Genomic DNA, 57,671 nt, shown 5'->3' with positions numbered 1-57,671 from the left:
GAGACCATCAGCGGGCCGAGGTCCGAGCCACCGACCCCGAGGTTGACCACATCGGTGATCGGCTTGCCGGTGGCGCCACGCCACTGGCCACTGTGGAAGGTATCGACCATCTCGGCCAGGTGCTCGAGGCTCTCGTGGATGGCCGGCACGATATCCTCGCCATCCACCTCGAGGCTGGCGGAGCGCGGCAGACGCAGCGCGGCGTGCAGCGCCGGACGGTCTTCGGAGCGATTGACATGCTCACCGGCCAGCAGGCGCTTGATGCCCTGCTCGACGCCGGTTTCGCGCGCCAGATCCAGCAGCAGCTCCAGGGTCTCGCCCTTGAGGCGCTGCTTGGAGAGATCCAGACGCAGCCCCGCAGCGGAGCGCGTGAAGGTCGCCACTCGGTCACGCCCTTGCGCCGCATCCTCGGCAAACAGGTCCTTCAGATGCACATCGGCCATCTGCTCTTGATGATGGCGCGCGAGAGCCTGCCAAGCCTGGGTATTACGACGCGCAGAACGTGCCGCTGATTGAGTGGACATGGCCACCTCTCTCCTTGAAGTGTAATGACCGGCCCTGCATGGCCCGGCCTGAAATCGATTGATGGAGGCATCACCCGACAGCCGTGACGGGTGCGTCACGGGCGCCGAATGCGTAGAATGGCGGGCCCGACGGGGCACTCTGCCCGGCCGGTCCTCGGCCACAGGCATGTCGCCCTGGCCCACTGCCCGATGAAGCCTTGATCCATGAGTGATGCATCTTACCGTGACGCGATGTTTACGACACCCCTTGACCGTGTCGCCAGCTTCTCCTTCGACGAGCAGGTCGTCAGCTGCTTTCCGGACATGCTGCGCCGCTCGGTGCCGGGTTACGGTCAGATCATCGCCATGCTGGGCCTGATGGCCCGCGCTCACCTGCGCCCCGGCGCGCGGGTCTATGACCTGGGCTGCTCACTGGGTGCTGCCAGCATGGCGCTGGCCCGCGAGATGGCCGCCGAGGATATCGAGATCGAAGCCGTCGATCTGTCCCGACCGATGGTCGAGCGCGCCAGCCGTGAACTCGCCGAGGCCTTCCCCGACCACCGCATCAACGTCACCGAAGCCGACATTCGCACCCTCGACTATCAGCCGGCCGGCATGATCGTGGTCAATCTGACGCTGCAGTTCCTGCCGCCGGAAGACCGCGATGCCGTGATCGACAAGCTGTTCGCGGCGCTGGAACCCGGCGGCGTGTTGATCCTCTCCGAGAAGATCATCAGCGATGATCCGGTCGAGAATGCCTGGCTGATCGAACGGTATCATGACTTCAAGCGCGCCAACGGCTACTCCGATCTGGAAATCTCCCAGAAACGTGAGGCCCTCGAGGACGTGATGAAGCCCGACAGCCTGAACACGCATCACGAGCGCCTGGCGCGCGCCGGCTTCCAGCGCAGCCATACCTGGCTGCAATACCTAAATTTCGCCTCGATGGTCGCCTTCAAAGCCGCCGAATGACCGCTACGCCTGCACGGACTCGACCCAGCGCATGAGCATTTCCCCGTATGACCGCGACCTTTACCGCGCCTTCACCGCGCTTGCCTGTGAGCCAGGCGCCGTCGGCGACGGCTTCGCCCGCTGGCTGGGCGCCCTGCCCGAGCAACTGGCCACTGGCCTGGACCGCAAGCGCCATGCTGATCTGAAGGCCTGGCATGGCGCGCTGGAAAAGCTGCCCGCCCTGCCCGACGCGCGCGATGTACAGCTGGATGCCGATCGGGTCGGTGCACGCTTTCCGACTGGCCTGAGCACCGGCCAGCTGCGCCAGAGCGAAAACCTGTTGCGCGCGATGATGCCGTGGCGCAAGGGCCCCTATCAGCTCGACGAGATCCATATCGACACCGAATGGCGCTCCGACTGGAAGTGGCAGCGTCTCGCGCCGCACCTGTCGGATCTCACCCATCGCCGCGTGCTGGATGTCGGCGGCGGCAATGGCTACCACGGCTGGCGCATGGTCGGTGCAGGCGCGGCCTTCACGCTGGTGATCGACCCTTCGCCGCGCTTCTACTGCCAGTTCCATGCCGTGCGCCACTTCATCGGCGCGGACCACCCCCAGGGCCGCAACCTGCACTTCCTGCCGGTAGGCATCGAGGATGTGCCGACGAAGATGGGCGCCTTCGATACCGTATTCTCGATGGGCGTGCTCTATCACCGCCCCTCGCCGATGGACCACCTCTTCCAGCTGCGCGATACCCTGCGCCCCGGCGGCGAACTGGTGCTGGAAACCCTGGTGGTGGAAGGTGACGTGACAACGGTACTGATGCCCGGCGAGCGCTACGCCGCGATGCCCAATGTCTATTTCCTGCCCTCCTCGCAGGCGCTGGCCCACTGGTGCGAGCGCGCCGGCTTCAAGGACGTGCGCATCGTCGATGAAGCCGTGACCACCCTGGACGAGCAGCGTGCCACCGACTGGATGACCTACCACTCGCTGAGTGACTTCCTCGATCCCGCTGACCCGAGCCTGACCCGCGAAGGCCACCCGGCGCCACGGCGTGCGGTGCTGATCGCCACTCGCGCCTGAACTGGCGCTCGAGACTCGGACTTCTCATCGCCCCAGGGCCGACGGCGGCAGAAATACAAGAACGGCGATGCTCCCAGAGCATCGCCGTTCTTGTATTTCTCATATCAGACACTGCCTCGCGCCTCAGACGATTCCCAGACGCTGCGCCTGCCGGTACAGATTGCCGCGATCGACCTTGAGCCTGCGCGCCGCCTCCGCCCAGTTGCGATCACTCGCCTGCCAGACCCGCGAGATGTGCTCGCGCTGGAACGCTTCGGTGGCATCGCGCAGCCCCAGCGTCTCATCGCCGCCCTGCCAGGCGGCGCGCTGTGCAGAGCTTGCTCCTCCTGTCTGGCTCGCCCCTGCCATCAGAGCCATTGTTTCCACCTGATCCGTCCTCCCCACCTGCGCGTCCTGAATCTCCTGCGCCACACTGGTGGCCCGCCTGAGTGACACCTCAGCGTTGACCTCCAGCCCCAGCAGTTCCGGTGTGATTACCACCAGCTGGCGCCCATCGGCGCGCAGGCGAGTCGGAAGTGCACCATGCGCGAGCCGGGCATGCAGGGCGGCGCGACTCAGGCAGTGCTCCAGCTCACGCACGTTGCCGGGCCAGGGGTAGTCACATAGCAGGCGCTCCGCCGCCGGCGTCAGGCGCAGATTGGCCAGTCCGAGGCGCGTGCGGTTGTGTTCCAGAAAGGTGCCGGCCAACGCCAGCAGGTCCGCACGTCCGCGCTCACGCAGCGGCGGCACCCTGAGCGGATAGACGCTCAGGCGGTGATAGAGGTCTTCACGGAAATGCCCGGCGGCAACCTCCGCCTCGAGATCGCGATTGGTGGCCGCGATGACGCGCACATCGACCTTGACCACGCGATCGCTGCCCAGCGGCTGCAGCTCGCCTTCCTGCAGCACCCGCAGCAGCTTGGGCTGCAGCGTCAGCGGCAGCTCGCCGATCTCATCCAGCAGCAGGGTGCCGCCATCCGCCATCACGAAGTGGCCACGGTGATCATGGGTCGCGCCCGAGAAGGCGCCACGCCGATGACCGAACAGAGCACTTTCGACCAGGTCCGGCGACAAGGCGGCGCAGTTGATGCGCACCAGCGGCCGCGCAGCCCGCCGGGATGCGTCGTGCAGCCGCTGGACCACGCCCTCCTTGCCCACGCCGGTCTCGCCCTGCACCAGCACCGTCATCTCGGTATCGGCGACCGCCTCCAGCTGCGCCTCGAGCCTGGTCATCGCCGGGCCACGCTGCGGGCAGGCCACAGCACTCTGTGACGCCATGTCTGCCTGTGACACGACCATGGAAGCCGAAAGGCCTGACCTGCCGACCGTGGCCCCCGCGGCCCACTCCTGTCGCAGGGACAGCGACAGACAATGTGCGGGGAGTGACAACCAGGCTTGCAACTCCTGAAGCGGAAGTGCCAGGTCGTCCGTGCTCGCAGAGGCGCACAGCGATTCCAGCGGGGCCAGCACCCCCGGCGTCAGCGCGTCGAAAGTCATCACCCCCAGCAGGGTATCGCCCTCACGCAGCGCGATACCGGCACAGTCATGCACCAGCAGATCCGGCCCATGCACGTCCCCCAGCAAACCATCGAAGGGGTCTGGCAAGTCGCTGTCCAGCGCGAAACGATGTACCCCCGTGTGCTCGGCGATCGCCTTGAGCCGCGGGTGCTCCGCCAGCGCGAAGCGTCGCCCGCGCACCTCGGCAGGCAGGCCGTAGGTGGCCAGTGGCAACAGCTCGTCACGCTCGGGCAGGTAGCGCATCAGGGTCGCCGCCTCACCGGGCAGCTGCTGCATGATCGCGGCCAGCAGACGCGTCCATGGCAGCGCTCGCCGCTCGCCGCCCTCTTCTAGGGACAACCAGGCGGCGAGCCAGGCATTCACGGCCGCGACCGGCGTATCGTTCTGGGGCAAGTGGGCATCGGGCATGCGGTCATCCTTGCGGGTGTCGGGAGCGAGAGGGCTGAAGATTGATGTCATCATGACACGATTGATGTCATTGGAACACGTCACATGACCATGTCATTTTGACATCATGGACCCACAGAGTGCATGACGGCTGGTCTCAAGAGTTGGCACGCCCCTTGCCATGGAGAGAGGGACATCAATCAGAGGTATCGTCATGCTGACCAACGCCCAGGAAGACCTGATCGCCGCCACCGCTCCCGTCGTCGCCGAGCATCTCAATGCCATCACGGCGCGCTTCTATCCGCTGATGTTCGAGCGTTATCCCGAGGTGAAGCCGCTGTTCAACCAGACCCACCAGGCCAGCGGCGGCCAGGCCCGTGCACTGGCCGGCGCCGTACTCGCCTATGTCGGCGCGCGCCACTCGCGTAAGGCAGTGGACCGCCTGCTGGCGCCCGTGGTCAGCAAGCATGTCTCGCTCAATATCCTGCCGGAGCACTACCCTATCGTCGGCGAATGCCTGATGGCCGCCATCGGTGAGGTGCTGGGGGACGCCGTCACCCCGGAGATCGCCGATGCCTGGGGCGCCCTCTACGGGGAACTGGCCGCTGTACTGATCGCCGCCGAGCAGGGCCGCTACGACAGCTTCGCCGCCACTCGCGGCGGCTGGCAGGGGCTGCGCCGTTTTCGCATCGTGCGTACACAGGACGAGAGCCGCGAGATTCGCTCGCTGTACCTGGCGCCGGTGGAAGGCCCGATGTTCTCCTTCCTGCCGGGCCAGTACATCGGCATGCGCCTGACGACACCGCAGGGCGTGATCCATCGTCATTACAGCCTGTCCCACGCGCCGGACGAGCGCTTCTGCCGCATCTCGGTCAAGCGCGAGGCCCACGGCCAGTCCAGCCAGTACCTGCATGCGCTGAAGGCAGGTGACGAGATCGAGCTGCTGCCGCCGGCCGGCGAGCTGACCTTCGAACATGCTGCCCCGCAGAGCGCCGATGCCCCGGTGCTGTTGCTGTCGGCCGGTGTCGGCCAGACGCCGATGCTGCCGCTGCTGACGGCGGCGCTGGCGGCGGGCCGCCAGGTGATCTACCTGCATGCGGCACGCAATCCCGAGGTGCATGCCTTCGATGCCACCCTCAAGGCACTGGTCGCGCAGTATCCAAGGCAGCTGCATTATCAGGTCTGCTACGAACAGGCCGAGACGCTGCCGCCCCATGCGCAGCTAGGCATCATCGAGCGCGACTGGCTGGCGCAGCAGATCGCCGCGACCGGTGCCAGCGCCGAGTCGCTGCAGGCCTTCGTGATCGGCCCGCATGGCTTCATGCAGAACATGATCCAGCACCTCAGCCGTATCGGCGTACCGCTCAGCCAGTGTCACCACGAGCACTTCGGTCCCTCCGCCCCGCTCGCCATCGACACGGCTGTCGCCTGATGCGCCAGGTGTGAGCCGCACCATGCAAAAAGCCCCCATCGCCTTACGGCCATGGGGGCTTTTGCGTTCTCCGGCTTCATTCCAGCAGGCCGTGTTGTTATTGCGTGTCCAGCGTTGTTGTTGGTATCTCGCTGACTTCCATTCTGCTGTCGCTACAGGATGGAATCAGTTGGTGCGACCAAGCAGCTCGCGCACATCTCGCGCTTCCCAGTGCGGGAAGTGCTTGCGCACTAGCGCGTTGAGGTCGGCTTCAAACGCGGCCCAGTCGGTCTGCTGGGTAGTGGCCTGGGTGCCTGAGCGGCCCACGCCGCGAATCATGCCCGCGCCGACGGTCACGTTGCTCAGACGATCGATCACGATGAAGCTGCCGGTGCCCGGGCTTGAACGGTAGTCATCCACCGGCACCGCCTGGGTCAGCTCGAGCTGGACGCGACCGATGGCGTTCAGCGCCAGGCTGTCGCCCTCGTGATGCTCCAGCGTGTTGACGTCGTAGAGGTAGTCGATGGCACTGACCTGACCGGTCAGATCACGGGTCGCCAGCTTGATATCGTACTGACGGCCCGGCTGCAGCGGCTTCTCGTGCATCCAGACGACATCCGCTTCCAGTGCATTGGAGAGCGGCAGTTCGGCATCCGCCGCCACCAGCCAGTCGCCACGCGAGATATCGATCTCATCATCAAGCGTCAGGGTGATGGCCTGACCCGGGTAGGCGATCTCGAGATCACCATCGAAGGTGACGATACGCTCGATGGTCGAGGTCTTGCCGGACGGCAGCACCTTGACGCTGTCACCCGGGCGCACGACACCGGCCGCCAGGGTGCCGCAGTAACCGCGGAAATCGAGGTTGGGACGATTGACGTACTGCACCGGGAAGCGAAGATCGCTGAGATTCTGGTCGTGGGTCAGTTCGACGGTTTCCAGCACCTCAAGCAGTGACGGACCCGCTTCGCCATCCACGGTGTACCAGCCCAGTGCTGGACTGCGGTTGACGACGTTGTCGCCCTTGAGGGCGGACATCGGCACGAAACGGATGTCCGGCGCGTTCAGCTTGTTGGCGAATTCCTGATACTCGGCGACGATCTCATTGAAGCGCGTCTCGGAATAATCGACCAGATCCATCTTGTTGACCGCGATCACCAGGTGCTGGATGCCCAGCAGGTCGGCGATGAAGCTGTGACGACGGGTCTGGGTCTGCACGCCGTAGCGCGCGTCGATCAGGATGATAGCCAGGCTCGCGGACGAGGCGCCGGTGGCCATGTTGCGGGTGTACTGCTCGTGCCCCGGCGTGTCGGCGATGATGAACTTGCGCTTGTCGGTCGAGAAGAAGCGATAGGCGACATCGATGGTGATGCCCTGCTCACGCTCGGACTGCAGGCCATCGACCAACAGGGCCAGATCGACCTCGTCACCGGTGGTGCCGCTGGTCTTGGAGGCCTGGGTGATGGAGGCCAGCTGATCTTCATAGATCAGCTTGGAATCGAACAGCAGACGACCGATCAGGGTCGACTTGCCGTCATCAACGCTACCGCAGGTGATGAAGCGCAACAGGTCCTTGCGCTCGTGTTCTTGCAGGTAGGCTTCGATATCCGCGGAAATCTTGTCTGACGCGTGGGACACACTCTTCTCCTTGCCGCTGTCATGAGCCTGATGAGTGGCGAGCCAGTATCGCGAACCAATGTCTCGTGAGGCTGCGAGCCGACTCATCAGGCGAATTGTTCGTTCGGGTCATCAAGCACCATGTGACGGCGCTTGCAGGCAAAATGCTGGGGCGACCTTAGAAATACCCTTCGCGCTTCTTCTTCTCCATGGAGCCTGCCTGGTCGTGATCGATGGCACGCCCGGAGCGCTCACTGGTACGCGTCAGCAGCATTTCCTGGATGATTTCCGGCAGGGTCGCGGCGGTGGATTCCACGGCGCCGGTCAGCGGGTAGCAGCCCAGGGTACGGAAACGCACGGACTTCATTTCCGGCACTTCGCCTTCCTTGAGCGGCAGACGGTCGTCGTCGACCATGATGTCGAGGCCATCACGCTTCACTACCGGACGCACGGCGGAGTAGTACAGCGGCACGATCTTGATGGATTCGAGATAGATGTACTGCCAGATGTCCAGCTCGGTCCAGTTGGAGAGCGGGAAGACGCGGATGGACTCGCCCTTGTTGATCTTCGAGTTGTAGATGTTCCACAGCTCCGGACGCTGATTCTTGGGGTCCCAGCGGTGGTACTGATCACGGAAGGAGTAGACACGCTCCTTGGCCCGCGAGGCTTCCTCGTCACGACGTGCACCACCGAAGGCAGCATCGAAGCCGTGCTTGTCGAGTGCCTGCTTGAGACCGGCGGTCTTCATGATGTCGGTGTACTTGGCGCTACCGTGATCGAACGGGTTGATGCCCGCCTCGACGCCTTCCTGGTTGATGTGCTCGATCAACTCCATGCCGACTTCCGCGGCCATCTCGTCGCGGAACTTGATCATTTCCTGGAATTTCCAGGTGGTGTTGACGTGCATCAGCGGGAACGGCGGGACGCCCGGCGCGAAAGCCTTGCGCGCCAGGTGCAGCATGACGGCGGAATCCTTGCCGATGGAATACAGCATGACCGGATTGGCAAATTCCGCTGCCACTTCACGGATGATGTGGATGGATTCGGCCTCAAGCTGCTTGAGGTGGGTCTGACGTTCGGGGGTAAGCATCGCGTGCGGCAACCTCATGAGCGCTGGGAGTCGCCCCGAAAGGCGGCCCGTGACAGACAGGGCATGCCCGAAGGTCATGACGAGCCAGGAGAGCCTCACTCTCTCGTCCCACGGAGCATGCTGGATACCATTACGGTACCCGCGCCGCCTTGATAACGTCAAAGAATCAGAAACTATCTTTTAAGACCAAAAAGGCATACCTGATACCCATGGGCCTTGCACCAGACTCATCAACGCCGAGGGCATTCACGCTGACGTCCAGAACATTCATGCTGATGCTGTGGCAGCACCAGCGCCTGGGGCAAGCTTGCCCGCCCCTTCTTGCGAGCCTGGCTAGAGCGTGACCCGCTCCACCCAGGTCTCGAGATGCTCGCCATCGAGATCCACCACGCGCAAACCGGGACGCGCCGCCTCATCCACGGCGAAATCATGGCTCAGCGGAGCGAACTGATCGGAGGTGGAGGGAACGCCATAGACGGCCACACTTCCCTGCCCACACGTCTTGAGTTGCGTGAAGGCCTGATGGATATGCCCACACAGCACGGCCCGCACCTGCGGGTATGGGCGCAACGTTTCCCACAGTGCATCGCGGTCGGCAAGACCCAGCACATCCATCCAGTCCGAGCCGATCGGCAGTGGATGATGATGCATGGCCAGCAGGATCGGGCGCGGGTCCAGCTCGACGGAAAGCGCCAGTGACTGCGCAAGCTCGCTCAACTGCTCCTCGCCAAGCTCACCCCCGGCCTGCCCGGTGACGCGCGAATCCAGACACAGCAGTCGCCAGTCGCCCAGATCCAGCTCGTGATGGAAGGGACGCAGCTCCTGCATGAATTCAGGGTGATCGTGGTTGCCCGCGAACCAGAACCAGGGACAGCCCAGGCCATCGAACAGCTCTGCCGCCATGCGATAGGAGGCAGGGCTCTCGTCCTGGCTGACATCACCGGTCACCAGCAGGATATCGGGCCGCAGGCGCGAGGCATGCGCCATCACCGCCTCCAGCTGACGCCAGGGGAAGCCCAGCCGTGAACGCGCGTCAGGGTCGGCGCGCAGATGGCAATCACTTATCTGAATCAGTCGCATCGGTCTCTCGAGCAGCAGGGAAATGAACAGAACCGCGACGGCCGGGCCATCGCGGTTCTGTCAATCAAGACGGTTAATCCATCGGGTGTCAGCGCCTGTGCGCCATGCCAGCGTTGAGCGTCACGGCAATTCCGGCACGTCCGCCTGCCCGAAGGCGCGGGCATGGGTCAGCCATTCGCCGAGAAAGCGATTGAGCTGCAGCTTTTCGTCCGGCTGGTGCATGCGCGGATTCGGGTAACGATTGCGCCCTGAGAAGTGACGCTGGCGCTGAAAGTCGGTGACCTCCGCCATGCGCACGTCGTGGTAAAGGTGCACGCTCATGCGCGGCGAATCGATGATGTGGTCCAGCACGCCGGTCTGGGCGACCGTGACCATGGTGGTATAGGGCGCGCATTCGACCACCTCGAGCAGCAGCGTGCCGAAGTGGCCCTGGTTGCCCGCCAGCGGGAAGGCGAAGCTGTCACCGGCCTCGGCCTTGCCGAGGATGCGCGTGAGGCGCAGATAATTGGACCCGCACTCGGCATGGAGTGCTTTTAGGTCAGCCACATAGGCTTTCTTGACCTGCATGGGCGATCTCCTTGCGAATCTCAGAACATTGGCATGTTGTCTGTCAAAGCACGCCCGCCATCGTGCGTGGCAAGATGCGGGCACCGCGCGATAAATCAAGCGCTGCGCCAGCGCTCAGGCTGTCGACGTTCAGCCATCAGCTCTCGGCTATCGACTCCAGTTCTCGGGACTGAAGCTGAGACGAAAACCGAGACTGATACGGACACTGACGCAGACAGTGATCTGTTGCTGGCTGCCGGTTTTCAGCAAGCCTCTAGAATAGCAGCTCTGACGCACAGGTTGAGGAAGCCTGCGTGAGACACGAGGGATTGCCAAGCTTCGCCTTCACTGCCTCAGGCATGCATGACGCGCAACGAAGCACGTTCACGCAGCAGCCATTGCATGGCCATGATGGCCATCGCATTGCCCAACCGCCCTTGTTCCAGCAGCGTGAGGGCCGCCTGGAAATCGAGCACATGCACGCGGATGTCTTCATTCTCCTCGGCCAGACCATGCACGCCGCCCAGCCCACTGCTGTCACACAGACCGATGAACAGCGTGACCTCCTCGGTGCAGGCGCCGGGGCTCGGGTAGTAGCGGTACAGTTCGATCAGGTCCGTCAGCTCACATCCGGCCTCCTCGATCGCCTCGCGCCGCGCGACCTCATGGGCCTGTTCGTCCTTGTCCACCAGCCCTGCGATCGGCTCCAGACTCCAGGGCGTGCGTGCGTCTTCCAGCATGCCGGCACGAATCTGCTCGACGAAGACCACGCGGTCGTTGACCGGGTCGTAGGGCAATACGCCTACTGCATCGTGACGGACATGCACCTCGCGATGGATCACATCGCTCCAGCCACCGTTGAAACGCTGGTGGCGGAATTCGCGCTGCTCGAGGCGGAAGAAGCCGTCCTGCAACACCCTGGCCTCGACCAGTTCGACATCATCATGTGCGAAGGCCTGTTGCCCTGCGACGTGCTCTTGTTGCTCGCTCATGCATCCTCCTTGGCTGAGCAGGCATTATCCTGTCCTGCCGCGAGACTGGCCAGCCCGTCACCTGCAGACTTGCTTGGCGCGTCGTACTGAGTCAGTCATCAGCGCCATTTGAAGGCATCTGGGCGACTTCTCATCCACAGAGCGGTAAACGACACGGCCCGAGCGGGATCTCCGCTCGGACCGTGGGGCTCAAGGACTCAGTAATTCAGGGAATCGGGAATTCCTTCGAGGCTGTCAGAACAGCGCCTGACACCAGCGCTGCCGTTCACTGGCAGGGCTCACTGATGTCTCTCCAGACAGTCTCCACTTCCAACAGCCATGCAAGCGATACGGATGCCAGAGGCTCACTGCAGGCGCTTGATCAGCGCGGCGATCTCTTTCTGCAATTCCTGATCGGCCAGCTCACGATTGGGTCGTGGCGGCCCGTCCTGAGCGAGACGCGCATGCTTGAGCGCTTCCTCATCACGGCCTTCGGAAGCCAGATAATCGGCGTAATAATAATTGGTATCCATGCCTGTCGGGTTGACCTCAAGGCCCTTGCGCAGCACTTCTCCCGCCTTCTCATCATCCCCGAAGCCCACCGGCCAGCCGGGCGCCTTGTCATAGAGTGCGCCAAGCGTCACATAGGCTGAGGCATTGTCGCCCTCGGGGTCGAGCGTGATCGCCTTCTCGAGCGCGGCCTTGGCTTCCTTGGCCAGATCCAGTGCTCCCAGGCCACCGCGCGCCTTGGCCCATGAGGCCAGGATGATGCCTTCCCAGGTCAGTACATGGGCGTTGTCTGGATATTGATCCGCCAGCGCGCGCACCTCCTTGCCCAGGGCTTCCATGCCCTTTTCCTGAGCATCACCGGAGACCTGATAGTTGATCTGCGCCCAGCGCTTGGAGAGCGGGAAGACGTCATCATCGCCCGGGGCAGCATGGACTCCGGTCATGCCGGCCAGCGTGATGCCCAGCGCCATGCCCCCGGAGAGCAGTACGCGACAGCAACGGGACATGACACGGCAAGACGGGTGTGAAGATGGCAGCATGGGCATGGACAGCTCCCTGATTTTCGTTATTGTTGGCAGATTCAGCATGGGTGACGCGCAAGTGCTCCGGCGAGCACACATTGACTGTAACGAACGTTTGAATCGGCCGCCAATCACCCTTGGTCGCAGGTCTCAACGCTAGCGAACATCGCACACGACGCCTTGAGCCTTACCCACAGAACCAGCGGAGCAGACCATGCAAGGTCGTAACATGACACGCTGGCGCGACCCCAAGACGGACCCGCGCCAGGAAAAGAAGAGCAACGTGATTACCCCGCAGGGCCACGCGAAGATGAAGGGGCTGGCGGACCACTTGAGGCGCGTGAGGCGCCCTGAGCTTTCACGCAAGACGGGCGAGGCCGCCGCCATGGGGGATCGCAGCGAGAATGCGGATTACACCTACAACAAGAAGGCGCTCAATCAGACCATCGCCAGGATCGCCTATCTGGAGAAACGCCTGGATGAACTGACGGTCGTCGATCGCCTGCCCGCGGATCTGGAGCGCGTCTATTTCGCGGCCTTCGTGACGCTGGAGGACGAGCAGGGAGAGGAGATGGAGATCCGCATCGTCGGCCCTGACGAGACCGACAATCCGCGCCGCTGGATCAGCGTCGATGCGCCCCTCGCTCAGGCATTGCTGGGCAAGGGGCTGGATGACGAGGTGAGCGTGGCCGCACCGGGGGGCGAGACGACCTACATCATCACGGCCATCCGCTATCAGTCGCCGGAGGCGTAAGCGGCGAGCTGGGTATCAGTCCTCAGGGAATCAGTCCTCAGGGAATCAGGCCGCAGAGGCTCAGGTCGCAGGGAATCAGCGCGCCTTGCGCGCACGATAGACCTTGAACTGGCGCGTTTCCGCGAGCACTTCAAACTCGCCGAAGGCCGCCTGCAGCAGATCGGGATACGGCAGGAAGGCGTTGGCGACCAGCGTCAGGGTGCCGCCGGGCATCAGATGATCCGGTGCCTGACTGATCAGGCGCGCCGCCGGTCCGTAATCGATATCGCGCTCATGATGGAACGGCGGATTGGCCACGATGGTCTCGAACCGCTCCCCCTCGAACGCCGCGAAGACATCGCTGAGGCGTACGTCCGCCTCAAGCCCGTTGAGCGCCAGGCTGCGACGGGTCGCCTCCACCGCGAAGGCACTGACGTCGCCTGCCATCACGCGCGCACCGTGACGCGCCAGCCAGCAGCTGATGATGCCATCTCCCGCCCCGATATCCAGCGCACGCTTGTAGCCACGGGTCGGCAGGTTCTCCAGCAGCAGTGCGGTCCCCGGGTCCAGCTTGGCATTGCCATAGAGTCCCGGATGACTGGTCAGTCGCATCTCCAGCGCCTCGAATTCGCCCCAGCCTTCTGTCCATTGTCCAGCCACTGCCAGTGGCGATCCACTGCTGGCGGCCTGTTCGGCCGTCAACTCACGCGTAGCGGATGACCACAGCTGGCAACGGCGCGCGGTATCCTCCTTGCGCGCCGTCATTCCCAGCGCCTTGAGGATGCGCTCAGCGCGCTTGATGCCACCGTTGACCTCGCCCACCACCTTGATCGGCGTGCCAGCCGGCAACACATGACACAGCGCCACCAGCCACCACTCGCCCAGCGCGTGCGCCTTGGGCCAGAACATGATGGCGCCCGCAGCTTGCGCGATGGTGTCGTCAGCTCGCGCATCAGCGAAGGACACCGCATGGCTGACCCGGTGCCCTGCTTCCCGCGCGGCATTCACGATGCCGGTATCATGCCCCCAGACACGCCGCTGACGATCCGATGACAGCCACCAGTCATCACGCGGCGCAGCGACCCACAGCCAATCACGGAAATCACTGTCCTGACGCTCGAGCAGCTGACAGGCGGGGGTTTGAGCAGACATGAAGACTCCAACAGGGTAAGAAGATACGGACAACGGCGAGAGCGCCGGATATCGAAACAATACGGTTGTGCAGGCGCCGCCTCAGGCTGGACGCACCAGCTCATAGTGCAGATAGCGGCCCAGATAGACGAAAGGTGGCGTGCGCCAATGCTGGCATTCGAGCGCCAGCAATTTCTGCATGTCAGCCTCGCTCAGCGGGTCGCGTGAACGCAGATAGTCGTGGAAGACGCGCAGCCCGGTCAGCTCGCGCACCTCAAGCCCCGCCTCTGCGGCCCACTGACGTATCTCGCCATCGCGAAGCGGTGAGATGGGTGTCAAGCGCTTGCCGGTACCCCAGCCCGCCAGGCGCCCTTCCAGCACCTTGTCGAAATTGCCCTTGCTGACATTGGAAAACGCCAGCGCATCGCGATTGAAGACACTCAGTGACATGACACCGCCGGGCGCCAGCAACTCCGCGAGCAATGCAAACCCTTCTCGCGGATCGACCAGCCACTCCAGCACGGCGTGGCACACTACCACCGGCCACTGCTGGTCAGTCACGGCGGCGAAGCCCTGCAGATCACATCCCTCCCAGACCAATCGCCCAGCGAACGGCTCATCACTCGACAGCGCGTCGGCTTGACCTGGCATTTGCGGATCTGACATTGCCTGAGCCGCCCGGGAGGGATCAGCCGTCGAACCAGCGGACAGCCCCTGGCCTTGCGGCGCGGCAGTGCTCAGGAAGCGTTTCGCGCGCTCACGCATCTCGCCTGAGGGTTCGATCAACGTGAGATGGTGCCCACGCGTGAGCCACCAGTGGGCTGTCTGCCCGAGCCCCGCACCGATTTCCAATACCGGGGAAGGCGGCAGGTGCGAGAAACGCTCATCCATCAGGCGCTGGGTCAGCGCAAGACGAACACGGCCGCGCTCCGTGGTGTAGAAACCACGTTCGAACTTGTCGGCCAGACCGTCGAAATGACGATCAGCGGTGGCACGGCGAACGCGGGAAGCGCCAGCGCGGGACGAGGTTTTCGGCTCAGGCATGAAGAATATCTTGGCGAAGGAGAAAGAACTGACGTTGCGATGGTGCAGATAATGCCTCACTCACTCGCCAAAGGCACTTCTCGGCGCGGATGAACCGCGATGTGATGCCGCTGATGGCCTGCTGCCACGCATTTCCTCCGCCAAAGGGATCGGCGTAGAATGGCGCCTGCATCGAGGGGCCAAGGAACGGCACATGGCGAGGAAAGCGGTCATGGGGCAGAGAAAGACCGACACTTGATCGACTTGAGCAGCTAAGGCTTCAACGTGACTGACTTGTGCACATCGACTCCACTTCCGACATAGACCTCAGCCATGAAACAACGCGTTCTGCTAATCGTCCGCAAGCTCAACATCGGCGGCATCCAACGCAATACCGTCAATCTCGCCAATGTCTTGCACCGCGAAGGCCATGAGGTTCATGTACTGGTACTGAAGGGTGAACTGGAGCTCGTCCCGGATGCCGGCGTGCATCTTCATCAGGTCGACTTTGACAAGGCATTTCGCAAGACGGGCATCGGCCTGTTCTACGACCTGTTCACCCGCCTGCTGCTGACCCCCTGGATCAAGGGCTCAGGCTACGTCTGGCGAGGCTATTATGGCGGTCACTATCTGCGCCGTTTCGTCGCGCGTCTGGAGAAGGAGCACGGGCCGATCGACCGGGTCATCACGCGCGGCCAGGGCGCCTTCGAGACCTTCTGGTCGTGGCGGGACCCTCGCCTGTGGCAGGTGGCGGTGTCATGGCCCGGCGACCTGAAAGAGGGCTGGCGACAACGCTTCCTGCTGAGCCGCCTGTATAGCGGTAAACAGGTCGTGTGCAATACCGACAATGTGCGTCAGCAACTGGAAAACCTGCTGGACCATCACGGGATCAAGGCGGCGAGACTCGCGACCATCGGCAATGTCTGTGATCTGGATGCCATCGCCGCCATGGCAGAGGAAGAGGTGGAGCTCCCCCCCCGTCCCTACGTGGTGCAGGTGTGTCGCCTCTCGGATGTCAAGCGCCAGGATGTGCTGATCAAGGCATACCTCGCGTCAGGTATCGAGGAAGACCTCGTCATCGTGGGTGATGGCCCCAAGCGGGAAGCCACCGAAGCACTGATCCGCGAGCTGGGTGTCGGCGACAGGGTCCACCTGATCGGTAGCCGCCTGAACCCCTACCCATGGATGAAGCACGCCCGCCTGTTCGTGCTCAGTTCACGCAGTGAGGCCTTCGGCATCGTGCTGGTGGAGAGCATGTGCTGTGGCACGCCATGCGTGGCACCGGATGTCCCCGGCGGCATTCGCAATGTCTTGATCCATGATCAGGCGCGTCTGATCTCCGAAGACTCCATCGAGGCGCTGGCAGCCAAGATTCGTGAAGGTCTCGCCAACCCGCCGGCACTCGACTCGGATCCGGAGCTGATCGAACGCTTCCGCGATACCCGCATCATGCAGGAGTTTCTGTCCCTGCCCACTGATGCCTTGACATCAGACTCCCGCTGACACCAACGCCCTGCATTTATCGAGAGACTTTTCTGCAGGGCTTGTTCTTGCGCCTTCCCGCGACGATTGAGTGACAAGTCGAATCGGTTGAGTGACAAAGCGATCGACAGACACGACGGTACGAGGTCCAGACCGAGAACCAGGACATTGTGAATCGGGTAATCGGACAGGAAGACCAAGTGCGGCAGCTCTTGAGGCGAGCCTGAAGCCGGGCCGGATGCTGCTCACGGCAAGGGCCGAGCACGCAACGCACGGTACAGAGAAGACGATGAGGCGATGACGCAGAAGGCAGGACAGACGACGTCGTCCAGAAGGTGGGGATGCTGGCGCCCCCTGCAGGAGTCGAACCTGCGACCTGCCCCTTAGGAGGGGGCCGCTCTATCCAGCTGAGCTAAGGAGGCGTAGCGAGCGGAAGTATAAGCCATTGAAGTGGCGAGATAAACCCGACAATTGCTGCGACGCCTGCATCACGCCCCCTGTCATCAGCTACATGATTGAGGCGCAGGATCGATAACCTGAGTGCATACTCCACGTCTGATTTCGGTGCCATGCCCCCTGACAGGCTGAGACAACCTCATGAACCTGCCTCCCCTATCCTTCCGACAGCCGGGCCTCCGCGTCGCCAATCATCTCTGCCATCGGGCGCGGGCGCCCCAGCAGGTAGCCCTGAACTCGCGAGCAACCCATGCGCCGCAAGACTTCGAGTTGCTCCACCTCTTCCACGCCTTCCGCCACGACATCGAGTGACAGGGCGCGCGCCATCATCAGCATGGCACGCACGATCTCGTTGCCCGTGGCATGCGTGTCTGGCGATTCCTCTAGACACAGGTCATTGATGAAGCTGCGATCTATCTTCAGCTCCTTGAGTGGCATACGACGCAAACGCGACAGATTCGAGTAGCCAATGCCGAAATCATCAATCGAGAAGCTCAGACCCAAGGCTGCCAGCTGGTCAATCTTCTCGAGCATTGCCGCTTCATCATCCGTCGCCAGGCTCTCGGTGATTTCCATACGCAAGAGCTCAGGCGCGAAGTCATGTTGCGCCAGCAGCCTGGTGACCTGCGGCACGAACTCGCTGCTACGGAACTGTACCTGACTGACGTTGACCGCCATCGGTAGTGAATGCCCTCGGGCGGTCATGGCGGCAAGCTCGCGACAGACCTGCTCCAGCACCCAATGCCCCAGCTCGAGAATCAGCCCGGACTCCTCCGCGATGGGGATGAAGGTCGCTGGCGAGACCATCCCCAGCTGCGGATCATGCCAACGCAGCAATGCCTCGGCGCCACACAATTGCGGCTCACCACTTTCGGGCAGGGAAAATTGCGGCTGGAGGTGGACGCTCAGCCGCTGGCAAGACACGGCTTCACGCAGCGCGTGCTCCATCTGGGCGGCATCGATGATGCGCTGGCGCATCTCTGGTGCGAAGAAACACAGCCGTGCACGCCCGGCCCCCTTGCTTTCATAGAGCGCGATATCCGCTTGATGCAGGAGGTGGCTCCAGGCATCGCCCTCTTCTCTGTCGATCTCGTCGTGCTCCGCCTTGCCGGCCGGCAGCACTTGCTGAGAGCAGGCGCCATAGCCTTCCTCGTGACGCGGATAGAGCGTGATGCCCAACGAGCCGGTCAACTGATGCGTTCGTCCTTCAAGCTCCAGCGGTCCCTGCAGTCGCTCCAGCATCTGCTCCGCCACCTGGCGCGCTCGGCTAGCCGCTTCGCGCGGCCCACCGGCTCTCGGTGCCAGCAGCACGATGAACTCGTCTCCCCCGTGGCGCGCGAGGAAGTCCTGCGGGCCCAGCATCTCAGCCAGACGCGAGGCGACCTGCTTGAGCGCCAGGTCACCGGCATCGTGTCCGAGGATATCGTTGAGACGCTTGAAGTGATCGAGATCCAGGAACATCAGCGCGCCCATCTCGCCGGGTTGGGCCTGCTCCGCCAGCTCACAGAGATGACGACGCACGAGACGCCGGTTGGGCAAACCGGTCAACGAGTCGTGCATGGCCTGATGCGTCAGTTGCTGGTCACGTCGATAGCGTTCGATCGCCAGTCTGGCCACCTTGACCGCGACTTCGAGCAAGCCATGGTGAGTCGCATCGAAGACCTCGCCTGTCTCGGCATAGAAGGCAAAGCTGCCCAGGGGGTTATCGTCGCCATCGAGAATCGGCATCGACAGGCAGGCATCCAACCCCAATGCATGCGGATGCTCACGGAAGCCCTCCCAGGCAGGTTCCTGCGCGATGGAAGGCGTCATGACCGGCTTGCGCCGCCACATCGCCGTCCCACAGGTGCCCACGCCTTCCCCGATCATCAAGCCACAAGTGAACAGCATGAAGCTTGCGGGCAGACTGGGCCCCTGCCCTGCCACGATGGTGAGGCCCACATCATCCAGCAGCAGCAACGAGGAGCGCACCTGAACCGCGGCACCTTCGATGGTCAGGCACAGGTCTCGCAATGTCTTGTCCAGAGACTGGCCTGCCGCCACAGCTTCCAGCAGCTCAAGCTGGGAGTGACTCAACATCAAGGCTCGGTGCATCTGGGTAATGTCCGTCTGCAACCCCAGATACCCATCCACCCGCCCCCCGGAATCCTTGAGCGGAATGCAGCGCAGCCGCAATCGCAGTGGTTGGCCATTGCTGTCGTAATGCACCAGCTCCTCATCGCTGGGTTCGCCGCGGCGGCGCTGTTCACGCAATCGGGTGATGACCAGCAGATCGGATGCCGGCCCCATCAGGAATTCACTGGGCACCTTGCCGACCACCTGCTGCTCTCGATAGCCGAGAAGCTGCTCAAAGGCGGGATTGACCCAGCGAATGCGCCCTTCGAGGTCGTAGCAACAGACGCCGTTGCTGGTGTGATCCAGCAGCTGGTTCAGCAAGCCTTCGGCTTCCTGGCCATTGGCGGGCCGTGAAGTGCTCGGCATGGTGCCAAACGATGTGGTGTCACTCACTGGCGTATCCTCAGCAGACTCCTCTGCGATCCTGGCTGGATGACATGCCGAGCCTTGGGACTCGGCGAATTACCAGCACCAGCGTGCCTGATCCTCGGCACCAGTATGCGGCCTATGTAGCAGTGATAGTAACCCACTGCGATGCGTTGAATATGAGTCCAGCGTCATTCAATCGGCACTGGCGTTGACCATCATCCGGCTCTCGAGCGCCACACAGGCCTTTGAATCGAGCGCGATCACTCCCACAACTCTGACAGCTCAGACTTCAGATGCCTGACAGCATGATCCACACGGAAGCCTCGGGCGTAGTACACACATCACGCCATTCGCCATGGAGAGCCACTCCTTGAACGCTCTGCTGCCCTTTGTGTCAGTCGCACTCTGCATACTGTTATCGGGATGCGGCCCGCGCTACCTTGCGGCCAATGACATCCACCAGGCCCCTTACCTTGATGGATCCTCCCCCTCATCCCATCTCGTGACCCGCGACGCCACATCGCTGGCATGGGAGTCCTGGCAACCTGCGCAGGCAACCCCTCAACGCGCCATGCTGCTTGGCCTGCACAGCTACGGCGACTTCCGCCTGGCATTTTCCGATCTGGGTCCGTGGTTGGCCGGACAAGGCATCGTGACCTACGCCTATGATCAACGCGGTTTCGGGGAGTCCGGCCAGCAAGGGCGATGGCCGGAGTCCCCGTTGCTGGTCGAGGACCTGGTGGACGCCATCACGGTACTGCGCCAGCGCCACCCGAACCTCCCCTTGATCGTGGCGGGCGAAAGCATGGGCGGCTCGGTGATACTCAATGCCCTCGCCCGCCACCCGGAGCTGTCGATCGATGGCAGCCTGCTCGCTGCCCCGGGCGTCCGCGGTGGCATCCGCTGGCGCTATCTGTACAACGCAGGGCTCTGGACAGCGGCGCACCTGATCCCCGCAACCAGCGTGGAGGTACCCCGCAGGTACCCCGAAGGAGAACTTCAGCCCGTGGCCGCCAGGCGGTTGGCCGAGGATTCCCGCGTCGTGCATTCCGTGCGCCTTGATGCCTATTACGGTCTGATCCGCTTCACGGATCACGCCAGCGATGACATCGCGGCGCTTTCTGCAGACACACGGCTGCCGCACACCTTGCTGCTCCACGGTGATCGCGATGACACCGTGCCCCGTGTGGCCATCGAGCGGCTGGTCAATGACTGGCCGAGCGCCTCACGCGATACGCTCGAGATACATTACCTGCCCGAGGCACCCCACCTGCTGCTGCAATGGCACGACAGTGAGCAGGTACGTGGGCGGATAGCACACTGGTTGGCCGAGTTCCTGCCGGCGCACGCTTCACAAGAATGAAAGCAAGAGCGAGAGCGAGAACGAGGCGATGGCCGTGACACGCCGACTCATGCCGATAGCGCGTGCCCTACAAACAGCAACGCCCCGAACAGAGTTCGAGGCGTTGCTGTCTATCTATCTAATTATCGCCCCTGTGAGGAGCATGCTGACCGCTAACCAGCGATCACTGACGCGCGGTCTTCAGGGCATCAGCCAGTTCACGGGTCAGGGCGTGTACGGCCTGAGTGCCCTGCTCCGGTGTCTCGGCATTGGCCTGCAGATCGATCAAGGCAGAGCCGACCACCACGCCGTCGGAGAAACGCCCGATCCGTGCCGCCTGTTCAGCGGTACGGATACCGAAGCCGACCGCGACCGGAATATCGGTATGTTCACGAATGCGACCGACCTCGGCCTCGACCTTCTCGGCAGTCGGTGCCGCGCCGCCGGTCACGCCATTGCTGGAGACGTAGTAGAGGAAGCCCGAGGTGTTGGCCAGCACACCCGGCAGGCGCTCACTGTCAGTGGTAGGCGTAGCGAGGCGAATGAAGCTGATGCCCGCTTCGTTGGCCGGGACGCACAGCTCGTCATCGTGCTCCGGCGGCAGATCGACGACGATCAGGCCGTCGACACCGGCCTCGCTCGCCTGCTCGAGAAAACGGCTCACGCCACGACGATAGATCGGGTTGTAGTAGCCCATCAGCACGATGGGGGTGTCCTGATCGCGCTTGCGGAACTCGCTGACCATCGCCAGGGTGTGGTCCATGGTCTGGCCGGCCTTCAGGGCACGCTGGGTGGCATGCTGGATCGCCAGACCATCGGCCATCGGGTCCGTGAACGGCATGCCCAGCTCGATGACATCGGCGCCGGCGTCCGCCATGCCGAGGAAGGTCGCGAGGCTGGCATCGTAGCCGGGGTCGCCCGCAGTGATGTAGGTCACCAGCGCAGCACGATTCTCGGCGCGCACGGCAGCGAAACGACGGTCAAGACGGCGGCTGGCAGTAGTGTCGATAGCGGAAGTGCTCATCAATAGACTCCGAATTTGCTGGCCTGCAGGCATCGATGACACCTGCAGGCGAAGAAGGCATGGGGCGCTCAGACTCGATCAGCGACTGACGACTCTGACGCCGGGCAACACGTGACAGACCCGGGCTTACTCGCCGTCAGGGTTCAGGCCCAGTTCGTCGGCCAGGTGATGAGTCACGGTGGCCATGTCCTTGTCACCACGGCCGCTGAGGTTGACCACCATCAGATGGTCCTTCGGCAGGCCCGGTGCACGCTTGATGACTTCCGCCAGCGCGTGAGAGGACTCCAGCGCCGGAATGATGCCTTCCAGACGGCACAGCATCTTGAAGGCGTCCAGCGCTTCCTGGTCGGTCGCGGCGACATATTCGGCACGCTTGATGTCATGCAACCATGCGTGTTCCGGACCGATCCCCGGATAGTCGAGCCCGGCGGAGATGGAGTGCGCATCGCCGATCTGACCTTCTTCATCCTGCAGCAGGAAGGTGCGGTTGCCATGCAGTACGCCCGGCAGGCCGCCCTTGAGGCTGGCGGCATGACGCGGAGTTTCCAGGCCTTCGCCAGCGGCTTCGACACCGATGATCTCGACGCTCTCGTCATCGAGGAACGGGTGGAACAGGCCCATGGCGTTGGAGCCGCCGCCGATGCAGGCGACCAGCGAATCCGGCAGGCGCCCTTCCTTCTGCTGCAGCTGCACGCGGGTTTCCTGACCGATGATGGACTGGAAGTCCCGCACCAGCTGGGGATACGGGTGCGGGCCGGCCACGGTACCGATGATGTAGAAGGTGTCATCGACGTTGGTGACCCAGTCACGCAGCGCCTCGTTCATGGCGTCCTTCAGCGTGCCATCACCGGCGGTGACAGGCACGACCTTGGCGCCCAGCAGCTGCATGCGCTGCACGTTGGGCTGCTGACGATGGATATCGGTGGAGCCCATGTAGATCACGCAGTCCAGCCCGAAACGCGCCGCCACGGTGGCAGTCGCCACACCGTGCATGCCGGCGCCGGTCTCGGCGATGATTCGCTTCTTGCCCATGCGGCGAGCAAGCAATACCTGGCCCAGCGCATTGTTGATCTTGTGAGCCCCGGTATGCATCAGGTCTTCACGCTTGAGATAGATCTTGGCGCCGCCCAGCTGCTCGGTCAGACGCTCGGCGAAATACAGCGGGCTCTGGCGGCCGACATAGTCCGCGGACAGACCAGCCAGCTCCTCGGCGAATGCCGGATCCTGCTTGGCGGCTTCATACTCGCGCTGAAGGTGCAGGATCAACGGCATCAGCGTCTCGGCAACGAAGCGGCCGCCGAAATCACCGAAGAAACCCTTGGCATCAGGCCCTTGGCGCAGGCTGGGGGTAGCAGTCGTCTGGCTCATGCTGAACTCCTCGAAATCGTGTCAGTGGCTGGTCGCACAGAATGCGCAAGGCAATTGCGGGGCCAGCGATATGGTGATCATCCTAGCGCTGCAGGCACTGGAAGAAAAACGATAAATTCGCCAAGATGTGTGAGAAAATCTCACAGATGGTCGAGACGGTCATTGCCGCGCAGTGAACCTTTCCGTACCAATGACACGTCCAGCATTCGCCCAGCACTTGCTCAGGAGACACACCATGGAGCGCACCGAGCTACTGCCGCCCCTCAATGCCCTGCGCACCTTCGATGTGGCGGCTCGCCATGAGAGCGCCTCGCGCGCCGCAGAGGAGCTGCATGTGACCCACGGGGCCGTCAGCCGTCAGATTCGCCAGCTGGAAGACGCACTCGGCACACGCCTGTTCGATCGCGCCGGACGTGGCCTGACACTGACACAGGCCGGCCGTGAGCTGGCGACTGCGACCCGTCATCACCTTGGCGGTCTGGCACGCATGTGCGGAGCACTGGCACGCAGTGATGCGCGGGCGCCCTTCGTGCTGAGCTGCCCGGGGTCATTTCTGGCACGCTGGTTCATTCCGCGGCTGGGGGCACTCAAGGACGCCCTGCCGGAACTCGAGCTGCACCTGACCGCCAGTGAGGACAACGAAGGGCTGCGCAATGGCGTGGACGGTGTCCTGCGCTTTCAGACGCCGCCCTTTGACGACGCCGAGCATCAGGAGACGCGCGTGCTGGGCACCGAGCGCATCGGCCCTGTCCTGCGGCCCGACAGCGAGTGGCTGGGCAAGGCCTCCACCGCCCCTTCCCCCGAGGTACTGCTGGGCCTGCCCCTGTTGCATACCCGATCACGCCCGCAAGCCTGGCCGGATTGGTGCTCACGCCAGGGGCTATCCAGTGAGGGGCTTGATTACGCGCAAGGGTTCGAACACCTCAACTACCTGCTCGAGGCGACACTGGTCGGGCTGGGCGTCGGCATCGCACCGGACTATCTGGTGGAGGAAGACCTGCGCAGCAAGCGCCTCGTGGCCCCCTGGGGCTTCGTCGAGACCGAGGCATGCCTGACACTGACATTGCCGCAGGTCGGCCGCGCTCGTGCTCGCCATCCGCATGCCGAAGCGCTGGGCGAATGGCTCGCCCGGGAACTGGCGACGGCTCCGCCCCACTAGCCGCCACACTTTGTGACAGGCATAAAAAAAGCCAGTCACAAGGACTGGCTTGCCCGGCCATGTATCCAGAGGATAACGCCGGAAAGATCGTGAATCCGCTCAAGGAACCATCGCAACCTGCAACGCAGGCTGGAAGCGAGGATGGGCGAACAACCCTGCGCATTGAACGACGCAGCCATCCTCGGCAGAAATGATCGAGGAGCCATGGCAGGCTCAACTCGAAGACTTCACGTCAGGTGGCCAGTCCTTATCCGAGATGGAGGACTCGAGATGAAGAGTGACGGCCTGACGCGCTTCAACTGTCAGCATCATATCTTTTAGTCCGCGAACAAAAAAGAGCCCAAACAGCAACAGACCTTTGCTGGAGAAGCACCATCAATCGCTCGCATGACGACCGGTATCAGTGACAGCCAGGGGCTGCAGCGCCCTTGTCCGAGGCGAGCCCCCCCGAGGCGCGATTCGGCGGATTGTTGCCGCCGAGTAACAGACGCTGAATATCCGTGGCCGCCATCGGCTTGTAGAAGTAATAGCCCTGGATCAAGTCACAACGCATCTCGCGCAACAACTCCAGCTGCTGTTCGTTCTCGACCCCTTCCGCGACCACCTCCAGCCCGAGGCGATGACCGAGGAAGACCGTGGCCTCCATGATGGCGCGGTCCTTGGGCTCCTGGGCGCACTCGATCACGAAGGAGCGATCTATCTTGAGCGCCGTCACGGGCAACAACTTGAGATAGCTCATCGAGGAATAGCCGGTGCCGAAGTCATCGATGGCGATCTTGTAGCCACGGTCGTAGAGCGCCCGTAGGCTGTCGCGCACCTTGATATCGGCATCGATCAACACGTTCTCGGTCAGCTCGATACCGATGTCCCGCGGTGTCAGCCCGTATTCCTCGACATAGGCCTCAAGGCGGGTGAAGACATCTGAACTGATGGCCTGGCGTCCGGAGATGTTGATGTCGATCCGGTAGCCCTTCAGCCCCATGGCGCGCCATTCGGCCTGCTGACGACACGCCTGGCGGATGACCCAGTCTCCAAGACGCTCGATCAGATTGGTACGCTCGGCGACCTTAACGAAATCTGAGGGCGGAATATAGCCCTCGGGAGAATGCCAACGCAGCAGCGCCTCGAAGGATTCGATGCGCTCACTGCGCGCCGCCACCTGCGGCTGATAATGCAGCGACAATTCCCCACCGCCATCCTGATTCAACAGCGCCTGCAGACGTCCGGCCAGATGGTGCTGATGCAGCATCTCGTTGCGGACTTCCTGATTGAAGAACTGATAGCCATCGCGCCCGGCCAGCTTGGCACGATGCTTGGCGACATCGGCATTGCGCACCAGCTCGGCCGCCTCGCTCCCATTCTCGGGATACAGGCTGATGCCGATACTCAGACGCAGCAGCAACTGGCGCCCTTCGATCTCGAAGGGTCGCTGGAAGTCCTGGCGAATGCGCTCGACCACCGACAGTGCATCACTCTCGTAGTCCAGACGTGGCATCGCCAGCACGAATTCATCGCCACCAAAGCGCGAGAGCAGATCCTGGCTGCGCTGGAAGCCCTGCAGGCGCTTGGCCACGCTGCGGATGACACGGTCCCCCATCTCGTAACCAAGGGTGTCATTGATCTCGGTGAAATGATCGATATCGAGAAACAGCACCATCAGGGTGTCGTCATGACGCTGACATTCACTGAGCGCCTCACCGAGTTCGCTCTCGAAAGTCTGGCGATTGGGCAGCTCCGTCAGGGGGTCGAAACGCGTCATGTAATCCAGATCACGCTGGACCTTGCGCTCACCCGCCAGATCGATATCGATACAGAACATCAGCGGGTTGTCAGTGCGCTCCCCCAACATCACATGGTGGGAAAAGACAGGCACGGGGGCACCCGACTTGTGCTTGAGCTCAAGTTCACTGGAGGGAATCTCGATACCCTGAGAGACCCAGGCATGGTGTGCGTCCACCACGACATCTGCCATCGTCTCCGGGATCACCAGAGTTTCCAGGCATCGTCCACGAGCTTCCTGCTCGCTATAGCCGTATAGCCGCTCGCTGGCCTCGTTCCAGTAGATGACGCGGCGCTGGCTGTCATAGCCCTGAACGGCGACGCGCGGCAGACTTTCCAACAGCTCTCGAAAGCGCTGATCACTGACGGGAAGTCCCTTGCTGGTCGAGAGGCCAACCATACTCGTCTGCATGACCGCCTCCTGCGTATGCTGATGATGTGACACCTGACGCTTGCGAGATAGCATGATGCCCGCAGTTGCGCCAAGAATCACCATCAGTAACGCGGTTGGCCATCGACCCAGCATGCTCTGGCTCCACACCACCACCGCCATCAACGTCAGTACCACGGCAATGATGACGGGACGAGAGCACAATATTCCGGCGACCCTGCTGGCCTGGCGGAACCCTTTAGCCATGTTGAAGGATACCTCCGCTGCCGTCCTTCGCCTGTTCGCCGGACTTCGGCGGAGCAGATCAACTCGTGACGGGATGTCACTTCGAACGAGTTCTCTCACACACAGAACGAGCTCTTGTCGTCATGAGAAAAGTCTAAGGGTCTGCTGCGCGTAAACCCAGCGTCTTGCAGCGCCTCTCGATGACTATCCTCAACGCTTCATGCAGTGCCAGACGGCCTGAACATGCGTTGCGCTGCTCGTCTGCAAAGGGCGAAGAATAGCGCCAATGACTTACATAATACCAGTCGATTAGATTACTCATACCTCGATACTGGCCATGTACCCATATTGATGATACTTGCGCGAGATTAGCGTGTTACCGCCATGGTACGGGTTTGACTATCTCGTGCGCACCTTCCCATTCTCCTCGACGTTGCCAACGCAACACCTTCCATCTGCGCCCAAGCGCACAAAACGTCGAGGAATTTCATATGAACATCGCAAATCGTGGCGTACGTCAACTGGCCGACTCTTCCCGCAAGATCACCCTGGAACAGGGCGGCCTGGTGGAGCACTACCCGGCCCCCAAGACGGACACCGCCCCCTTGCGCCTACCGCTTGCCTCGCAGTACTGGCCGGAGGCAGTCCACGAGGAGCTGGCACGCCAGCATTGGAGCAAGGCTTCCATCACCTCCCAGATCGATCTCGAGGCCTGGCAGGGCTTCTTGAAGGATCTGCCGCGCGACCCCTACGTCAACACCCGCTGGAAGCGCATGTCCTGGCTGCACCTGAACGACCAGCATGAGGTCGAGACGCTGGGCGAATGTCCGATGGCACAGGGCGGCAAGTTCAATGACGCCGCCAGCATGGCTGACCGTCTGCGCTATTACGCACCGCTGGAAGAGAGCTTCACCGAGCGCGAGGATGTGCGCGCCTTCGTGAAGGCATGGGCCGACATGTGGGGTATCGGCCCGCGTGAACCGATCCTGATGCAGATCACCGGCGTGCGCGGTGATGGCACCATCGACCCTCTCCAGGGTCAGGGCATCCACGCCGATGGCTGCAAGTACCTGAGCATCTTGGTGCTCAACCGCGAGAATGTCAGCGGCGCCATCAACACCCTCTATCAGGACAAGGCGGGCAAAGAGCTGCTGACCACCACGGAGCTGGCACCGGGCGAGGTCCTGCATATCCACGATGACCAGCTGTTTCACAGTGTCAGCTCCATCACCCAGGAGAACGCCGGCGAGCACTTCGAACGCTTCATCATTATCATCAACTGCTCGTTCATCGACGAGTTCCAGAACCGCATGCTGCGTCGTCATTTCCCGGACGCCGTCCTCAACGACTGCGAGTGAGCAACGGACTGCTCGCGAGCCATCGCAGCGAGACGCATCGCAACTTGCGGCGTCGTCTCATCTGAAGCCCCGCCGCGCAGAAGCTACGATGCCGATGCCCCCCGATACGTGAAACCCTGTTCTGAGCGCCTGAGCGCCTGAGCGCCCAAGTGCCTGAGCGCCTGAGCCTCTTGGCGACAGATGCAGGAATGAAGAAGGAGAGCCACCATCAGGTGACGCACTGTCACAAGGTGCGCGCCGACGAAAACGTGCATATGCAGCACCAAGCGTCAGCCGGGCGACCGGCTGGCGCTTTTATATGCCACAGAACGCCTGCTTCGCGCTTGCCTTGGATCATGCCGCTGCCCTGTTACACGATTCTTCCTTTTTCTCTCTCTTCTCTCTACTCTCTCTACTCTCTCTACTCTCTCTACTCTCTCTTCTCTCCTTTCTTTCCTCTTCCTTCAGCACTCCCCCGCCGCCGCACTTTGCATTACTCTGGTGGCTTGCGTTTGGCGCTATCGCAGTCGTCGCGACGCGCTTGATTGCATCGTCGCTTTGGAGGCGCTGTCCTCCCCTCTATGCATCAGGAATCTCTCATGACCTTTGAAAGCGGGCTGACCTTCTTCGTTGCCATCTTCCTGTTTGGCATCACCCCCGGGCCTGGCATCCTGGCGCTGCTGGCACGCGGCATGAGTCAGGGGGGCAACGCCTGCGTGCCGATGGCCGTGGGCATGAGTCTCAGTGATGTCTGCTACATGCTGGCGGCGGTGTTCGGCCTGTCGGCGCTGGCCACGCATTGGGGCGAGGTCTTCGTGGTCATCCGTATCCTGGGCGCCGCCTACCTGCTCTATCTCGGCTACCAGTTATGGACGAGCTCACCGACGCTGGAGGAAGCTGAGATTCCCAAACTACGCGGCAACTGGTGGAAAGGCTTTCTGCAGGGCTTTCTCATCTCGGCGTCCAACCCCAAGGTCATCCTGTTCTATATCGCCTTCCTGCCCACCTTCATGGATATCACCCGGCTGTCCGGCAGCGATATCGTGATCGCCGCCGGACTCAACCTGAGCGCCTTGCTGCTGGGCGTGGTGCCGGTGGGCTATCTCGCGGGCCGTGTCCGCCGCTATCTACGCTCGGCGAAGGCGGTCAAACGCCTCAATCGCGGCGCCGGCGGTCTGATGATCGGGGCGGGTGGCTATCTGGCATTGCGCGGCTGACGCCTGAACGACGCTCCCCGTGACACGAGCACCTTGCACAAACACGAACGCCCCTGCCGATTGGCAGGGGCGTTCGTGTCGAGAGGCATGTGATTGGGTAGCAAAGCGCTGGTGCTCAGTCCACGGCGTCAGTGCACGCTGTCGGCGCTGAAGTCAGTACCAGTACCCTGCGCTTGCCGTCTTTACTGGCGGATGCCTTCGATGACCAGATACAGATCGACGGTAGCCGCATTCGGGCCGAGCTTGGACGTGTCGATGCCGTAGTCGGCGAGCTTCAGCGTGGTGGTACCTTCAAAGCCCTGACGATAGCCGCCCCACGGGTCTTCACCACCGCCGATATGATCCACGTCCAAAGTCACGGGCTGTGTCTGGCCGTGCAGCGTCAGTTCACCCTTCAGCTTGCCGGAACCATCGCCGGTGGACTCGAAACCGGTCGAGGTGAAGGTCGCCGTCGGATATTGGGAGACATCCAGGAAGTCGGCCGACTTGATATGCTTGTCGCGTTCGGCGTGGGCGCTGTCCAGGCTATCGACATCGACTTCCACCGACACCTTTGCGTCTTCCGGCTTGCCCTGATCATAGGAGAAATCACCACTGAACTCCTTGAACTGCCCCAGCACGTAGGAATAGCCCAGATGGCTGATCTTGAACTGGATGAAGGCGTGCTGGCCATCAGTATCGATCGTGTAATCGGAGGCCTGTGCCTGACCCGCCATCAGTGGCAACGACGCCGCCATGAGGCCCGCCACCAGTGACTTGCCGAGGAAGGATGTCTTGTTCATGTTGATGCTCCTTGAGAGGTTTCGTCACATCTGGCGTTCGAGCCGTACCCAACGCCTTCCTTTTCGTCAGCGCAGCGGCCGAATCATGCGCCGCAACGTGTCCTGCCCATCCAGCAGGTGATGCTTGAATGCTGCCGCCGCATGCCCCAGCGACAGGATGATCAGCGCACAGGCAGCATACCAATGCACTTCACCTGCCAGCGATGCCTGATCCTTCAGCCCCGAGATCACCGCCGGCACCTCGAAGAGATCGAATACCTTGATACCACGCCCGTCAGCGGTGGAAATGAGGTAGCCCGAGATCATCACCACCAGCATCAGCACGTAGAGCAGCACATGTCCGATCAGGGCCGCGCGCTGCTCATTGCGCGTACCATGAGCCTGCGGGGTCGTCTGGCTCCAGCGCCAGGCAAGCCGCACCAGCGTCAGTACCAGCAATATCACCCCGACCGAGCGATGCCACCACGGGCCGAGCTGATACCAGGCATCGTAATAGCCAAGCGACGTCATCCACCAGCCCAGCGCGAAGAGTCCGACGATGGCCAGCGCCGACAGCCAATGCATCACGATGACAGGCCAGCCCCAGCCCCGTCGAGAATTACGCCACATGAGGTGCTCCTGATGACAGTCTCCACCTGATCATCGATCTGACAGGTTCTTTGAGCAAGAGCTTAACCAGTGCCCGAACGGACGCCAACCCTCGCGGGCAACACCAGCGACATTTGTCCAGAGACACCCACGCCCGGCAGAACCGGGCGTGGGTGCGCAAAGGCAGACGTCAAGGGACTCAGCTCGCGAGCCGATCAAGCCCGCGCGCAAGATCACGCTTGATATCATCAAGATCTTCCAGGCCAACGGCAACACGCAGCAGGCCCTCTTCGATGCCGGCGGCCGCTTTCTGGTCATCGCTGAGGCGACCGTGCGTCGTGGTGGCCGGGTGCGTGATGGTGGTCTTCACATCGCCCAGGTTGCCGGTGATCGACAGGATGCGCGTCGCATCGACCACCGACCAGGCCGCCTCGCGGCCGCCCTTGACCACCACACCCAGCACCGCACCGAAGGCCTTCTGCTGGGCCTTGGCCAGCTCATGCTGCGGATGGCTCTCAAGCCCGGAATAATGCACCCGCTCGATGGCCGGATGTGCCTCCAGCCACTGTGCCAGCATCAGCGCGCGTGCACAGTGGGCTTCCATGCGAATGTTCAGCGTCTCCAGGCCCTTGAGGAAGACCCAGGCGTTGAAAGGACTCAGGCACGGTCCGCAGGTACGCACCACGCCATAGACCTCCTCCATCAGCGCAGAGCTTCCGACCACGGCGCCACCCAGCGTCCGGCCCTGACCATCGAGATACTTGGTGGCGGAGTGGGTGACGATATCGGCGCCCAGCGTCAGCGGGCGCTGCAGAGCCGGCGTACAGAAGCAGTTGTCGATGGCGAGCCAGGCGTCGTTCTCATGGGCCAGCGCAGCCAAAGCCTTGATATCGCCAAGCTCGGACAGCGGGTTGGATGGCGTCTCGGCGAACAGCAGCTTGGTGGCCGGCGTGATCGCCTCGCGCCAGGCGTCCAGATCCTTCAGTTCGACGAAGCGCGTGGTGATGCCCAGCTTGCCGAAGTACTTGGTGAACAGGCTGACACTCGAACCGAAGATGGAACGCGACGCGACGATTTCATCACCGGATTCCAGCAACGCCAGCACGGTGGACATGATCGCGGCCATGCCGGAACTGGTCGCCACGCAACGCTCACCGCCTTCCATCGCCGCCAGGCGCTCCTCGAAGAAGCGCACCGTCGGATTGGTGAAGCGCGAGTAGATGTTGCCGGCTTCATCACCGCCGAACTTGGCTGCGGCCTCAGCGGCGCTGCCGTAGACGAAGCTTGAGGTGGTGTAGATGGGCTCGCCGTGTTCCTGCTCGGCACCGCGCAGGTGACCGGCACGGATGGCAAGCGTCTCGAGGCCCAGCTCATCGCGGGAAAGATCGGCGCGGGAAAGATTGTCGTCGTGCATGGTGTCCAGTACCTCTACTGATGGAATCTACTGCCCTGTGAATCACGATTCAGCGCCACGCGCCGCTGTGACATGGCGCGTCTTCAGCATTTCGGGTCGCGTCGACAGCAAGAAGAAGGAAAAGCGATGCGCCAATGTTACCGGTTTTGAACGCGCAACGGGCCCCGGATTTCTCCGGAGCCCGTTGCGGTTCGCTCATCGCGTGATTGCCAGCCAAGGATGACAGGCAGCCGGATCAGTCGATATCTTCGGAATCGTTGTGCAGATCCACTACCGCGTGGGTCTCGCCAGCGCTCTTGGCGCCATCATTGCGCGAGGCACGCAGGTCGTTCAGATAGGCTTCATCGATATCGCCGGTCACGTAGACGCCGTCGAACACGGAGCAATCGAACTCATCCAGCGCCGGGTTGACTTCACGACAGGCGTCCTTCAGGTCATCGAGGTCCTGATAGAACAGACGGTCAGCGCCGATCAGGTCCGCGATCTCCTTCTCGGTACGGTCATGGGCGATCAGCTCTTCCGCCGCCGGCATGTCGATGCCGTAGACGTTGGGGTAGCGAACCGCCGGTGCTGCCGAGGCGAAGTAGACGTTCTTGGCGCCCGCTTCGCGCGCCATCTGGATGATCTCGTTGCAGGTGGTACCGCGCACGATGGAATCGTCCACCAGCAGCACGTTCTTGCCGGCAAACTCGATATCGATGGCATTGAGCTTCTGACGCACCGACTTCTTGCGCAGTGTCTGCCCCGGCATGATGAAGGTACGGCCGATATAGCGGTTCTTCATGAAGCCTTCGCGGTAAGTCACTCCCAGATGCTGGGCCAGCTCGAGGGCGGAGGTGCGCGAGGTATCGGGGATTGGAATCACGACATCGATGTCCTGCTCCGGCCATTCACGCACGATCTTGTCGGCCAGCTTCTCGCCCATGCGCATGCGGGTGCCGTAGACGTAGGCGCCATCGAGCAGGGAATCCGGACGCGCCAGGTAGACGTGTTCGAAGATGCACGGCTTGAGAACCGGATCATCCGCGCACTGCAGGGTGTGCAGCTCACGCTCCATATCGATGAATACCGCTTCGCCCGGGGCCAGGTCACGGATCAGCTCGAAGCCGGCGACGTCGAGCGCCACGGATTCGGAGGCGATCATGTATTCGACGCCCTCGGCGGAGTCACGCTTGCCGAAACACGCCGGACGGATACCGTGCGGGTCGCGGAAAGCGACCAGGCCAGTGCCGTTGATGATCGAGACCGCCGCGTAGCCGCCCTTGCAGCGACGATGCACACGACGTACGGCATCAAACACATCACCGGCACCCAGACGCATGCCCTGCTTGCCCAGCTCGTGAGCGAAGACGTTGAGCAGCACCTCGGAATCGGAGCTGGTGTTGATGTGACGCAGATCAGAGGAGAACAACTCCTGCTTGAGCTGCTCGGAGTTGGTCAGGTTGCCGTTGTGCGCCAGCGTGATGCCGTAAGGCGAGTTGACATAGAACGGCTGTGATTCCGCCTCGCTGGAGGAGCCGGCGGTCGGGTAGCGAACATGGCCGATCCCCATGTTGCCCTTGAGACGCTGCATGTGACGAGTGCGGAAGACATCACGCACCAGACCATTGCTCTTGCGCAGCAGGAAACGACCTTCGTGCCAGGTCATCATGCCCGCGGCATCCTGCCCGCGGTGCTGCAATACGGTCAGCGCGTCATACAGCGCCTGGTTGACCGAGGCGTTGGCCATCAAACCTACAATCCCGCACATCCCGTCATTACCTCACTAATACACACTTGGATAGGGAAGCGCACGCTGGCGGCTGCCGGCGCCCGTCCATATGGCAATATGAGTGCTCACACGGCGCAATTGTCAGGCCTGCCCCCCATGCAGGCAACACCTGACCGATGGGTCAACCCCTTCGACTGCCGGCATGAGGCTTCAGCAACACGTGCCGAATGCTGAAAACGACAACGCCGGGCCACGATGCCCGGCGCTGAAAAACCTGCCTGTCACTGCTCACCGCCCACATTGCGGCTTTCGGCCTCGCCAGCGGTACTGCCTCTGAGCAACGCCTCCAGCGAGGGCTGCTCCTGCGCGGAATCCTGGCGCGTGAACGACTGCAGCGCCTGCTGGCTGAGTCTGTCGCTCAACTCACGCCCTTCTCGCTGGGCGCTGTCGATCAGGCCGCTGGCCTGTTGCTTGAGCCGGGTGCCACTGGCGGAATCCGGCAGCGACACGCTCTGGCCCCAGTCACCGCTCGTATCCCACTCACGATAGCGAGCCAACGACCAGTCGCGCAGCTGCTCAAGCGTCGGCCGCAGCTGCGCGGCCTGCCAGTCGGCGCTGTCACGCAGGGGCGTCAGCCCTACCACGGCGGTGATCAATACCAGTATGACCGCCGCGCGCAATGCGCCGAACACGCCACCGAGCAGACGATTGAAACCGCCCATGCCGACCGCATGAATCAAGCGTTCCAGCAGGCGCAGCATCAGCCCCCAGATCAGCACACTCGCGATCACCACCAGCACGAACCCTACCGCGGTGCGAATGCCAGGCGAGACGATCACCTCATCGAGCAGGCCACCCACCTCGGCGCCGAACTGGCGTGCCGCTACCAGAGCCACCAGCCAGCCCGCCAGGCCCAGGGCCTCGCTGAGCAGGCCCCGCATCAGCCCCAGCAGTACCGAGATCCCGATCAAGCCCAGACATAGCCAATCGATCCAGACCAGCTCGTTCACTCACCCTCCTTGCGCCGTACCAGCAGGCCCTTGATATTGACCTGCTGCTGCAGGCGCGAGCGTGCGGACTCACCGATCTCGGAGGACTTGTACGGACCGACGAAGACAACGGTCAACTTGCTGCCACGCGGAATCCGGTATGCCGCGAAGCCCTTGCCCTGCAGCTCCTTCTGGAGACGCTCGGCGTTGGCCGGGTCACCGAAGCTGCCGACCTGCACGGCCCAGCCACCGGCGGAAGACGAAGGCGCATTCGAGGCCACCGCAGGCTTTGGCTCAGAACTGGGCGCGGGCTTGGGTTCAGCCTTGGGAGTGGGCTTGGGCTCCGGCTTGGCAGCGGGTTCCGGCTTCGGCTTTGACTGCGGCTCGCTGCTGGCCACAGAGCGGGTCGGCGACAACTGCTCGGCCTCGGCGACACGGCTTGGGGACTCGGAACCGCTGCCACTGCCAGCACCCGGGTCACTGTCACGCACCTTGCCGTTGCTATCGACGAAGGTAATCGGCACATCCGTGCCGATCTTCAGCTCACTGGGCGGCTGCGGCTCATCGACGTTGGAGCGATCGATATCCACCGGCTTGCCAAGCGTCATCACCGGACTCGGGCGCTCATCACGGGCCGGCGGCTCATCGAAGAGCATCGGGATGAAGATCACCCCCAACGCCAGCAGGATGACCGCACCGCTGATTCGCTCGCGTTTGCCATATTTCATTGTGACATCTCCCTTGCACCCGAAATCCCGGACCCGCCGCCGGCCTGCATCAGGCCTGGGCGTCGAGCCACATCAATGCTTCACCGACCGTGAAGAAGGAACCACAGACCAATACTTCTCCAGCGCTCGTCTCGCGCGCCAGCCATTCGGCTGCAGCGGTGACCGTCTCGCACTCCGCCAGCACCTCACCACCACAGTGGCGGACCACGGCGGCAAGCTCACTGGCCTGGCGACTACGCTCGCCATCCAGGGTGGCGACGACGAAGCCGTCCACCACCGGCGCCAGCGCCTGAATCACGCCAGCGGCATCCTTGTCGCCCAGCATGGCGAGCAACGCCCGCCGCGGCTGGCTGGCAGAATCCCGCGCGCAACGCAGGTCATGAGCGGCAAGACGACTGGCCAGATAACTCGCGGCATGCGGGTTATGACCGACATCCAGACACCAGTCACGCCCGTGGCGGGTCAGCCACTGCATGCGCCCCTTGAGCTTGACGCTCGCCATGGCCTGCCGCACGCATTCGGCGTTGAGCTCGATACCGGCCTCGACCAGAGCATTCAGCGCACTGGCCGCATTGTCCCGCGGCAAGCCCGGGTCTGGCAGTGAATCGAATGTCAGCGCCGGCGCCGACAGACGCTGCCATTGCCATCGCGAGGTAGCCGAATTGCTCGTACTGCCATCCAGGCTGCTGTTTGAACTGCTACCCACAAGGTCAGCCGCGGCCTGCCAGCGAAAGTCCTGCCACAGCACCTGCGGCGTGACGCCCAGTGAGCGTGCGTGCGCCGCGCAACTGGACGGCAGCACATCCGAGCCGAACACGGCCGGCTTGCCGGCGCGCAGAATACCGGCCTTCTCGAAGCCGATGTTCTCGAGATCGGTGCCAAGAAACGCGGCATGGTCCTGCGCGACCGTGATGATCATCGCGACATCACAATCGATGATGTTGACGGCGTCCAGACGCCCGCCCAGGCCGACTTCCAGAATCGCGAGCTGCGGCTGCTGCTGAGCGATCAACCACAGCCCGGCCAGTGTACAGGCCTCGAAGTAGGTCAGGCTGATCACGCCCTCGTCATCCACCGGCTCACCACTGGCTGACAGCCCGGAGTGGCGCGCGGAATCGACCTGCTCGAAGGCCGTGACCAATGCGGCATCACCGACGTCGTGGCCATTGAAGCTCAGACGCTCGTTGTAATGCAGCAGGTGCGGAGAGGTATAGGTGGCGGTGCTCAGCCCATGGGCACGCCCCAGCGCCTCGAGCATGGCAACCGTCGATCCCTTGCCGTTGGTGCCCGCCACGGTAATGATGCGGCCACCGAGTCGACGCGCGCCCGCCCCGACCAGACCGAGACGCCTGGCCACGCACAGCACTCGGGCAAGGCCCATATCGATACTGACGGGGTGCTGATGCTCGAGGCGCGTCAGCCACTCATCCAGCGAGAGGCCGCGCGGCACAGCATCATGCAGAGGAGAAAGCTGCCACGAAGCGGCATCCAGCGGAGGGAGTGAGGAAGACTGCAGCACCTCGTCGGTGCTGCAGCTTGCCGGGGCGGAGCCCTGCTCAGCCATCGCGACGTTCGCCTTGCGGCTTCTCGCTGGTAAAGGTCTCGTCGAGCACGCTGTCTACGGCGGAGCGCGGCTCGGCCGGTGCTTCGACAGGCGCATCCGCCTCGGCGGATTCTTCTTCGACGACCGCATCCGCGACCGGCAGGTTGGCGGCGTTGACCGGCATGCCCTGCAGCTTGAGCAGGATGCTGGACAAACGCTCACGCATCTCGCGGCGGTGGATGATCATGTCGACGGCGCCATGTTCGAGCAGGAACTCGGAGCGCTGGAAGCCTTCCGGCAGCTTCTCGCGCACGGTCTGCTCGATGACACGCGGACCAGCAAAGCCGATCAGAGCATTCGGCTCGGCGACATTCAGGTCACCCAGCATCGCCAGCGACGCGGAGACGCCACCGAAGACCGGGTCAGTCAGCACACTGATGTACGGCACGCCAGCCTGCTTGAGTTTTTCGAGCGCCGCGGAGGTCTTGGCCATCTGCATCAGGGAGAACAAGGCTTCCTGCATGCGAGCACCACCGGAGGCGGCGAAGCAGACCAGCGGGATGTTCTCGGCCAGCGCAAGTTCTGCTGCACGCACGAACTTCTCACCGACGATGGCGCCCATGGAGCCGCCCATGAAGCTGAACTCGAAGGCCACGGCCACGACCGGCTGACCGGAGAGAGCACCGCGCATGGCGACCAGCGCATCCTTCTCTGAGGTCTGCTTCTGGGCAGCGCTCAGGCGATCCTTGTACTTCTTGGAGTCGCGGAACTTGAGGCGATCGACCGGCTCGAGATCCGCCGCGATTTCCTCGCGGCCTTCACTGTCGAGGAACCAGGACAGACGTGCACGCGCAGTGAGACGCAGGTGATGGTCACACTTCGGGCAGACGTTGTCGTGCTTGGTCAGCTCCGGAAGGTACAGGACTGCTTCGCACTTGGGGCATTTACGCCACAGGCCGTCAGGAATGGAGGTACGCCGATCCTTGCGTTGGATACGGCTCATTGACGGCACAATCTTGTCAAGCCAGCTCATGGTGGGGAGGCTTCCGTTTTGCTGCTGTTCTGGGCACCGCTCGACGACTGTCGGCGGCCATGCGAGTTGGCACATATTCCAGAGCGTTCACGCCCCGGCAATATGGCAGGCAGCTACCATCACAGGGCAGTGCCAATGGAAAAGACCGTGCAACCCATTGGTCGTACGGCCACTTTTCCGAATTCTGGGGGTCATTGTAGCGGCTTCGCCCCCCTTGCGGGTAGTGCGAGATGCCAATTGAGCGTTGCGGCCCTCGCCGCCCGGGACGAAAGCAATGCAAGGGTCGCAACGCTTGCCGGCAAATCAGCACTGATGGCGGACTGCCTGACAGAATGCCTGCATGAGCTCGGCACTCTTCTCGCCGGGCGCGGCTTCCACACCGCCGGAGACATCGACCGCGTAAGGGGCGACCTGCGCCACCGCTGCGGCGACATTGCCTGACTCGAGACCACCGGCCAGGATGACCGGCAGCGGCAGATCGGCCGGGATGCGCGACCAGTCAAAGGTCTCGCCGGTGCCACCGGGCACGCCGGGACGATAGGCATCCAGCAGCAAGCCACGCGCGTCATGGTAGCGCGCCGCCTCCGCGGCGAGATCGAGCCCGTCACGCATGCGCAACGCCTTGATATAGGGCCGCCCTGCCGCTCGGCACTGCTCCGGCGTCTCATTGCCATGCAACTGGAGCAGATCGAGATGTGGCGCCGCTGCGGCAATCTCTTCGGCGTTGGCATCCACGAACAGGCCGACCCGCGTCACGAAGGCCGGCACGCACGCGGCAAGCTCGGCCAACCGCACCACATCAACCGCACGCTTGCTGCCCGGCCACAGTACGAAGCCCAGCGCATCGGCACCTGCCGCCACGGCGTCATGGATATCCTGCTCACGCGTCAAGCCACAGATCTTGATCCGGGTACGCTGGCTCTCTCGAGCGCTCATCTCGGTCATGGGATCGCTCCGTTCAACGTGAGGATTCATTCTGGGGGTCAGTAGTCAGCGTGTCATTCTCGGCACCTGCCGCAGGGCCGCCTGCCGCAGGAATCGCTTGCTCATGCTCGCGGCTGAGGCGCTCGGCTTCACGGGCCACGTTGCCCAGCCGGATGGCCTCCTGCTCACTGAGCTTGCCTGCCGCGCGCGCCTCTTCGGCCCCCTCGGCCTCGGCACGCGCCATGCGTGAGCGCACCATCGGGCAGTCCGGCAACGGGCGCTCGCCCGTCCACTCGCCAAGATGTGCGACCAGACCAGGCCCCAGGGGTTCCTTGGGCAGCGCATAGCGCGGCGGATAGATGACATCGACGAAGTGAAGCCCTGTCGCTGCTGCCGTCGCGCTCGAACGCGTGCGATCTCCCCCACGCATCAGCTCGACGATCCACTCGACAGGCTTCTCGCCACGCCCGATGGCCATCAAGGTGCCCGCGATATTGCGCACCATGTGATGCAGGAAGGCATTGGCCTGGATATCGATCATGACGATATGGCCATGACGACTGACTTCAATGAAGTGCACGTGGCGGCGCGGCGAACGCGACTGACAGCCTGCGGCGCGGAACGCCGAGAAATCCAGCTCGCCCACCAGATGCGCCGCCGCGGCCTGCATGTCGGCGACATTGAGCGGCTCGCGACACCAGGTGACATTGTTGCGCTCCATCACCGGCCGAAACGGCTGATTGATGATCATGTAGCGATAGCGACGGGCGATGGCGCTGAAACGCGCATGGAAATCATCGGGCACCGGCACGGCCCAATGAATCCCGATATCGGGGGGAAGGTTGACGTTACCGCCCATGCGCCAGGCCTTGCGGCTGCGACCCACGGGAGTATCGAAATGCACGACCTGACGCACGGCATGCACACCGGAATCGGTGCGGCCACTGCAATGCACGGTAATCGGCGTGGAGGCGACCTTGGACAAGGCCTTCTCGAGCGCTTCCTGCACGGAAGGGGCGTGGCTCAGACGCTGCCAGCCACAATAGCGGGTGCCATCATATTCAACGCCCAGAGCAATGCGCCCCGGGCGTTTCTCGTTATCATCCAACGGTGTAAAAAAGGGCATCAGGTCAGACCAAAGCGCTCCATCAACGCCAGCGCCTCTTCACGGACCATGTCATCACTGGCGGTAGCGAGCGGCTCAAGCAGCGCAGCCGCCTGATCATCATCGCCATCCACCAACAACTGACGGGCTTCCTCGAGCTGTTGGAATGCCTTGGTATCCTGGGCGCCAGCCCCAAACCCTGCCGACTCGACAGAGGGATAGGCATTATCCTGATCCCCAGACACGAACGCCACTTCCTCGACCTCGAATTCCGAGATATCACGCCGCGGCACCTCCACCTCTTCCAGCGTCATGCTATCCAGTGACGGCAACTCATCCATGCCATCAACTGCAGCTGACGACTTGCTGGACGCCCCATGCGGCTTCTGGCTTGCTGCATTGCTCTCGATCGCAGCGTTGTCATCCAGCTCTTCACGCAGTGAGGTGAACTCGACGGACTCGCCCTTGAGCGCACTGTCCGCCGCCTTGGATGCCGCGGTATCAGTGCCCTTCTCGCCATCAGCCTGACCTGCATCCCCCAGCGTCAATTCCGGCGCCTGGTAATCGATCACGTTGTCGCTGTTGAAGTGACTCTCACGCACGGGCGCCTTCTCGAGGTCCTCGCCCTTGAGGCCCGGCTCGAAGGCGACGCCCTGGTCGGGAGCACGCTCGTCCAGTGGTTCGCTCACGCCGTCACCGGCATGCTGTTCGCTGTCAGACAGCCCCACGGAATCTTCCGGGTCGTCAAGGGAGGCGTCAGAGCCCGTGGCGGATACATCTGCCATGCCGTGAGCCGCATCATCGGTCTTGTCGCGACTTTCAAGCGGCGTGCGAGGTGCCGCCGCCTGCTGGCTTGCCACTCCTGACAGATAGGAGACCTTGCGCCCCACCTGACTCGCGCCGCCGCCTGCGACAGCACGCAGCGCACTGCTTGAGACACTGTAGCGATCCAGCAGCGCCTGGGCCTCGAAGCGTTCTTCCTCATTACCGGCCGCCAGCACCTGCTCCCCTTCATGATGCAGGGCCTCGGCATTGCCAAGCTCGCCATGGACTCCCATCAGCTTGAGGCGCAGGTCCTGGCGTGCGGGATCCTCCACCAGACCGGCTTCCAGCAGGGCTTGTGCCTGATCGAAGCGGCCGTAGGCGATGAAGATGTCCGCCTCGCTGATCGCAGCCGCTTCCGGCTGGGAGAGCGGCTCGAGGCTACCGGAACCCCGGCGCACCGCCACATTGGCATCTTCAGACGCGGATGACTTGTGACCCGCGGCAGCAGCGGCAGTCGAGGCCGCAAAGGTATCCGAAAAGACGCGTGGCTTGTCCTGGTCGGGCTCTTCATTGCCGCGGACCGCATCGGCAAAGCTCATGTTCTCGTCGCCCCCGGAACCGGAGCGGCGGCGCAGCAACAACAGCAACAGCAGCAGCAATGCCCCTGCCGCCCCGCCGACGATGGCCAGGTTATCCTGCACCCACTGCCAGGTCGCCTGAGGCCACGGCTGCTTGGGCAACACCAGATTGCCCTCGCCGTCGCGTGGCTGACCGAGGTCCACCCCGGCGGCGATCAGGCTTTCCGGCAAGGCCAACGGCGAGATACCGCTGTTGACGAGCAGACGATTCTGTTTGGCGAGCAGCACCTTGGCCGTCTCGAGCTGCTCGGTACGTTCTGCCAGCGACGCTCGCAGCTCGCCGACTTCGTTGCGCAGCGAGGCCACTTCGCTGCGCAGATCATCACGCTCCTGCTCCAGCTGATCGAGGCGCTGCTGATTGGTCAGCAGCTGATCTTCCAGCGACTCGAGGCGATCGGACAGTTCATCGATCGCCTGTTGGCTACCCGCTGAGATCTGACCACTGGCTGCTGCCGCCTTGGGCTTGCTGCCGTCTTCATCCAGCAGCGTCAGACGCGGCTTGCCATCGGCACCCGCGCTGGCAGGCCCGCTCGGTGCAGCCGTGGCCGCAGGTGCAGCACTGGCGGAGGGTTCGTTCGATGTGCTGGCCGCAGCAGTTTTCTTGCTGGCCGGAGCCGGTACGGTCTTGCCCTGCGCGCCCGCGACCCACTGCTGATACTGCTGACGCACTTCCCTGTCGGCCTCGGTACGCGAGCGCCCCAACATGGTGCTTCGATCAGGCACCTGAAGGACGACACCCGCGCGCAGCTTGTTGATGTTGCCGCCCGGGAAGGCCGCGGGATTGGCTTCCTGGATCGCCAGCATGGCCTGACGGATGCTGACACTGGCATCCGGACGCACGCGACGCGCGATCGTCCACAGCGAGTCACCGTTGCGCACCTTGATGCTGGACGGCGGTGTGCTGGATGACGCACTGCGCGAGGAGGCCTGGCTGGGCTGGGCATTGTCGCGGAACACCACGGAACGTGTCGGCGAGGAATCATCGGTGGCCAGCGGGCGAGAACGCGCGCCGGCAGGTGTCACCAATGACGGCTGACTCGAATAGCCCGCCGGATCGAACAAAAGAGTCACCTGACGCTGAAGCTTGCCATTGGGCCATTCGACATCCAGCAGCAGGTCCACATAGGGTTCACGTACCGCGCCATTGGTAGACAGCTGAAGGTAGTAGCGCCCGCCCTGCTGCTTGACGGCAACCTTGATGTCATCACTGACATAGCTGCGATCGACGCCCGCTCGCGTAAAGGCGGCAGAATCGGCAACGCCGGCCTTGATGAGGCTGGCATCGAGGCCCGAGGTATCCGTGAGGCCGATGCGCGCGTCCAGTGGCTGATTCAGATTCGAGCGCAACCGCGGCGATTCCATGCCGACTGCCAAGGCCTGAGCACTGTAGACGGCGAACGACACCGCCAGTGCGAGAGGAAGCTTGCGTCCCATTGAGTGTCCCTTCGTATGCGGCCGAATCATCGCCCGGCCTGCGCATTATGTTACGTATACTTACACAAGATACCAGAGAGTCCGTCCCAAGAGTGCGGGAAGCCATTGGCAAAGTGGAAAAAGTTTCAACGATAGAGTGTCGGCCCACGATCGATAAAGGCCGCAGAGGCGTCATATCGCGAGTGACCAGCTCGACGATATTCCCCATTACGATACCCGTAAAAAACACCTCCCTGCCATCATGCATCAAAAGCGCCAGCCAAAATCGCAAAAAATGCGCAGCAAGGACTGAGATATCTGGTACTCGCCGTGACATCAGTGACCTATCTCTCACCTGAAATCACCGACCATCCACGACGCGACGTGCAAAAGCGAAACGCCCTCGACTCCAGAGAGCCGAGGGCGTTTTCAGTTCAGGCTCACAATGAACCCGACGACATGCCGCTACGCAGTGCGATCAGGCCGCGCGATGTTCACGCAGGATAGTCAGCATGCGCTTGAGCGGCTCTGCGGCCCCCCACAACAGCTGGTCACCGACACTGAAGGCGGACAGGTATTCGCCACCCATCGCCAGCTTGCGCAGACGGCCGACCGGCACGGTCAGGGTGCCGGTGGCAGCGGCCGGTGTCAGGTGCTTGAGGCTGTCTTCCTTGGTGTTGGCGACGACCTTGACCCAGTCGTTGTGCTTGGCCAGGCGGTCTTCGATCTCGTCCAGCGGTACGTCCTGCTTGAGCTTGACGGTGAAGGCCTGAGAGTGGGAACGCATCGCACCGATACGCACGCACAGACCATCGATCATGATCGGGTTGCCCTGGCTGTCGAGAATCTTGTTGGCCTCGACACCGGCCTTCCACTCCTCGCGGGTCTGACCGGATTCCATCGCGGAATCGATCCACGGCAGCAGCGAGCCGGCCAGCGGCGCACCGAACTGCTGGGTCGCGAAGTCATCGCCGCGCATGGTGGCGGTCACCTTGCGGTCGATATCGAGGATGGCGCTGGCCGGGTCCGCAAGCTCGGAGGCCACACTGCCATTGAGCTGGCCCATCTGGGTCAGCAGTTCACGCATGTGGCGCGCACCGCTGCCGGACGCCGCCTGGTAGCTCATGGAAGTCATCCACTCGACCATGCCAGCCTCGAACAGGCCGCCCAGACCCATCAGCATCAGGCTGACAGTGCAGTTGCCGCCGACAAAGGTGTTGGCACCGGCGCCGATCTTCTCATCGATCACGTGACGGTTGACCGGGTCCAGCACCAGCACGGCGTCCTTGTCCATGCGCAGGGTGGAGGCTGCATCGATCCAGTCGCCCTTCCAGCCGGCTTCGCGCAACGGGCCGAACACCTGCTTGGTGTAGTCGCCGCCCTGACAGGTGACGATGACATCCAGTGACTTCAGCTCATTGATGTCATTGGCATCCTTGAGCGCCGGCACCGGCGTGCCCACATCAGGACCGGCCTGACCGACCTGGGAGGTGGAGAAGAATACCGGCTCGATACCGGCGAAATCGTTGTCATCACGCATGCGCTGCATCAGCACGGAACCGACCATGCCACGCCAACCGACAAATCCGACTTTCAACATGCTTGTTCTCCTTGTTCATGCACGGCCGGAAGCAGGGAAGACACCACCGCTCCCGACACAGGAATGACCCGCAGCGAGCACAGGCAACTCACACGAGGCGAGCCTTGCCCAACGCTCCAGCCGCAGGTCCTGACATGAGAACCCGGCGACGCACGCCGAGCTCCCCCATGATCATCGCGCGAACGCCGCTGGCTTGCGGCGTTCGCGCGGGTATTGCCTCACGCCTGGGCCTTGAAGGCAGCCAGCACGGCATCGCCCATCACGGAGGTGGAGACCTTGCGGGTCCCGGCGTAGGCGATATCGGCAGTGCGCAGCCCTTCATCCAGCACCACGCCGACCGCCTTCTCGATGCGCTCGGCCCAGGCGGATTCATTGAGCGAGTAGCGCAGCATCATGGCCACCGACAGGATGGTCGCCAGCGGGTTGGCGATGCCCTGGCCCGCAATGTCCGGCGCGCTGCCGTGGCATGGTTCGTACATGCCCTGACCACCCGCATTCAGCGAGGCGGACGGCAGCATGCCGATGGAGCCGGTCAACATCGCGGCTTCATCCGACAGGATATCGCCGAACATGTTGCCGGTGACCACCACGTCGAACTGCTTGGGGGCACGCACCAGCTGCATGGCGGCGTTGTCGACGTACATGTGCGACAGCTCGACATCCGGGTAGTCGGCGGAGATGCGCTCCATCACGTCACGCCACAGCATGGTGACTTCCAACACGTTGGCCTTGTCGACGCTGCACAGCTTCTTGTTGCGCTTCTGCGCCATCTCGAAGGCAGTGCGACCGATGCGCTCGATCTCGGACTCGGAGTAGACGTAGGTGTTGTAGCCGACCTGCTGGCCATCACGCGTCTCGATGCCACGCGGCTGACCGAAGTAGATGCCGCCGGTCAGTTCACGCACGATCATGATGTCCAGCCCGGACACCACTTCCGGCTTGAGGCTGGAGGCCTCGGCCAGCTGCGGGTAGAGAATCGCCGGACGCAGATTGGCGAACAGCTCGAGCTCCTTGCGCAGCCCCAGCAGGCCGCGTTCCGGACGCAGCGAGATGTCCTCGAGCTTGTCCCACTGCGGGCCGCCGACTGCACCGAGCAGGATGGCGTCCGCTGCCTTGGCCGCCTCCAGCGTTTCCGCCGGCAGCGGGTGACCGGCCGCGTCATACCCTGCACCACCGACCTTGCCTTCGCTCAGCGTGATGTCCAGACCTTCGCTGCGGGCGGCTTCAAGGATCTTCACGGCTTCAGCAGTGATTTCCGGGCCAATGCCATCACCGGGCAGAATCAGGATATTGCGGCTCATCTGGAACTCTCCTTGGGCCGGAAGTCTTCCGGCGAGACCGACGGTTCACCGTCGGTGCTGAGACTGGGCTCGCCGCCATTCTGGACGGCGAGCCATGACGAATATGTTGCGATTTCAGGCGCTGATTGGCGCGCGGCTGGCCAGATCAGGCCGTCTTGCCATCGCGGAACAGCCACGGGCGCTCGGTGCGGTGGCACTTCTCGAAGCTGTCGATGGCGTCTTGGTCCTTGAGGGTCAGACCGATATCGTCCAGGCCTTCCATCAGGCAATGCTTGCGGAAGCTGTCGACCTCGAAGGGAATCGACTCACCGGACGGCGTGATGACCGCCTGCGCCTCGAGGTCGATATCCAGACGATACCCTTCCAACGCCTCGGCTTCCTTGAACAGACGGTCCACCGTGTCCTCGTCGAGGGTGATCAACAACAGACCGTTCTTGAACGAGTTGTTGTAGAAGATATCGGCGAAGCTCGGCGCGATGACGACGCGGAAGCCGAAGTCGGTCAGTGCCCAAGGCGCGTGTTCACGCGAGGAGCCGCAACCGAAGTTGCGACGCGCCAGCAATACGCTGGCACCCGCGTAACGCGGCTGGTTGAGCACGAAGTCCGGGTTCAGCGGACGCTTGCTGATGTCCTGACCGATATAGCCCTCATCGAGATAGCGCAGCTCATCGAAGAGGTTCGGCCCGAAGCCGGTACGCTTGATTGACTTCAGAAACTGCTTCGGGATGATCAGATCAGTATCGACGTTGGCGCGATCAAGCGGTGCCACGAGGCCCTGCTGGCGAATGAACTTTTCCATGTCGGGCCTCCTCAGGCGACTTGAGTGTTGTTGGTAGGGATGGGGGCAAAGTCACGAACATCAACGAAGTGACCCGCAATCGCGGCAGCGGCGGCCATGGCCGGGCTGACGAGGTGCGTACGCCCACCGAAGCCCTGACGGCCTTCGAAGTTGCGGTTGGAGGTGGACGCGCAATGCTCGCCACTGCCCAGCTTGTCGGCGTTCATCGCCAGACACATGGAGCAGCCCGGCTCGCGCCATTCAAAGCCCGCGGCGAGGAAGATCTCGTGCAGTCCTTCGGCTTCCGCCTGCGCCTTCACCAGGCCAGAGCCCGGCACGACCATCGCCTGCTTGAGGCTCTTGGCGACCGTGCGGCCTTCGGCCACGCGCGCCGCTTCACGCAAGTCCTCGATGCGTGAGTTGGTGCAGGAACCGATGAACACGCGGTCCAGCTTGATATCGGTTATCTTCTGCTGAGCGCTGAGGCCCATGTACTCGAGCGCACGCGTGATGCCACGCGCTTCGGTGTCATCGCTGGCGGCAGCCGGGTCCGGCACTACGCCATTGACGCTGGTGACCTGCTCCGGGCTGGTGCCCCAGGTGACCTGCGGCGCGATGTCCTCGGCCTTGAGCACCACGACCTTGTCGAATTCGGCGTCCGCATCGGAGACCAGATTGCGCCAGTCGGCGACGGCCGCTTCCCACTGCTGGGCGTTCGGCGCATAGGGACGATCGCGCAGGTAATCGATGGTGATGTCATCGACACCGACCAGACCGACCCGCGCACCGGCTTCGATGGCCATGTTGCAGATGGTCATGCGGCCTTCCATGGAGATGTCCTGGATGGCAGAGCCGCCGAATTCGATGGCGTAGCCGGTACCGCCGGCGGTGCCGATCTCGCCGATGATGGCGAGCACGACATCCTTGGCGGTGACGCCAGTGCCGAGACGCCCATCGACGCGCACCAGCATGTTCTTCATCTTGCGCTGGATCAGGCACTGGGTGGCGAGCACGTGCTCGACCTCGGAGGTGCCGATCCCGTGAGCCAATGCCGCGAAGGCACCGTGGGTCGCGGTGTGGGAATCGCCACATACCACGGTCATGCCCGGCAGGGTCGCGCCCTGCTCCGGCCCGACCACATGCACGATGCCCTGGCGCGCATCATTGATGGTGAACTGCTCGATGTTGAAGCTGTTGCAGTTGTCGTCGAGGGTCTGCACCTGAATGCGTGAAGTCTCGTCCTCGATGCCCGAGATACCGGCAGCACGCTCCTTGAGAGACGTCGGCACGTTATGATCCGGCGTTGCCAGGTTGGCATCCAGACGCCACGGCTTGCGGCCGGCCAGACGCAGCCCTTCGAATGCCTGCGGCGACGTGACTTCGTGCAGCAGGTGACGGTCGATGTAGATGAGTGCAGTACCGTCTTCGCGTTGCTTGACCAGGTGCTGATCCCACAACTTGTCATAAAGGGTCTGGCTAGCCATGTCGTGTCTCCTCGTGGCGCCTTACGGTAAGAGCGCGCTTGCTGCCTCGGGGCTCGTAACGGCCCCTTGATGAGGGTGTGTCGTCCAGTGTTGATGGCGGGGCGGTCGTGCGAGCCCGTGGATAGTGACCACTTGCTTGCAGGCTCCAGCATCGCCGCCGCGTCCTGTGCCATCAAGAGTACTCGGCGACCATGAATAAAAGCAATTCATGTTTTTCATGCTTTGGATTCCCAAAAGGAATAACATTACTCATCAGGTCTTGATCAGGAATTCATCCGCCTGGGACGGCATAGACCGCCCCGCTTGATGCGCCTCTGAATGCCTCTCTGAACGCCGTCATCACAGGATAGCTGGCCCACATGGACACACCCTCTCTGCAGGCCTTCGTCGCCGTCGCCGAAACCACCTCCTTCTCGCTGGCCGCCGAGCAGTTGCACCTCACCCAGCCGGCCGTTTCCAAGCGCATTGCCCAGCTGGAGCAACTGCATGGCGCACGGCTGTTCGATCGCATCGGACGGCGTGTCTCGCTGACGGAGGCCGGCAATATCCTGCTGCCCCGCGCCCGCGCCATCCTGGTGATGCACGATGACACCCGGCGTGCGCTGCGCAATCTGTCCGGCGAGGTAAAAGGCAGCCTGACGATGGCGACCAGCCACCATGTGGGCCTGCACCGGCTGCCGCCACTGCTCAAGGCCTTCACCATGGCCCACCCCGAGGTGCGCATGGACATGCGGTTTCTGGATTCGGAACAGGCCTATCAGGGCGTACTGGATGGGGAGCTGGAACTGGCCGTCGTCACCCTGGCACCGCATCGCGACCCCAATCTGACGGTGGTGCCGGTGTGGCTGGATGAAATGCGCTTCGTGTGCGGACGGGACCACCCGCTGGCCGGCCATAAAGCGTTGCCGCTGGCCGCCCTATCACAGCACGACGCCGTGCTGCCGGGCCACCTGACCTTCACGCGCGGCATCGTCATCGACACCTTCGCGCGTGACGGCCTCTCGGTGGAAGTCTCGATGTCCACCAACTACCTCGAAACCCTCAAGATGATGGTCGCCATCGGCCTGGGCTGGAGCGTACTGCCAGAAAGCATGATCGATGACGAGATCGAGATCCTGCCCATCGACCACCGCCCCATCGAACGCCAGCTCGGCTACCTCTATCACAACAACCGCACACTCTCGAACGCCGCCAGCGCGATGATCGAACTGCTGGAAGGCGCAAGGGACGCGGCATCGAGAAGCCTCTAGCGCGCTCGAAAGCCCCGCCTGGAAATACCGCCAGAACGCACAACGCCAGCCCCGGAGGGCTGGCGTTGTGCGTTCTGACTTACCGCTTGTGGCGCCGCGGATCAACTCTTGTCGCTATCCTTGGCTTTGCCTGACGAACCCTCCGTCTTGCTGGCCGCAGGCTTCGCATCGTCCTTCTTCGCCTCTTCCGCTGCCTGGGCGGCGGCGGCCTTGCTGGCATTGGAGGGACGGCCACGGCGCGGCTTGGGCGCTTGGCTGCTGGTAACACTCTTGGCATCTGCGCCCGTGCTGCCAGTGTCACTCTTGGCGGTAGACCCAGCAGTCTTGGCAGTGCTTCCAGTGCCCGTGCGACCTGTCGAACTGGAGGCTGGCTTGCTGGCCGCAGTGCTCTTGCTGGTGCCAGTCGTCTTGCTCGCAGTGCTCTTGCGCGTCGTCGCTGGCTTCGTGGCGCTGGAGCCGGAGGCCGCGGAAGAAGTGCTGCTGTTCGAGGTGCCGGATTCAGGCGGCTTGCTGTCAGAGGCTGACGTGCTCGCCGTCGTCTTGCTTGCAGTCGTCTTGGCCGCCGTTGACTTGGTGGCTGTGGTCGTCTTGTTGGCAGCCGTCTTGCGCGGCGTGGAAGTCTTTCTGGCCGTGTTGGTCCTGGTCGCTGAGCTACCGGCGCTGCTGGCAGCCGTGCTCTTGGCAGCAGTGCTCCTGGAGGCTGTGCCTTTGGGAGCAGCGCGCTTGCTTGCCGGTGCTGCTGAGTCAGTGGACGCTGATGCGGCCTTGGAAGCGACAGGCTTGGCGGTAGACGACTTGGCAGCAGAGGCACTGCTGGCATCATTGGCGGCCTTGCCGGTGACGGCTTCAGTCATCGCGGTCATGGCTTCTTCCAGCGGCAGCGTCACCTGCTTGAGCGCTTCATTCACGCTCTTCTCGACCGTCTGCTGGACATCACGCACGGCCTTGAGCTGCGCATCCGCCACGCTGGTGATCTCTTCCGGCACGCTCTGCCCCAGCACTTCGGGAATGGTCTGGCGCGCATAACGCCCCGGCGCCGCTTCGATCACGTCGAGCTTGCCCTCACCCGGCGTGCGTGCAGCGACTTCCGGTTCCGGCTCCACGAAGCCATTGCCGGTCATCCACGCCTGCCAGTCATTCCACCAGGAGCCTTCGTGCAGCTCGGTACCTGCGAGCCACTCATCCGGTGTTGCCGGCAGGCTGTCATTGGTGGCGTAGCCGTACTTGTTCTTGTGCGGCGGATTGACGATGCCCGCGATATGACCGGAGCCACCGAGCACGAAGCGCTTGATGGAGGCCTTGGGCAGCTGGGTGCCGTTGTAAGTGGTCTGCCACTTGGCGATGTGGTCTTCGCGCGCGGAGACCCAGTAACTCGGTGTCTCGATCTGCGAGAGATCGATCGGCACGCCGTCCAGCTCGATGCCGCCGGGCTGTACCAGGCGGTTTTCCAGATACATGTGACGCAGATACCAGGCATGGGTCCCGGCCGGCAGGTTGGTGCCGTCGGTGTTCCAGTACAGCAGGTCGAACGCGGTCGGCGCCTCGCCCTTGAGATAGTTGGAGACGTAGAACGACCAGAACAGGTCATTCTCGCGCAGCAGATTGAAGGAGAACGCCATCACGCGGCCATCCAGGTAGCCGTCCTGCGCCATCTGCTTCTCGAGCCCCTGCAGCACCGGCTCGTTGAGGAAGACACCGATCTCACCGGGATCGGAGAAGTCCTGCAACGTCGCCATGTAGCTGACCGAGCGCACACGGTCGGACTGCTTCTCGGCCGCCAGATAGGCCATGGTGCTGGCCGTCAGCGTGCCGCCGATGCAGTAGGACAGGATGTTGACCTGCTTCTCGCCGGTAGCCTGCTCGATGGCATCCATCGCGGCCAGCGGCCCCATCTGCATGTAATCGGCCCAGGTGAGATCACTCTGCTCGGGCCCCGGGTTGCGCCAGGAGATCAGGAACACGGTGTGGCCCTGCTCCACCAGCCAGCGCATCATCGAATTGTCCTGACGCAGATCGAGAATGTAGTACTTGTTGATCCACGGCGGCACGACCAGCAACGGCGTGCTGAAGGCCTTCTCGGTGGCCGGACGATACTGGATCAGCTGGATCAGCTCGTTCTCGAAGACCACGTCACCCGGCGTGACAGCGATGTTATCGCCGAGACGGAAGGCTTCGGTGTCGGTCATCGCGACATTGATGCCTTCGGCGGAATTGGCCAGGTCATCACGCAGTCGCTTCAGACCGTCGAGCAGGTTCTGTCCGCCGGTCTCGCGGGTCACGCGCTGCACTTCCGGGTTGGTGGACGCGAAGTTGGAGGGCGAGAAGGCGCTGACGTACTGGCGCGCGTAGAACTCGAGATTGCGCTTCTGGCTCTCCGGCAGGCCTTGAATGCCGGCCAGCATGTCGTCCACGGCGCGCGAGAACAGCAGGTATTGCTGCACGAGGAAGTGGTAATAGGGCTCGCTCTGCCAGGCCTCATCGCGGAAGCGGCGATCAGAGCGCGCAGGCGTGATCACCGGCTCGACGCTCTCGCCATTCAGCTCGCGCAACGTGCTCTGCAACAGGGCCATCTGGTCCTGGAAGAGGCGCGTCTGGGTCGACATCAACAGCTGCGGGTCGCGTGCCAGGGCCTCGGCCCCTGCCTGGAAGCATCGACCCATCTCGTCATAGATGGTGGAAGCGGCAGCGCTGGGCCATAGGCGCTCCAGCATGTCACTCATCAAGGCTTGATACTGGGCACTGGCCTGCTGCATCACGCTGGCCCACTCCGTGCCTTCAGCACCGTCGGGGAACAGATTGGCAAAGGCCTGAGAGAATGTCTGCGAGAACGCCTGCTGCTGGGCTGAGTCCATATCGCCCTTCCTCCTTGTCATTGACCATCACGTCATTGGCTATCGAAGCTTGGCTGCCGAACGTCGTCGGCGGCACGATTTCATCGAATCGAATCCTTCCTGACCACTGAGCAGTGCCATGCCATCCCTCGTGGGACGGGCGCCTTCACTGGCGACGGACACTGCTTTCCAGACTGTTTTGAAGACCGTTTCACGGCAGTTTTCAAGCCCGCTCACGGCTGTATTCAAGCTCGCTCACGGCTGTTTTCAGTTCCGTTCATGACTGATTTCAGGGCGCTGCAGGTGAGCATGCCAAGGCAAGCGCAGTGTGCTGTCAGCGGTAATGCCCTGTCAGCTACGATGGCCTGCCACCTGCAGGTCTGCTTTCCATCGGATTCGCGCGCGGCAAATACGAGAGCAAAACAGACTGTGCGCCAGCGTACTCATCTCCAGCATGCGCCTTCCAGCACGGCAGGGGCAATGCCTGAAAACGGCAAAAAAAAGGCTGGCGCAAGCGCCAGCCTTTTCGAGGTATACCTTAGCTCTTGGCGCGGCTTGTCGCGGTAGCCGGCTTGTTGCTGGCAGAGGAGGATGCCTTGTCCTCTGCTGCTGAAGCGGCTTTCTCTGTGGCAGCGGACGCCTTGTCGGTGGCTTCCTTGCCAGCGTCAGAGTAGGCCTGTTCGAGCTGGGCGCGCATTTCGTTGCCCATCTCGGCCAGCTTCAGGGAATCATCCATCATCTGCTGAGACAGCTCGGTCGCTACTTCCAGCTGGCGGTTGCTGAACTCGCTGAACTCTTCCATACCCTTGATTTCAGTGGCAGCACGCGCACGCTCGAGACCAGTCTCGGTATAGCGCTTGGCAGCGTCCATCTGATAATCGGCAATCTTGCCCATATGGTCGAGCATCAGAGTGTTGAGCTTGCGCATCGGCTGGTAGAAGCTGCGGGCTTGCTCGGCAAAGGCGTTGAACATCTGATCCTGCTGCATGACGGTTCCTCCCATGGATTCCGTACCGGGACAGCGCGCAGAAGTCTCTGCGCCACCTGTGGAGCACAGCGATATGCTGCACTGCACAAAGCCTAGTCTGCTCCTCAGGTGGTTGCAATCCCATGACAGAAAACTGTCAAACGACATTCTCTGTCATGAGATTGGCCGTGCTTGACCCACTCCCCTGTCAGCCAAGCGCGTTCTTCGCGCCTGCCAGTCGTCAACTGCGCTTGGCGCGTGAGCGCGCACTGGCCGGTTTCGCATCCTCCGCCCGGTTGGCGCTCTGCTCTGCCTTCTGATCCGCGCCGTGATCACTACTGCGCCCTGAACTCCTGCGCGCGGCAGACTCCGTCTTGTCAGACTCCTTGCCTTCCGCACCTCCCTGACCGAACTGCTGCAGGGTATCCAGCATCATCTTCTGATACTGATTGAAGGCGGCCATGCCCTGGGCCATGCTCTCGCCCATGTCGCCGGACATGCCGCCCGCTGCGCCCTGTCCGGCATTGCCAGCGCCAGACGCGCCACCCATCATCCCCTCGGCCATGCCCGGCGGCATGAACTTGGCAAACGGCGTGCCCGCGCCCGGCGCCGTCAGCGGCTTGAGCAGACTCATGGGGTCATAGCCTTCAACACCCGCCTCCATCTGGCGACGAAAGCGCTCCATCAATTCCTGTTGGAAGGCTTCCACGTCCGGCAGGCCCATCGCCTGGCGAAATTCCTGCGGCGTGAGGTCGAATTCGACATTGATCTTCATGGCAGATTCCTTGTGTTGTCTGCCCGCACACGGCGTGGTGCGCGAGTCTGCTGGCATGCATGCCATTCGAGTCTAGCAGCGAGAATGACACGGGGCAGCCCGCTACTTACGCCTTTTCTTATTTACTTTGTGCAAGCCAGCCCACAACGCAAGACGCCCCAGCCACGAAGGATGCTGGGCATCACTCCACGGCTGGGGCGTGTCTTTTTACAAATTCAGCGGCTTGGCAGCGTCAAAAGTTCAGCCGCGCCGCATGCGGCTTACACCTCGCGCAGCACCGGCGTATCGACCTTGACGTCAGCGTTCTGACCACGATGGCGCAGCAGGTGATCCATCAGCGTCAGAGCGACCATCGCCTCGGCGATCGGTGTGGCACGAATGCCGACACACGGATCATGACGGCCGGTGGTGATCACCTCGACCGCCTCGCCGTTGACGTCGATGCTGCGGCCCGGCAGCCGCAGGCTGGAGGTCGGCTTGAGTGCGATGCTGGCACGAATGGTCTGGCCGCTGGTGATGCCGCCCAGAATGCCGCCGGCATGATTGGAGAGGAAGCCTTCCGGCGTCATCTCGTCACGGTGCTCGGTGCCCTTCTGGCTGACCACGGCAAAACCGTCACCGATCTCGACGCCCTTGACGGCATTGATGCTCATCAGGCCATGCGCGAGTTCGGCATCGATGCGATCGAAGATCGGCTCGCCCAGGCCGACCGGCACGCCAGTCGCCTCGACGGTGACCTTGGCGCCCACGGAATCGCCTTCCTTGCGCAGGGCATCCATGTACTGCTCCAGCTCCTCGAGGCGTTCGGCATCGCCACAGAAGAACGGGTTGGTGTCGACCAGCGACCAGTCCTTGACCTCAAGCTCGATGGGGCCGAGCTGGGACAGGTAGCCACGCACCTGCACGCCCAGGCCCGCCAGATACTTCTTGGCGATGGCCCCGGCGGCGACGCGCATCGCGGTCTCGCGGGCCGAACTGCGGCCGCCGCCACGGTAGTCACGCTCACCATACTTGTGGTGGTAGGTGTAGTCGGCGTGAGCCGGGCGGAACTGGTCCTTGATCTTGCCGTAGTCCTTGGAACGCTGATCGGTGTTCTCGATCATCAGACCGATGGCCGTGCCGGTGGTGCGGCCCTCGAACACGCCCGAAAGAATGCGCACCTGGTCCGGCTCGCGACGCTGGGTAGTGTGGCGCGAAGTGCCGGGACGGCGGCGGTCCAGATCGATCTGCAGATCCGCTTCGCTGATCTCGATACCCGGCGGGCAACCATCGATGATGGCGCCCAGTGCCGGGCCATGGCTTTCGCCGAAGGTGGTGACGGTGAACAGCTTGCCGAAGGTATTTCCGGACATTCAGGGGGTCCTCAGGCGATGCCGCCGGTCATGGCCGACGGCGTTCTGATAATAGTTGTCGTAAGCGTTGCAGAGCCTGGCGGCCTGCGCCCGTGCTTCTGTCGAATCTTGCCAGCTCAGGCGAATCCCGCCGTAACAGGCGCCCGCCAGCTCAAGCGAATTCAGGCGCGCAGACTTCCAGCGTCTGGGCATCGATGGCGAAGACGCCATTGCCGCCGCGCTCGAACTCCAGCCACATGAAAGGCACTTCCGGGAAGGCTTCCATCAGGTGACGCTCGGAGTTGCCGACCTCGACGATCAAGACGCCGTCGTCGGTCAGGTAGTCACGCGCCTCGCGCAGGATACGGCGCACGATATCCAGGCCATCATCCCCGGCGCCCAGCGCCAGCGCCGGCTCATGGCCGAATTCCTGCGGCATGTTGGAAAGATCGAAGGTATCCACGTAGGGCGGATTGGAGACGATGAGGTCATAGCGCTTGCCCGCCACGCCCGCGAACAGGTCCGACTGCACGGCGATGACACGCCCTGCCACGTCGTGGCGTTCGATGTTGCGTCGCGCGACTTCCAGCGCATCGCTGCTGATATCGACCAGGTCGACCTCGGCGGTCGGCATCACCAGCGCGGTGGCGATACCGATGCAGCCGGAACCGGTGCACATGTCCAGCACGCGGGTCGGCGGCAGTTCCGGGAACCAGGCCGAGAAGCCGCTCTCGATCAGCTCGGCGATTGGCGAGCGCGGAATCAGCACGCGCTCATCGACATCGAAAGGCACGCCGGTGAAGAAGGCTTCGCCCAGCAGATACGGCAGCGGCTTGCGAGTGGTGATGCGCTCACGCACCAATGCCACGATGCGCGCACGCTCCATGGTCAGAAGGCGCGCGTCGATCACGGCGGGGTCCGTGTCCCACGGCAGATGCAGCGCACCCAGCACCAGCGCCACCGCTTCGTCCCAGGCAGAGTCAGTGCCATGGGCGAAGTGCAGGCGATGCGCGTGGAACTCGCTGGTCGCCCAGCGGATCAGGTCGCGCAGGGTCACCAGCTCCTCGACGAGACGGGAGTCCGGCTCACTGAGGCTGGAAGGATGGCGCAGGTCGGACGCGGAAGATGTGGACACGATGATTCCTGTAAGCGGACAGATGGACAACGAGCGCCACCAGTCGTGAGGAAGCGGGGCGTCTCGCGCAGGCATTGTAGCGTTCACGAGGCGTGGCGGCGACCCTTGGCATGCCTTGCTGGTGTGCCTGTCGCTTTTGTCTTCGCAAGCGACAACCGTTTGTCTTCGACAGTGACAATCGCGTGTCTTCGACAGCGACAACAGCCGCGCTATACTGCGCGACTTGCCATTTTATTGCCCGCGGAGCCCGGCCATGCCACCCAACCACGACGACAGCTCGGATACCGGCGACGACTTCAACGCCTTCCGTGCCGCCCTCAAGCAGGCCGGCGTACGCAAGATCACCACCAACCGCGCCGATCCCGGTCGCAAGCCCGTCGACAAGGAAGAGCAGGCGCGTCTGGCGGCGCGCCGCGCGGCCGCCAGTGAAGCCTCGACCGACTCGCTCGGCACGCCATCGCGCACCACCGATGGCCAGGTCGAGCCGGTCACGCCCAGCCAGCTGCTCGACTTCGCGGTGCCCGATCTCCCCTACCGCCAGCGTCAGCGTCTCAAGCGCGGCGAGATCGCCTGGGAAGCGGGTCTCGACCTGCACGGCTATACGCTGGAGCAGGCTCGCATCGAGCTTGAGTCCTTCATCGACGATGCCATTGCCCGTCGCTCACGCTGCGTGCTGGTGGTGCATGGCAAGGCATGGACCGGCATGGCCGATCACCCCATCATCAAGAGCCACGTCAATGCCTGGCTGCGCCAATGGCCTGACGTGCTGGCCTTCACCTCGTCACTGGAGCTGGATGGCGGCAGCGGCGCAGTCTATGTCCTGCTGCGCAGCAAGGGCCGTGACCCGCTGCTCGACTGAGCGAATCCCGCGCTCGCCACACCGCCGAGAACTTGATGATCAGAGCACCTGACAATAGCCGAGCACTTGAATAGTGAGCATCTGAATAGCCGAGTACTTGAATAACGGAGTGCTTGAATAGCCGAGCACTTGAGCAGCAGAGGCAGGGCTCATGCCGAGCCTGCCGCCATAACGACAAGGGAACACCCTGATGACACCCAACGCTGAACAGCCAACTCGCCTCTCTTCACGCCGCGCTCTTTCCGCTGTCATTCTCGGCGGCGCGACCGCCGCCGGTCTGTCACTGGCCTTCGCCATGCCGGCCGCCGCCAGCGATGCACTGTCCGACAGTACGCTTTCGCGCGTGCAACAAGACCAGGTGCTGAAAGTCTGCACCACCGGTGACTACGCGCCCTTCAGCCACCGTGAAGA

General features: G+C 62.9%; 45 protein-coding genes, 1 tRNA gene and 1 pseudogene (2 of these 47 cut by a window edge). 12 read left to right on the top strand and 35 right to left on the bottom strand.

From position 1 onward, the window contains the following. Window positions 1-524: the 5' end (the start) of a glucose-6-phosphate isomerase gene (gene pgi / locus QQF40_RS01995; RefSeq protein WP_285460227.1), read on the bottom strand. It extends 1,180 nt beyond the left edge of the window; only the first 524 of its 1,704 coding nucleotides appear in the window; its start codon is at window positions 522-524; the stop codon falls past the left edge of the window. A 204-nt stretch (window positions 525-728) separates the two neighbouring features. Here pgi and cmoA point away from each other — a divergent pair, with 204 nt between their 5' ends. Together cmoA and cmoB are read left to right on the top strand one after the other, a co-directional pair. Further along, entirely contained in the window at window positions 729-1,475 is a 747-nt protein-coding gene (gene cmoA, locus QQF40_RS01990; protein ID WP_285460226.1) for a carboxy-S-adenosyl-L-methionine synthase CmoA, read from the top strand. Between the two features lie 31 nt (window positions 1,476-1,506). Continuing rightward, window positions 1,507-2,535 carry a tRNA 5-methoxyuridine(34)/uridine 5-oxyacetic acid(34) synthase CmoB gene (gene cmoB, locus QQF40_RS01985; protein WP_285460225.1) on the top strand — a complete coding sequence of 343 codons (1,029 nt, stop codon included), beginning with the start codon at window positions 1,507-1,509 and terminating at the stop codon, window positions 2,533-2,535. Between the two features lie 123 nt (window positions 2,536-2,658). On the opposite strand, the gene norR is transcribed toward cmoB, so the two are convergent. After that, on the bottom strand, window positions 2,659-4,440 hold the full coding sequence (gene norR / locus QQF40_RS01980) for a nitric oxide reductase transcriptional regulator NorR (RefSeq protein WP_285460224.1): 1,782 nt from the start codon (window positions 4,438-4,440) through the stop codon (window positions 2,659-2,661). 193 nt (window positions 4,441-4,633) lie between these two features. On the opposite strand from norR, the gene QQF40_RS01975 reads away from it, so the two are divergent. After that, window positions 4,634-5,851, top strand: coding sequence for a globin domain-containing protein (locus tag QQF40_RS01975; RefSeq protein ID WP_175089730.1), 1,218 nt, complete (start codon window positions 4,634-4,636; stop codon window positions 5,849-5,851). 165 nt (window positions 5,852-6,016) lie between these two features. Here the strand turns inward: QQF40_RS01975 and cysN are convergent, their stop codons facing one another. The 6 genes from cysN to QQF40_RS01945 all read right to left on the bottom strand — a co-directional run bounded on the left by cysN (window position 6,017) and on the right by QQF40_RS01945 (window position 12,183). Then, a complete protein-coding gene (cysN, locus tag QQF40_RS01970) occupies window positions 6,017-7,468 on the bottom strand; it encodes a sulfate adenylyltransferase subunit CysN (protein ID WP_175089729.1) in 1,452 nt (483 codons plus the stop codon). Window positions 7,469-7,625: 157 nt separating this feature from the next. Next, the gene (cysD, locus tag QQF40_RS01965; RefSeq protein WP_054557074.1) at window positions 7,626-8,537 is read right to left on the bottom strand and encodes a sulfate adenylyltransferase subunit CysD; all 912 of its coding nucleotides are present in this window, start codon (window positions 8,535-8,537) and stop codon (window positions 7,626-7,628) included. Between the two features lie 333 nt (window positions 8,538-8,870). After that, window positions 8,871-9,617, bottom strand: coding sequence for a metallophosphoesterase (locus tag QQF40_RS01960; RefSeq protein WP_175088081.1), 747 nt, complete (start codon window positions 9,615-9,617; stop codon window positions 8,871-8,873). Window positions 9,618-9,737: 120 nt separating this feature from the next. Next, the gene (locus tag QQF40_RS01955; RefSeq protein WP_043337025.1) at window positions 9,738-10,184 is read right to left on the bottom strand and encodes a DUF1249 domain-containing protein; all 447 of its coding nucleotides are present in this window, start codon (window positions 10,182-10,184) and stop codon (window positions 9,738-9,740) included. Between the two features lie 332 nt (window positions 10,185-10,516). After that, window positions 10,517-11,155: an NUDIX domain-containing protein gene (locus QQF40_RS01950; protein ID WP_043337028.1), complete on the bottom strand. Its 639-nt coding sequence runs from the start codon at window positions 11,153-11,155 to the stop codon at window positions 10,517-10,519. 344 nt (window positions 11,156-11,499) lie between these two features. Next, a complete protein-coding gene (locus QQF40_RS01945) occupies window positions 11,500-12,183 on the bottom strand; it encodes a tetratricopeptide repeat protein (RefSeq protein ID WP_175088082.1) in 684 nt (227 codons plus the stop codon). 196 nt (window positions 12,184-12,379) lie between these two features. Here QQF40_RS01945 and QQF40_RS01940 point away from each other — a divergent pair, with 196 nt between their 5' ends. Then, window positions 12,380-12,919 carry a GreA/GreB family elongation factor gene (locus QQF40_RS01940; RefSeq protein ID WP_175088083.1) on the top strand — a complete coding sequence of 180 codons (540 nt, stop codon included), beginning with the start codon at window positions 12,380-12,382 and terminating at the stop codon, window positions 12,917-12,919. Between the two features lie 75 nt (window positions 12,920-12,994). On the opposite strand, the gene QQF40_RS01935 is transcribed toward QQF40_RS01940, so the two are convergent. Next, window positions 12,995-14,050 (bottom strand): methyltransferase, encoded by a 1,056-nt coding sequence (locus QQF40_RS01935; RefSeq protein WP_175088084.1) that lies wholly within the window; start codon window positions 14,048-14,050, stop codon window positions 12,995-12,997. A gap of 81 nt (window positions 14,051-14,131) precedes the next feature. Further along, window positions 14,132-15,073: a methyltransferase domain-containing protein gene (locus tag QQF40_RS01930; protein ID WP_175088085.1), complete on the bottom strand. Its 942-nt coding sequence runs from the start codon at window positions 15,071-15,073 to the stop codon at window positions 14,132-14,134. Window positions 15,074-15,385: 312 nt separating this feature from the next. Between QQF40_RS01930 and QQF40_RS01925 the strand changes: the two genes are divergently transcribed. Then, a complete protein-coding gene (locus QQF40_RS01925) occupies window positions 15,386-16,555 on the top strand; it encodes a glycosyltransferase (RefSeq protein ID WP_175088086.1) in 1,170 nt (389 codons plus the stop codon). A 324-nt stretch (window positions 16,556-16,879) separates the two neighbouring features. On the opposite strand, the gene QQF40_RS01920 is transcribed toward QQF40_RS01925, so the two are convergent. After that, window positions 16,880-16,956 (bottom strand) — tRNA-Arg (locus tag QQF40_RS01920). A gap of 190 nt (window positions 16,957-17,146) precedes the next feature. After that, complete coding sequence (locus tag QQF40_RS01915; RefSeq protein WP_285460223.1) at window positions 17,147-19,498, bottom strand: sensor domain-containing protein; 2,352 nt, start codon at window positions 19,496-19,498, stop codon at window positions 17,147-17,149. Between the two features lie 547 nt (window positions 19,499-20,045). On the opposite strand from QQF40_RS01915, the gene QQF40_RS01910 reads away from it, so the two are divergent. Continuing rightward, the gene (locus QQF40_RS01910; RefSeq protein WP_175088088.1) at window positions 20,046-20,837 is read left to right on the top strand and encodes an alpha/beta fold hydrolase; all 792 of its coding nucleotides are present in this window, start codon (window positions 20,046-20,048) and stop codon (window positions 20,835-20,837) included. Between the two features lie 163 nt (window positions 20,838-21,000). Here the strand turns inward: QQF40_RS01910 and trpA are convergent, their stop codons facing one another. Continuing rightward, the gene (trpA, locus tag QQF40_RS01905; protein ID WP_175088089.1) at window positions 21,001-21,840 is read right to left on the bottom strand and encodes a tryptophan synthase subunit alpha; all 840 of its coding nucleotides are present in this window, start codon (window positions 21,838-21,840) and stop codon (window positions 21,001-21,003) included. A 126-nt stretch (window positions 21,841-21,966) separates the two neighbouring features. Further along, window positions 21,967-23,208 (bottom strand): tryptophan synthase subunit beta, encoded by a 1,242-nt coding sequence (trpB, locus tag QQF40_RS01900; RefSeq protein ID WP_175088090.1) that lies wholly within the window; start codon window positions 23,206-23,208, stop codon window positions 21,967-21,969. Between the two features lie 235 nt (window positions 23,209-23,443). On the opposite strand from trpB, the gene QQF40_RS01895 reads away from it, so the two are divergent. Continuing rightward, window positions 23,444-24,367, top strand: a complete 924-nt coding sequence (locus QQF40_RS01895) for a LysR family transcriptional regulator (protein WP_285460222.1) — start codon at window positions 23,444-23,446, stop codon at window positions 24,365-24,367. 400 nt (window positions 24,368-24,767) lie between these two features. Here the strand turns inward: QQF40_RS01895 and QQF40_RS01890 are convergent, their stop codons facing one another. Continuing rightward, window positions 24,768-26,558 carry a putative bifunctional diguanylate cyclase/phosphodiesterase gene (locus QQF40_RS01890; protein WP_254626934.1) on the bottom strand — a complete coding sequence of 597 codons (1,791 nt, stop codon included), beginning with the start codon at window positions 26,556-26,558 and terminating at the stop codon, window positions 24,768-24,770. Window positions 26,559-27,253: 695 nt separating this feature from the next. Between QQF40_RS01890 and QQF40_RS01885 the strand changes: the two genes are divergently transcribed. Continuing rightward, a complete protein-coding gene (locus QQF40_RS01885) occupies window positions 27,254-28,120 on the top strand; it encodes a 2OG-Fe dioxygenase family protein (protein WP_175088092.1) in 867 nt (288 codons plus the stop codon). A gap of 578 nt (window positions 28,121-28,698) precedes the next feature. Then, on the top strand, window positions 28,699-29,316 hold the full coding sequence (locus QQF40_RS01880) for a LysE family translocator (RefSeq protein ID WP_175088093.1): 618 nt from the start codon (window positions 28,699-28,701) through the stop codon (window positions 29,314-29,316). A 182-nt stretch (window positions 29,317-29,498) separates the two neighbouring features. On the opposite strand, the gene QQF40_RS01875 is transcribed toward QQF40_RS01880, so the two are convergent. The 15 genes from QQF40_RS01875 to leuC form a co-directional block, all read right to left on the bottom strand. Beyond that, window positions 29,499-30,098 carry a YceI family protein gene (locus QQF40_RS01875; protein WP_285460221.1) on the bottom strand — a complete coding sequence of 200 codons (600 nt, stop codon included), beginning with the start codon at window positions 30,096-30,098 and terminating at the stop codon, window positions 29,499-29,501. Between the two features lie 66 nt (window positions 30,099-30,164). Next, window positions 30,165-30,707 (bottom strand): cytochrome b, encoded by a 543-nt coding sequence (locus QQF40_RS01870; protein ID WP_175088095.1) that lies wholly within the window; start codon window positions 30,705-30,707, stop codon window positions 30,165-30,167. Between the two features lie 178 nt (window positions 30,708-30,885). Then, on the bottom strand, window positions 30,886-32,100 hold the full coding sequence (locus QQF40_RS01865; RefSeq protein ID WP_285460219.1) for an O-succinylhomoserine sulfhydrylase: 1,215 nt from the start codon (window positions 32,098-32,100) through the stop codon (window positions 30,886-30,888). 235 nt (window positions 32,101-32,335) lie between these two features. Continuing rightward, entirely contained in the window at window positions 32,336-33,850 is a 1,515-nt protein-coding gene (purF, locus tag QQF40_RS01860) for an amidophosphoribosyltransferase (protein WP_175088097.1), read from the bottom strand. 242 nt (window positions 33,851-34,092) lie between these two features. Continuing rightward, window positions 34,093-34,821, bottom strand: coding sequence for a CvpA family protein (locus QQF40_RS01855; RefSeq protein ID WP_175088098.1), 729 nt, complete (start codon window positions 34,819-34,821; stop codon window positions 34,093-34,095). Continuing rightward, on the bottom strand, window positions 34,818-35,528 hold the full coding sequence (locus tag QQF40_RS01850) for an SPOR domain-containing protein (protein WP_175088099.1): 711 nt from the start codon (window positions 35,526-35,528) through the stop codon (window positions 34,818-34,820). The genes QQF40_RS01855 and QQF40_RS01850 overlap by 4 nt, the downstream gene beginning before the upstream one ends. A gap of 49 nt (window positions 35,529-35,577) precedes the next feature. After that, window positions 35,578-37,092, bottom strand: coding sequence for a bifunctional folylpolyglutamate synthase/dihydrofolate synthase (locus tag QQF40_RS01845; RefSeq protein WP_285460217.1), 1,515 nt, complete (start codon window positions 37,090-37,092; stop codon window positions 35,578-35,580). Then, a complete protein-coding gene (accD, locus tag QQF40_RS01840) occupies window positions 37,085-38,104 on the bottom strand; it encodes an acetyl-CoA carboxylase, carboxyltransferase subunit beta (RefSeq protein ID WP_175088101.1) in 1,020 nt (339 codons plus the stop codon). The genes QQF40_RS01845 and accD overlap by 8 nt, the downstream gene beginning before the upstream one ends. A 303-nt stretch (window positions 38,105-38,407) precedes the next feature. Then, window positions 38,408-39,040 (bottom strand): phosphoribosylanthranilate isomerase, encoded by a 633-nt coding sequence (locus QQF40_RS01835; RefSeq protein ID WP_175088367.1) that lies wholly within the window; start codon window positions 39,038-39,040, stop codon window positions 38,408-38,410. 22 nt (window positions 39,041-39,062) lie between these two features. Next, a complete protein-coding gene (gene truA / locus QQF40_RS01830) occupies window positions 39,063-40,154 on the bottom strand; it encodes a tRNA pseudouridine(38-40) synthase TruA (protein ID WP_175088102.1) in 1,092 nt (363 codons plus the stop codon). Continuing rightward, complete coding sequence (locus QQF40_RS01825; protein WP_175088103.1) at window positions 40,154-42,970, bottom strand: type IV pilus assembly protein FimV; 2,817 nt, start codon at window positions 42,968-42,970, stop codon at window positions 40,154-40,156. Before QQF40_RS01825 ends, truA begins: the two co-directional genes overlap by 1 nt. A gap of 457 nt (window positions 42,971-43,427) precedes the next feature. Continuing rightward, complete coding sequence (asd, locus tag QQF40_RS01820) at window positions 43,428-44,549, bottom strand: aspartate-semialdehyde dehydrogenase (RefSeq protein ID WP_175088104.1); 1,122 nt, start codon at window positions 44,547-44,549, stop codon at window positions 43,428-43,430. 218 nt (window positions 44,550-44,767) lie between these two features. Next, window positions 44,768-45,850, bottom strand: coding sequence for a 3-isopropylmalate dehydrogenase (gene leuB / locus QQF40_RS01815; RefSeq protein ID WP_175088105.1), 1,083 nt, complete (start codon window positions 45,848-45,850; stop codon window positions 44,768-44,770). 145 nt (window positions 45,851-45,995) lie between these two features. Next, window positions 45,996-46,649, bottom strand: a complete 654-nt coding sequence (gene leuD / locus QQF40_RS01810) for a 3-isopropylmalate dehydratase small subunit (RefSeq protein WP_175088106.1) — start codon at window positions 46,647-46,649, stop codon at window positions 45,996-45,998. 11 nt (window positions 46,650-46,660) lie between these two features. Then, on the bottom strand, window positions 46,661-48,112 hold the full coding sequence (gene leuC / locus QQF40_RS01805) for a 3-isopropylmalate dehydratase large subunit (RefSeq protein WP_175088107.1): 1,452 nt from the start codon (window positions 48,110-48,112) through the stop codon (window positions 46,661-46,663). Between the two features lie 359 nt (window positions 48,113-48,471). Here leuC and QQF40_RS01800 point away from each other — a divergent pair, with 359 nt between their 5' ends. Then, window positions 48,472-49,362 (top strand): LysR family transcriptional regulator, encoded by an 891-nt coding sequence (locus tag QQF40_RS01800; RefSeq protein WP_175088108.1) that lies wholly within the window; start codon window positions 48,472-48,474, stop codon window positions 49,360-49,362. 989 nt (window positions 49,363-50,351) lie between these two features. On the opposite strand, the pseudogene phaC reads toward QQF40_RS01800, so the two are convergent. The 5 genes and pseudogenes from phaC to prmB all read right to left on the bottom strand — a co-directional run. Further along, window positions 50,352-52,115, bottom strand: a pseudogene (gene phaC, locus QQF40_RS01795) (class I poly(R)-hydroxyalkanoic acid synthase); the annotation flags it as partial. A gap of 616 nt (window positions 52,116-52,731) precedes the next feature. Then, window positions 52,732-53,181, bottom strand: a complete 450-nt coding sequence (locus QQF40_RS01790) for a phasin family protein (RefSeq protein ID WP_175088110.1) — start codon at window positions 53,179-53,181, stop codon at window positions 52,732-52,734. A 220-nt stretch (window positions 53,182-53,401) separates the two neighbouring features. Beyond that, on the bottom strand, window positions 53,402-53,935 hold the full coding sequence (locus QQF40_RS01785) for a hypothetical protein (RefSeq protein WP_175088079.1): 534 nt from the start codon (window positions 53,933-53,935) through the stop codon (window positions 53,402-53,404). A gap of 260 nt (window positions 53,936-54,195) precedes the next feature. Further along, window positions 54,196-55,287, bottom strand: a complete 1,092-nt coding sequence (gene aroC / locus QQF40_RS01780; RefSeq protein ID WP_175088111.1) for a chorismate synthase — start codon at window positions 55,285-55,287, stop codon at window positions 54,196-54,198. 151 nt (window positions 55,288-55,438) lie between these two features. Continuing rightward, window positions 55,439-56,401 carry a 50S ribosomal protein L3 N(5)-glutamine methyltransferase gene (gene prmB / locus QQF40_RS01775; protein WP_107335261.1) on the bottom strand — a complete coding sequence of 321 codons (963 nt, stop codon included), beginning with the start codon at window positions 56,399-56,401 and terminating at the stop codon, window positions 55,439-55,441. A gap of 253 nt (window positions 56,402-56,654) precedes the next feature. Here prmB and QQF40_RS01770 point away from each other — a divergent pair, with 253 nt between their 5' ends. Together QQF40_RS01770 and QQF40_RS01765 are read left to right on the top strand one after the other, a co-directional pair. Next, the gene (locus QQF40_RS01770; protein ID WP_175088113.1) at window positions 56,655-57,260 is read left to right on the top strand and encodes a Smr/MutS family protein; all 606 of its coding nucleotides are present in this window, start codon (window positions 56,655-56,657) and stop codon (window positions 57,258-57,260) included. A 190-nt stretch (window positions 57,261-57,450) separates the two neighbouring features. Then, window positions 57,451-57,671 carry the 5' end (the start) of a transporter substrate-binding domain-containing protein gene (locus QQF40_RS01765; protein WP_285460216.1) on the top strand. The gene runs 622 nt beyond the window's last position, so 221 of the gene's 843 nt are visible here — the first part of the coding sequence; the start codon lies at window positions 57,451-57,453; its stop codon lies beyond the right edge, outside the window.

It is taken from the genome of Cobetia sp. LC6 (assembly GCF_030264805.1).
Lineage (GTDB): Bacteria > Pseudomonadota > Gammaproteobacteria > Pseudomonadales > Halomonadaceae > Cobetia.
Note: the sequence above shows the minus strand (reverse complement) of the source record. Positions and strands in the feature narration are given on the sequence as shown.

Excerpts from the sequence above, each read along its gene's own strand:
- norR (WP_285460224.1), bottom strand. The coding sequence starts at position 4,440 with ATGCCCGATGCCCACTTGCCCCAGAACGATACGCCGGTCGCGGCCGTG.
- aroC (WP_175088111.1), bottom strand. The coding sequence starts at position 55,287 with ATGTCCGGAAATACCTTCGGCAAGCTGTTCACCGTCACCACCTTCGGC.
- purF (WP_175088097.1), bottom strand. The coding sequence starts at position 33,850 with ATGTGCGGGATTGTAGGTTTGATGGCCAACGCCTCGGTCAACCAGGCG.
- QQF40_RS01835 (WP_175088367.1), bottom strand. The coding sequence starts at position 39,040 with ATGAGCGCTCGAGAGAGCCAGCGTACCCGGATCAAGATCTGTGGCTTG.
- QQF40_RS01865 (WP_285460219.1), bottom strand. The coding sequence starts at position 32,100 with ATGCACGACGACAATCTTTCCCGCGCCGATCTTTCCCGCGATGAGCTG.
- QQF40_RS01885 (WP_175088092.1), top strand. The coding sequence starts at position 27,254 with ATGAACATCGCAAATCGTGGCGTACGTCAACTGGCCGACTCTTCCCGC.
- QQF40_RS01955 (WP_043337025.1), bottom strand. The coding sequence starts at position 10,184 with ATGCAGGTCAAGAAAGCCTATGTGGCTGACCTAAAAGCACTCCATGCC.
- QQF40_RS01925 (WP_175088086.1), top strand. The coding sequence starts at position 15,386 with ATGAAACAACGCGTTCTGCTAATCGTCCGCAAGCTCAACATCGGCGGC.
- leuD (WP_175088106.1), bottom strand. The coding sequence starts at position 46,649 with ATGGAAAAGTTCATTCGCCAGCAGGGCCTCGTGGCACCGCTTGATCGC.
- QQF40_RS01895 (WP_285460222.1), top strand. The coding sequence starts at position 23,444 with ATGGAGCGCACCGAGCTACTGCCGCCCCTCAATGCCCTGCGCACCTTC.
- truA (WP_175088102.1), bottom strand. The coding sequence starts at position 40,154 with ATGCCCTTTTTTACACCGTTGGATGATAACGAGAAACGCCCGGGGCGC.
- leuB (WP_175088105.1), bottom strand. The coding sequence starts at position 45,850 with ATGAGCCGCAATATCCTGATTCTGCCCGGTGATGGCATTGGCCCGGAA.
- cmoB (WP_285460225.1), top strand. The coding sequence starts at position 1,507 with ATGAGCATTTCCCCGTATGACCGCGACCTTTACCGCGCCTTCACCGCG.
- QQF40_RS01945 (WP_175088082.1), bottom strand. The coding sequence starts at position 12,183 with ATGCTGCCATCTTCACACCCGTCTTGCCGTGTCATGTCCCGTTGCTGT.
- cysD (WP_054557074.1), bottom strand. The coding sequence starts at position 8,537 with ATGCTTACCCCCGAACGTCAGACCCACCTCAAGCAGCTTGAGGCCGAA.
- asd (WP_175088104.1), bottom strand. The coding sequence starts at position 44,549 with ATGTTGAAAGTCGGATTTGTCGGTTGGCGTGGCATGGTCGGTTCCGTG.
- QQF40_RS01910 (WP_175088088.1), top strand. The coding sequence starts at position 20,046 with ATGCTGCTTGGCCTGCACAGCTACGGCGACTTCCGCCTGGCATTTTCC.
- leuC (WP_175088107.1), bottom strand. The coding sequence starts at position 48,112 with ATGGCTAGCCAGACCCTTTATGACAAGTTGTGGGATCAGCACCTGGTC.
- trpB (WP_175088090.1), bottom strand. The coding sequence starts at position 23,208 with ATGAGCCAGACGACTGCTACCCCCAGCCTGCGCCAAGGGCCTGATGCC.
- QQF40_RS01930 (WP_175088085.1), bottom strand. The coding sequence starts at position 15,073 with ATGCCTGAGCCGAAAACCTCGTCCCGCGCTGGCGCTTCCCGCGTTCGC.
- QQF40_RS01960 (WP_175088081.1), bottom strand. The coding sequence starts at position 9,617 with ATGCGACTGATTCAGATAAGTGATTGCCATCTGCGCGCCGACCCTGAC.
- accD (WP_175088101.1), bottom strand. The coding sequence starts at position 38,104 with ATGAGCTGGCTTGACAAGATTGTGCCGTCAATGAGCCGTATCCAACGC.
- QQF40_RS01875 (WP_285460221.1), bottom strand. The coding sequence starts at position 30,098 with ATGAACAAGACATCCTTCCTCGGCAAGTCACTGGTGGCGGGCCTCATG.
- QQF40_RS01770 (WP_175088113.1), top strand. The coding sequence starts at position 56,655 with ATGCCACCCAACCACGACGACAGCTCGGATACCGGCGACGACTTCAAC.
- QQF40_RS01845 (WP_285460217.1), bottom strand. The coding sequence starts at position 37,092 with ATGGCTGAGCAGGGCTCCGCCCCGGCAAGCTGCAGCACCGACGAGGTG.
- QQF40_RS01975 (WP_175089730.1), top strand. The coding sequence starts at position 4,634 with ATGCTGACCAACGCCCAGGAAGACCTGATCGCCGCCACCGCTCCCGTC.
- QQF40_RS01785 (WP_175088079.1), bottom strand. The coding sequence starts at position 53,935 with ATGAAGATCAATGTCGAATTCGACCTCACGCCGCAGGAATTTCGCCAG.
- trpA (WP_175088089.1), bottom strand. The coding sequence starts at position 21,840 with ATGAGCACTTCCGCTATCGACACTACTGCCAGCCGCCGTCTTGACCGT.
- QQF40_RS01880 (WP_175088093.1), top strand. The coding sequence starts at position 28,699 with ATGACCTTTGAAAGCGGGCTGACCTTCTTCGTTGCCATCTTCCTGTTT.
- QQF40_RS01940 (WP_175088083.1), top strand. The coding sequence starts at position 12,380 with ATGCAAGGTCGTAACATGACACGCTGGCGCGACCCCAAGACGGACCCG.
- QQF40_RS01890 (WP_254626934.1), bottom strand. The coding sequence starts at position 26,558 with ATGCAGACGAGTATGGTTGGCCTCTCGACCAGCAAGGGACTTCCCGTC.
- QQF40_RS01825 (WP_175088103.1), bottom strand. The coding sequence starts at position 42,970 with ATGGGACGCAAGCTTCCTCTCGCACTGGCGGTGTCGTTCGCCGTCTAC.
- QQF40_RS01850 (WP_175088099.1), bottom strand. The coding sequence starts at position 35,528 with ATGAAATATGGCAAACGCGAGCGAATCAGCGGTGCGGTCATCCTGCTG.
- QQF40_RS01790 (WP_175088110.1), bottom strand. The coding sequence starts at position 53,181 with ATGCAGCAGGATCAGATGTTCAACGCCTTTGCCGAGCAAGCCCGCAGC.
- QQF40_RS01870 (WP_175088095.1), bottom strand. The coding sequence starts at position 30,707 with ATGTGGCGTAATTCTCGACGGGGCTGGGGCTGGCCTGTCATCGTGATG.
- cmoA (WP_285460226.1), top strand. The coding sequence starts at position 729 with ATGAGTGATGCATCTTACCGTGACGCGATGTTTACGACACCCCTTGAC.
- QQF40_RS01950 (WP_043337028.1), bottom strand. The coding sequence starts at position 11,155 with ATGAGCGAGCAACAAGAGCACGTCGCAGGGCAACAGGCCTTCGCACAT.
- QQF40_RS01800 (WP_175088108.1), top strand. The coding sequence starts at position 48,472 with ATGGACACACCCTCTCTGCAGGCCTTCGTCGCCGTCGCCGAAACCACC.
- QQF40_RS01935 (WP_175088084.1), bottom strand. The coding sequence starts at position 14,050 with ATGTCTGCTCAAACCCCCGCCTGTCAGCTGCTCGAGCGTCAGGACAGT.